The organism is Anaerotruncus colihominis (assembly GCF_010206195.1).
Taxonomy (GTDB): domain Bacteria; phylum Bacillota; class Clostridia; order Oscillospirales; family Ruminococcaceae; genus Anaerotruncus; species Anaerotruncus colihominis_A.
Genome location: NZ_VIQT01000007.1, coordinates 1 through 49,017 on the forward strand (window position 1 = coordinate 1; position 49,017 = coordinate 49,017).

General features: G+C 50.0%; 55 protein-coding genes and 3 pseudogenes. 45 read left to right on the forward strand and 13 right to left on the reverse strand.

The genetic code is table 11. The features are described from left to right. Positions 1 to 74: 74 nt before the first annotated feature. The gene (locus FMM72_RS03195) at positions 75 to 1,040 is read right to left on the reverse strand and encodes an RluA family pseudouridine synthase (protein WP_160209192.1); all 966 of its coding nucleotides are present in this window, start codon (positions 1,038 to 1,040) and stop codon (positions 75 to 77) included. Positions 1,041 to 1,402: 362 nt separating this feature from the next. Here FMM72_RS03195 and FMM72_RS03200 point away from each other — a divergent pair, with 362 nt between their 5' ends. Then, a complete protein-coding gene (locus tag FMM72_RS03200; protein ID WP_160209191.1) occupies positions 1,403 to 2,095 on the forward strand; it encodes a JAB domain-containing protein in 693 nt (230 codons plus the stop codon). Between the two features lie 508 nt (positions 2,096 to 2,603). On the opposite strand, the gene FMM72_RS03205 is transcribed toward FMM72_RS03200, so the two are convergent. From FMM72_RS03205 to FMM72_RS17480, 5 genes are all read right to left on the reverse strand, one after another. Further along, complete coding sequence (locus tag FMM72_RS03205) at positions 2,604 to 3,845, reverse strand: HipA domain-containing protein (RefSeq protein ID WP_207710300.1); 1,242 nt, start codon at positions 3,843 to 3,845, stop codon at positions 2,604 to 2,606. Further along, a complete protein-coding gene (locus tag FMM72_RS03210; protein ID WP_162220567.1) occupies positions 3,842 to 4,396 on the reverse strand; it encodes a low molecular weight protein-tyrosine-phosphatase in 555 nt (184 codons plus the stop codon). Before FMM72_RS03210 ends, FMM72_RS03205 begins: the two co-directional genes overlap by 4 nt. Positions 4,397 to 4,556: 160 nt before the next feature. Beyond that, complete coding sequence (locus FMM72_RS03215) at positions 4,557 to 4,739, reverse strand: hypothetical protein (RefSeq protein ID WP_162220568.1); 183 nt, start codon at positions 4,737 to 4,739, stop codon at positions 4,557 to 4,559. A gap of 147 nt (positions 4,740 to 4,886) precedes the next feature. Continuing rightward, positions 4,887 to 5,129: a helix-turn-helix domain-containing protein gene (locus FMM72_RS03220; RefSeq protein ID WP_162220569.1), complete on the reverse strand. Its 243-nt coding sequence runs from the start codon at positions 5,127 to 5,129 to the stop codon at positions 4,887 to 4,889. A 169-nt stretch (positions 5,130 to 5,298) separates the two neighbouring features. Continuing rightward, positions 5,299 to 5,745: a helix-turn-helix domain-containing protein gene (locus FMM72_RS17480; protein ID WP_306815398.1), complete on the reverse strand. Its 447-nt coding sequence runs from the start codon at positions 5,743 to 5,745 to the stop codon at positions 5,299 to 5,301. Between the two features lie 582 nt (positions 5,746 to 6,327). Here FMM72_RS17480 and FMM72_RS03230 point away from each other — a divergent pair. From FMM72_RS03230 to FMM72_RS03365, 28 genes and pseudogenes are all read left to right on the forward strand, one after another. Continuing rightward, positions 6,328 to 6,486 carry a Fic family protein gene (locus FMM72_RS03230; protein ID WP_243157712.1) on the forward strand — a complete coding sequence of 53 codons (159 nt, stop codon included), beginning with the start codon at positions 6,328 to 6,330 and terminating at the stop codon, positions 6,484 to 6,486. Positions 6,487 to 6,603: 117 nt separating this feature from the next. Then, a complete protein-coding gene (locus FMM72_RS03235; RefSeq protein ID WP_162220570.1) occupies positions 6,604 to 7,128 on the forward strand; it encodes a DUF5720 family protein in 525 nt (174 codons plus the stop codon). Between the two features lie 29 nt (positions 7,129 to 7,157). Further along, a complete protein-coding gene (locus FMM72_RS03240; RefSeq protein WP_162220571.1) occupies positions 7,158 to 8,030 on the forward strand; it encodes a DUF6017 domain-containing protein in 873 nt (290 codons plus the stop codon). 72 nt (positions 8,031 to 8,102) lie between these two features. Continuing rightward, on the forward strand, positions 8,103 to 9,086 hold the full coding sequence (locus FMM72_RS03245; protein WP_162220572.1) for a toprim domain-containing protein: 984 nt from the start codon (positions 8,103 to 8,105) through the stop codon (positions 9,084 to 9,086). Between the two features lie 18 nt (positions 9,087 to 9,104). Beyond that, positions 9,105 to 9,389, forward strand: coding sequence for a helix-turn-helix domain-containing protein (locus FMM72_RS03250; RefSeq protein WP_103242314.1), 285 nt, complete (start codon positions 9,105 to 9,107; stop codon positions 9,387 to 9,389). Beyond that, entirely contained in the window at positions 9,390 to 10,181 is a 792-nt protein-coding gene (locus FMM72_RS03255; RefSeq protein ID WP_162220573.1) for a DUF6674 family protein, read from the forward strand. A 23-nt stretch (positions 10,182 to 10,204) separates the two neighbouring features. After that, a complete protein-coding gene (locus tag FMM72_RS03260; protein ID WP_243157713.1) occupies positions 10,205 to 11,113 on the forward strand; it encodes a hypothetical protein in 909 nt (302 codons plus the stop codon). A gap of 29 nt (positions 11,114 to 11,142) precedes the next feature. After that, positions 11,143 to 13,167 (forward strand): LPD1 domain-containing protein, encoded by a 2,025-nt coding sequence (locus tag FMM72_RS03265; RefSeq protein WP_162220575.1) that lies wholly within the window; start codon positions 11,143 to 11,145, stop codon positions 13,165 to 13,167. 4 nt (positions 13,168 to 13,171) lie between these two features. After that, complete coding sequence (locus tag FMM72_RS03270) at positions 13,172 to 14,005, forward strand: hypothetical protein (RefSeq protein ID WP_347561220.1); 834 nt, start codon at positions 13,172 to 13,174, stop codon at positions 14,003 to 14,005. Then, the gene (locus FMM72_RS17580; protein ID WP_162220577.1) at positions 14,002 to 15,105 is read left to right on the forward strand and encodes a DUF3846 domain-containing protein; all 1,104 of its coding nucleotides are present in this window, start codon (positions 14,002 to 14,004) and stop codon (positions 15,103 to 15,105) included. Before FMM72_RS03270 ends, FMM72_RS17580 begins: the two co-directional genes overlap by 4 nt. Positions 15,106 to 15,111: 6 nt before the next feature. Beyond that, positions 15,112 to 15,912, forward strand: coding sequence for a hypothetical protein (locus FMM72_RS03280; protein ID WP_162220578.1), 801 nt, complete (start codon positions 15,112 to 15,114; stop codon positions 15,910 to 15,912). 30 nt (positions 15,913 to 15,942) lie between these two features. Continuing rightward, positions 15,943 to 16,419: a PcfB family protein gene (locus tag FMM72_RS03285; protein WP_207710302.1), complete on the forward strand. Its 477-nt coding sequence runs from the start codon at positions 15,943 to 15,945 to the stop codon at positions 16,417 to 16,419. Next, positions 16,416 to 18,260, forward strand: a complete 1,845-nt coding sequence (locus FMM72_RS03290; RefSeq protein WP_162220580.1) for a VirD4-like conjugal transfer protein, CD1115 family — start codon at positions 16,416 to 16,418, stop codon at positions 18,258 to 18,260. Before FMM72_RS03285 ends, FMM72_RS03290 begins: the two co-directional genes overlap by 4 nt. 241 nt (positions 18,261 to 18,501) lie before the next feature. Then, positions 18,502 to 18,636, forward strand: a pseudogene (locus FMM72_RS03295) (Maff2 family mobile element protein); the annotation flags it as partial. Between the two features lie 196 nt (positions 18,637 to 18,832). Further along, entirely contained in the window at positions 18,833 to 19,114 is a 282-nt protein-coding gene (locus tag FMM72_RS17340; RefSeq protein ID WP_257432175.1) for a Maff2 family protein, read from the forward strand. A gap of 6 nt (positions 19,115 to 19,120) precedes the next feature. Beyond that, positions 19,121 to 19,984: a VirB6/TrbL-like conjugal transfer protein, CD1112 family gene (locus FMM72_RS03305; RefSeq protein ID WP_162220583.1), complete on the forward strand. Its 864-nt coding sequence runs from the start codon at positions 19,121 to 19,123 to the stop codon at positions 19,982 to 19,984. A 39-nt stretch (positions 19,985 to 20,023) separates the two neighbouring features. Beyond that, positions 20,024 to 20,467 (forward strand): SpoVG family protein, encoded by a 444-nt coding sequence (locus FMM72_RS03310; RefSeq protein ID WP_162220584.1) that lies wholly within the window; start codon positions 20,024 to 20,026, stop codon positions 20,465 to 20,467. Then, positions 20,467 to 21,021 (forward strand): MT-A70 family methyltransferase, encoded by a 555-nt coding sequence (locus FMM72_RS03315; protein ID WP_162220585.1) that lies wholly within the window; start codon positions 20,467 to 20,469, stop codon positions 21,019 to 21,021. The genes FMM72_RS03310 and FMM72_RS03315 overlap by 1 nt, the downstream gene beginning before the upstream one ends. A gap of 33 nt (positions 21,022 to 21,054) precedes the next feature. Further along, on the forward strand, positions 21,055 to 21,489 hold the full coding sequence (locus FMM72_RS03320) for a PrgI family protein (RefSeq protein WP_162220586.1): 435 nt from the start codon (positions 21,055 to 21,057) through the stop codon (positions 21,487 to 21,489). Beyond that, the gene (locus FMM72_RS03325; RefSeq protein WP_180322868.1) at positions 21,389 to 23,866 is read left to right on the forward strand and encodes a VirB4-like conjugal transfer ATPase, CD1110 family; all 2,478 of its coding nucleotides are present in this window, start codon (positions 21,389 to 21,391) and stop codon (positions 23,864 to 23,866) included. Before FMM72_RS03320 ends, FMM72_RS03325 begins: the two co-directional genes overlap by 101 nt. 40 nt (positions 23,867 to 23,906) lie before the next feature. Then, on the forward strand, positions 23,907 to 26,570 hold the full coding sequence (locus FMM72_RS03330; protein ID WP_162220587.1) for a CD1108 family mobile element protein: 2,664 nt from the start codon (positions 23,907 to 23,909) through the stop codon (positions 26,568 to 26,570). Between the two features lie 18 nt (positions 26,571 to 26,588). Further along, the gene (locus FMM72_RS03335; protein WP_162220588.1) at positions 26,589 to 26,834 is read left to right on the forward strand and encodes a DUF4315 family protein; all 246 of its coding nucleotides are present in this window, start codon (positions 26,589 to 26,591) and stop codon (positions 26,832 to 26,834) included. After that, on the forward strand, positions 26,824 to 27,999 hold the full coding sequence (locus FMM72_RS03340) for a DUF4366 domain-containing protein (RefSeq protein ID WP_162220589.1): 1,176 nt from the start codon (positions 26,824 to 26,826) through the stop codon (positions 27,997 to 27,999). The genes FMM72_RS03335 and FMM72_RS03340 overlap by 11 nt, the downstream gene beginning before the upstream one ends. Before the next feature lie 38 nt (positions 28,000 to 28,037). Continuing rightward, positions 28,038 to 32,972 carry a class B sortase gene (srtB, locus tag FMM72_RS03345; protein WP_162220590.1) on the forward strand — a complete coding sequence of 1,645 codons (4,935 nt, stop codon included), beginning with the start codon at positions 28,038 to 28,040 and terminating at the stop codon, positions 32,970 to 32,972. Positions 32,973 to 33,037: 65 nt separating this feature from the next. After that, positions 33,038 to 33,520 (forward strand): hypothetical protein, encoded by a 483-nt coding sequence (locus FMM72_RS03350; RefSeq protein ID WP_162220591.1) that lies wholly within the window; start codon positions 33,038 to 33,040, stop codon positions 33,518 to 33,520. 241 nt (positions 33,521 to 33,761) lie between these two features. Continuing rightward, entirely contained in the window at positions 33,762 to 33,956 is a 195-nt protein-coding gene (locus FMM72_RS03355; protein ID WP_243157714.1) for a hypothetical protein, read from the forward strand. 10 nt (positions 33,957 to 33,966) lie between these two features. Further along, on the forward strand, positions 33,967 to 34,710 hold the full coding sequence (locus FMM72_RS03360; protein ID WP_431603334.1) for an FAD-dependent thymidylate synthase: 744 nt from the start codon (positions 33,967 to 33,969) through the stop codon (positions 34,708 to 34,710). Beyond that, a complete protein-coding gene (locus tag FMM72_RS03365) occupies positions 34,707 to 35,120 on the forward strand; it encodes a dUTP diphosphatase (protein WP_162220593.1) in 414 nt (137 codons plus the stop codon). The genes FMM72_RS03360 and FMM72_RS03365 overlap by 4 nt, the downstream gene beginning before the upstream one ends. A gap of 132 nt (positions 35,121 to 35,252) precedes the next feature. On the opposite strand, the gene FMM72_RS03370 is transcribed toward FMM72_RS03365, so the two are convergent. From FMM72_RS03370 to FMM72_RS03380, 3 genes are all read right to left on the reverse strand, one after another. Continuing rightward, the gene (locus tag FMM72_RS03370) at positions 35,253 to 35,519 is read right to left on the reverse strand and encodes a type II toxin-antitoxin system RelE/ParE family toxin (RefSeq protein WP_162220594.1); all 267 of its coding nucleotides are present in this window, start codon (positions 35,517 to 35,519) and stop codon (positions 35,253 to 35,255) included. Continuing rightward, entirely contained in the window at positions 35,519 to 35,779 is a 261-nt protein-coding gene (locus FMM72_RS03375) for an AbrB/MazE/SpoVT family DNA-binding domain-containing protein (RefSeq protein WP_162220595.1), read from the reverse strand. The genes FMM72_RS03370 and FMM72_RS03375 overlap by 1 nt, the downstream gene beginning before the upstream one ends. A 137-nt stretch (positions 35,780 to 35,916) precedes the next feature. After that, on the reverse strand, positions 35,917 to 36,231 hold the full coding sequence (locus tag FMM72_RS03380) for a helix-turn-helix domain-containing protein (protein ID WP_162220596.1): 315 nt from the start codon (positions 36,229 to 36,231) through the stop codon (positions 35,917 to 35,919). A 150-nt stretch (positions 36,232 to 36,381) separates the two neighbouring features. On the opposite strand from FMM72_RS03380, the gene FMM72_RS03385 reads away from it, so the two are divergent. The 15 genes and pseudogenes from FMM72_RS03385 (at position 36,382) to FMM72_RS16935 (ending at position 45,616) form a co-directional block, all read left to right on the forward strand. Further along, complete coding sequence (locus tag FMM72_RS03385) at positions 36,382 to 36,894, forward strand: SLOG family protein (protein WP_162220597.1); 513 nt, start codon at positions 36,382 to 36,384, stop codon at positions 36,892 to 36,894. Between the two features lie 48 nt (positions 36,895 to 36,942). Next, positions 36,943 to 37,422: a hypothetical protein gene (locus FMM72_RS03390; protein ID WP_162220598.1), complete on the forward strand. Its 480-nt coding sequence runs from the start codon at positions 36,943 to 36,945 to the stop codon at positions 37,420 to 37,422. Next, complete coding sequence (locus tag FMM72_RS03395; protein ID WP_162220599.1) at positions 37,419 to 38,048, forward strand: hypothetical protein; 630 nt, start codon at positions 37,419 to 37,421, stop codon at positions 38,046 to 38,048. Before FMM72_RS03390 ends, FMM72_RS03395 begins: the two co-directional genes overlap by 4 nt. 8 nt (positions 38,049 to 38,056) lie before the next feature. Further along, positions 38,057 to 38,386 (forward strand): hypothetical protein, encoded by a 330-nt coding sequence (locus FMM72_RS03400; RefSeq protein WP_162220600.1) that lies wholly within the window; start codon positions 38,057 to 38,059, stop codon positions 38,384 to 38,386. Between the two features lie 32 nt (positions 38,387 to 38,418). After that, positions 38,419 to 38,982, forward strand: coding sequence for a hypothetical protein (locus FMM72_RS03405; protein WP_162220601.1), 564 nt, complete (start codon positions 38,419 to 38,421; stop codon positions 38,980 to 38,982). 356 nt (positions 38,983 to 39,338) lie between these two features. Continuing rightward, on the forward strand, positions 39,339 to 39,473 hold the full coding sequence (locus FMM72_RS03410) for a DUF3789 domain-containing protein (RefSeq protein WP_162220602.1): 135 nt from the start codon (positions 39,339 to 39,341) through the stop codon (positions 39,471 to 39,473). Further along, positions 39,470 to 39,784: pseudogene (locus FMM72_RS03415) on the forward strand (toprim domain-containing protein); the annotation flags it as partial. The gene FMM72_RS03410 and the pseudogene FMM72_RS03415, both read left to right, overlap by 4 nt. A gap of 255 nt (positions 39,785 to 40,039) precedes the next feature. Beyond that, entirely contained in the window at positions 40,040 to 40,648 is a 609-nt protein-coding gene (locus FMM72_RS03420; protein WP_162220603.1) for a transposon-transfer assisting family protein, read from the forward strand. Then, a complete protein-coding gene (locus FMM72_RS03425; RefSeq protein ID WP_162220604.1) occupies positions 40,645 to 40,926 on the forward strand; it encodes a hypothetical protein in 282 nt (93 codons plus the stop codon). Before FMM72_RS03420 ends, FMM72_RS03425 begins: the two co-directional genes overlap by 4 nt. Before the next feature lie 84 nt (positions 40,927 to 41,010). Next, positions 41,011 to 41,415: an SRPBCC family protein gene (locus FMM72_RS03430; protein ID WP_162220605.1), complete on the forward strand. Its 405-nt coding sequence runs from the start codon at positions 41,011 to 41,013 to the stop codon at positions 41,413 to 41,415. Further along, positions 41,408 to 42,121, forward strand: a complete 714-nt coding sequence (locus tag FMM72_RS03435; protein ID WP_162220606.1) for a DNA alkylation repair protein — start codon at positions 41,408 to 41,410, stop codon at positions 42,119 to 42,121. Before FMM72_RS03430 ends, FMM72_RS03435 begins: the two co-directional genes overlap by 8 nt. A 137-nt stretch (positions 42,122 to 42,258) precedes the next feature. Next, positions 42,259 to 42,600: a hypothetical protein gene (locus tag FMM72_RS03440; RefSeq protein WP_162220607.1), complete on the forward strand. Its 342-nt coding sequence runs from the start codon at positions 42,259 to 42,261 to the stop codon at positions 42,598 to 42,600. Between the two features lie 306 nt (positions 42,601 to 42,906). Continuing rightward, positions 42,907 to 44,481 (forward strand): MobA/MobL family protein, encoded by a 1,575-nt coding sequence (locus tag FMM72_RS03450; RefSeq protein WP_160228744.1) that lies wholly within the window; start codon positions 42,907 to 42,909, stop codon positions 44,479 to 44,481. A 76-nt stretch (positions 44,482 to 44,557) separates the two neighbouring features. Further along, positions 44,558 to 45,343 carry a class I SAM-dependent methyltransferase gene (locus FMM72_RS03455; protein ID WP_016283243.1) on the forward strand — a complete coding sequence of 262 codons (786 nt, stop codon included), beginning with the start codon at positions 44,558 to 44,560 and terminating at the stop codon, positions 45,341 to 45,343. A 99-nt stretch (positions 45,344 to 45,442) separates the two neighbouring features. Next, positions 45,443 to 45,616: a hypothetical protein gene (locus FMM72_RS16935; protein ID WP_016283242.1), complete on the forward strand. Its 174-nt coding sequence runs from the start codon at positions 45,443 to 45,445 to the stop codon at positions 45,614 to 45,616. A gap of 234 nt (positions 45,617 to 45,850) precedes the next feature. Here the strand turns inward: FMM72_RS16935 and FMM72_RS03465 are convergent, their stop codons facing one another. Further along, entirely contained in the window at positions 45,851 to 46,027 is a 177-nt protein-coding gene (locus FMM72_RS03465) for a DUF4177 domain-containing protein (RefSeq protein WP_016317937.1), read from the reverse strand. Between the two features lie 494 nt (positions 46,028 to 46,521). Here FMM72_RS03465 and FMM72_RS03470 point away from each other — a divergent pair. After that, a pseudogene (locus tag FMM72_RS03470) lies at positions 46,522 to 46,749 on the forward strand (recombinase family protein); the annotation flags it as partial. 557 nt (positions 46,750 to 47,306) lie between these two features. Here FMM72_RS03470 and FMM72_RS03475 read toward each other — a convergent pair. From FMM72_RS03475 to FMM72_RS03485, 3 genes are all read right to left on the reverse strand, one after another. Then, complete coding sequence (locus FMM72_RS03475; protein WP_016316871.1) at positions 47,307 to 47,753, reverse strand: DUF4624 family lipoprotein; 447 nt, start codon at positions 47,751 to 47,753, stop codon at positions 47,307 to 47,309. A 33-nt stretch (positions 47,754 to 47,786) separates the two neighbouring features. Then, on the reverse strand, positions 47,787 to 48,587 hold the full coding sequence (locus FMM72_RS03480; protein WP_016316872.1) for a helix-turn-helix domain-containing protein: 801 nt from the start codon (positions 48,585 to 48,587) through the stop codon (positions 47,787 to 47,789). A 59-nt stretch (positions 48,588 to 48,646) separates the two neighbouring features. Continuing rightward, the coding region (locus FMM72_RS03485) for a YcxB family protein (protein ID WP_162220610.1) at positions 48,647 to 49,017 on the reverse strand (371 nt) is incomplete at its 5' end.

Consider the following 49,017-nt stretch of genomic DNA (forward strand, 5'->3'; position numbering starts at 1 on the left):
GCGCCGCTAAAGCGGCGCCGTCCCTTATTTATTGATTCACGCTGCCCGCCTGTCAAGTGCCCGGCAGGCAGCGTTCAATGCAGCGTGCCGGCAAAGAAGGCGTCCCGGAACCAAACGTCCAGCACCTCAAAGGAACGCCCGTTCAACCCGTTTAATATGCCCGCGTCCGACTGGAAACGAAAGGTCAGCTTATAAGCGCAAAGCGCCTGATGCTTCAAGCCTGTTGCGTGGTTATCACAATTCCGGCCATATTTTGCATCGCCGAGCAACGGGTGGCCGATATGTGCCAAATGCGCCCTGATTTGATGGGTACGCCCTGTCAGCAGATCAATTTCGAGAAGTGAAAACCGGCCTTTTTGTGCCAGGACGCGGTAACGCGTTAAAATCGTGCGTCCATCGGGGATCGGATGATTGTAGACTGTGACGGTATTGGTATGCGCGTCCTTGCGCAGAAAGGCTTTTAGCGTGTCGGATTCTTTTGGCATCGTTCCGTGCACAATGCACAGATAGAGCTTTTGCAGTTCGCGCGCCTTGATTTTTTCGTTGAGGATACGCAAGGCGGCGGCATTTTTCGCAGCGATGACGATACCGGCGGTATTGCGGTCAATACGGTTGCATAATGCCGGTGCGAAGCTATTCTCCCTCGTCGGATTGTAAACGCCGCAGTCGTAGAGATGATGCTGTATACGGTTGATGAGTGTATCGCTGCTTTGATGTTCGTCCTCATGAACGACTAGACCGGCGGGCTTATTGACAAGCAGGATATTTTCGTCCTCATAAAGAATATCGATCGCGGCTGGAGAGCGGAGAAAGGAGAAAGCATCGTCGTGGTCGTCAAAAAAAGAGTCGTTGAGATAGAGCGTGAGCAGATCGCCGGCACAAAGGCGCGTCGAAATCTCACAGCGTTTTCCATTAAGCTTGATACGCTTGGTACGGATCGCTTTATACAGCATGGACTGCGGCAGCAGCGGAACCGCTTTGGTGAGAAACTTATCGACACGCTGTCCGGCGTCGTTGCTGTTGATTTGAAATTCCCTCATGATATCCTCCAGGTCGGATTTCTTTTGGACCAGTTCTGCCATATTGCCGTGAAAATATGACAGAGCCGGCCGTTTGGGCGGAAGCGGGCTGCGCCCGCAATATCGCCCTGGGCCATAAGGCGTAGAATAACCGCTTTGCGGTTATTCTGACATGCCCGTGAAGCGGCATGTCAGAATTGGCCATCAAAAGGCGGTTGCCGCGCAAGCGGCGAGCCGTTGGCCATAAGGCGTAGAATAACCGCTTTGCGGTTATTCTACCATGAAGTAATCATTGCGGCAAGCGATGAAGTCGGCTGGATGGTTGAAAATTGGGCGCGCTGCGGATATAATGGAGTTGAGACATCAAGAAATGTGGTGACACAATGGAAAATCTGCATGAAGGGCACCGTCAGCGCCTGAAAGATCGCTTCCTGAGGGAAGGACTTGACCATTTCGAGCCGCATACCGTGCTCGAGCTTTTGTTGTTTTACGCTGTACCCCAGCGTGATACAAATGAACTGGCACATCGTTTGATTGCCCGGTTTGGGTCCCTTGACGCTGTATTTGACGCCGCCTTTGACGAGCTGTGCACAGTGGAGGGGGTCGGGCGCAATACGGCTACTTTGCTTAAGTTGGTGCCGGATCTGACACGCCGTTATCTGGACAGTGCGGATCATGAACAGATATTGCTTACATCTGTGCAAGCAATCGGTGATTTTTTACGCCCAAAGTTCGTTGGACGTACAAAGGAAATGGTGTTTCTGCTTTGCCTGAACAATAAGGGCGGTTTGACCTACGGCGATTTTATCGCGGAGGGAACGATCGACTCAGCGCCGATGTATTCGCGGACCATTTTGGAAGCCGCCATGCGCAGCCGCGCTGTGTCCGTTATTTTAGCGCATAACCATCCCCATGGGCTTGCTGTACCGTCCAATGCCGACCTGGCAGCGACGGAAAGCGTTTGTCGTGCGCTCGCCGCTGCGAAGATCCGCCTGCTTGATCATTTTATCTTTGCAGGACAGGATTATATCTCTCTGCGCGATTCAGGCTTCATTCATGTGGAAGGCGGCATTTAAAGGATATATTCCAAATTGTCAAGCAAACAATCTTTCCCGGCAGCTTTTGCTCCCATTGTATTGAAGCCTTGAAAAATCATGCGCAGTAAGTACGACTAGCCCCGTTTCATATGGCCGGCATATTCGCCGAGAAGATTCATTGGCTGTCTACAAGCGGCCAAGAGACATGGCTAATACCTAGCCGTCATGCCTTGTTCAGTGCGATTCCTCTGGTGCTGACATCCCTGGGAAATTATCTGGGGGCGGTTGTGGTGTGAAATTTGTGTCTGCCAACATGAACGGCAGGAGCGGCAAGCAAACACATTGGCGATGAGATCAGGGAGGCTGACATCACCATCGATCTCGGCCTTGCTGTTTTATAAACAAAGAACCATCGCAGATTTCTCTGCGATGGTTCTTTGTTTGGCAAGCTTGCCCACTTTGGAACCACCCCGGACGCAGGCACCTGTTTTTGACATAAGAAAAGTCATTGTCTGCAAAACGACGGATTCAATTGCTTGATTCAAATTTACATTTCCATTTTCGGGGTATAGTCCTCGGCGATATTTTCCTCCACATCGTCCTCTGTCGTGATCTCTGCGTGGTTCGGCGTGTGCGTCAGGGCAATCTCACGAAGAATCTGTACGCGCTCGCCTACCGCAGAAGCGATGGCGGAGATCCGGCTTTCATCAATAAATTCCCCGTTCTTCTCATCGGACAGCACTGCTGTGATCATGGATTCTACATCCTTCAGCTTTTCAAAGTCGATCCAGTCAAAGGACGAGACCAGCTTGAGCTGCTCAGTATGGTGCTTTTTAAAGGGCTTGCAGGTGATATCCCGTCCGGCACGAATCTGCGCTGTCACCTTGTCGTAGCCCAGCGAGGAACCGCTGTCAAAAATGGGGGCGAAACCAAGCCATTCCAGCGTTTCAGCATTGCGAAGCAAGCCGAAGTTGTTTAAGTGCCGGTCCTCGTTGGCGATGATATAGTCAAGGACGATCATCCGGTCAAGGCTTGGCACAACATTCGGCGCACCAAGCGCCTTGCAGCAATTCACAAAATGCTGATAGACCGAGGTGCTGTTGTCCTTTTTCTGCGTCTGCATAATCCGCCATGCGCCGACCAACTCGGTATCCGCCGTGACAAAGTCCTCGCACACGCTGTAAGGAGCGTCCTCGTTCCACATGACCGCGTAGGGGATGTGGTCGATACCCAGCCGTTCCATGATCTCTGCGGCGATAACCTCGTTAAAAGGCTGCTGTCGGAACGGGTTGCTGCCGCCTTTGATGAGACAGCGCTTGCCGTTTAAAATTTTCCACCTCTTTTTTAGACAGCCATCCGAGGTGTTGTCGGGTGAGCTGAAATCAAAACCGTCCGCCTTTTTCGGCGCGCCGAACAGCACATCGCCCATATCGCCCGAAAATGGGTTTTCAAAGAAATTGATATGCTCCCATGTGAGATTCGAGTCTACCGGGCAAATCCAGTATTGATCGGAGAGGCTTAAGCCGTAGCAACGCACCAGCAGCATTTTGGTGCTGGTCACATCCAGTGTTTCCAGCGCCTCTCGGATTCCGGAACGGCTGGCAGGAATGGAACGATCCGTCCACCATTCGTTTAAGGCCGCACGGTCAGCGAGCCCTTTTTTCACAGGGACACCGATGGGCAGATGTTCGGGCTGAAATACCCTGCCGATTTTTTGAATAAAACCGGTCGTATCATCGATCAGCAGTTCCGCCACAGCGATGCGCTTGTGTATCAGATTGCATTTCATCGGTATTCTTCCGTTCTTGTATCGTTTTTCATATCCTTGCGGTTAATTCTTTCAAGCAGCCCTTGGCAGCCCGCCAGCACATCCCGCCAGGTCGCCTCGAAATCGCCGGTGTACCATGGGTCCGCTACATCGCCGGGACGGTTGGTAAAATCCATCAGCAGGTGCATCTTGTCTGCGTAGTCTCCGCCGCATGAGCGCCCGCAGGCGCCATTTCGGAGCGCAACCGAGCGAAGCGAGGCTCTTGGCGCGGAGATGATGCGGTGCATATTGCGGAGGTTCGCCTGATCCATGCCAATAAGCAGGTCGAACTGGTCGTAGTCGCGGTTGGTCAGCTGGCGGGCGCTGTGCCCGCCGCACGATATCCCGTGCTCTGCCAGCTTGCGCCGCGCAGGGGGATAGACCGGATTGCCGATCTCCTCGGTGCTGGTGGCGGCGGACTCGATGAGAAATTCTTTTTCCAGTCCGGCCTTCTTCACTAAGTCTTTCATAATAAACTCCGCCATTGGGCTGCGGCAGATGTTGCCGTGGCAGATAAACAATATTTTGGTCATATGGTTCGTTCTCCGTTCTCTTGTTCTCCCCCTTAGTATAGCACGAAGGAAGCGGACAGTCGAGCGGCAGAAGGTGTTCTTCCGTAGAAATTGCGGCAATCAAAGGCTAGCCCCTCTAATAAAAATAACCCCACCTTTATTTACAATAAAAGTGGGGTTATTAATCTTTGCTGAGACGTTTTATCTGCTGGAGAACCAGACTCAAATCTGCTTCACTCAAACTATTCATTCCATCAATAGCCTGTTGAATCAAATCAGGATATTTTACATTTTCAGCAAAGAACTGCTCTATTGTAATACCAAAATAGTCACAAATTGATATAAGTTCTTTAATCGTTGGCATAGCCTTTCCACGGGTTAGGTATTATGGGAAGCATGGACTTTCAATATAGCCCTATACCCATTGTTTAAGAATATCGAGTGTAACGTCCAAAATCAAAATACACTGGGATCATTATCGTCTCAGTGTATTTTCAAAACAATAAAAAATTTAACGAATTTCTTGTTCTAATGAATCAAATTCTGGTGTTGAAAAGAAAGCCCCCAGGGTAATCTCAAAACCATCGCAAAGTTTTTTGACTGTAACTGTGCCCGGATTGTTGCTTTCCCCGTTGAGAATACTTTTAATCGTTGCTTGGGGAACAGCCGAAATATTGCTTAATCCATTTGGCGTTATGTCCCGTTCGTTACACAGTTCTATAATACGGGCCACGATAGCCTCACGAGTATCCATAGGACACCACCTCCCCCTATTAGCTCATTACTATCCTATATTATTTATAATTTCCGTGTTAGTGATATTTCACTACCTCCCGAAAATATGATATAATTGATAATAAAGTCTCGACAAACTAGGGCATAACCTCGCTTTTACGCAATTTTAATTTTGGGATTATCATATTTTAATAAATTTCTTGTTCTAACGCATCAAATTCCGGCGTTGAAAAAAAGGCTCCTAAGGTAATTTCAAAACCGTCACAAAGTTTTTTGATTGTAACTACCCCCGGATTACTGCTTTCTCCATTTAGAATGCTTTTAATGGTGGATTGTGGAACAGCAGAAGTATTGCTTAGTCCATTTGGAGTTATGTCTCGTTCATTGCATAACTCCATAATGCGAATTGCGATTGCCTCTCGTGTATTCATAGGCAAATCCCTTCTTTTAAGTGATTTATCACTATGATACAATATTTTTTTAGCCCAAATTAGTGATATATCACTAAAATAGATTAAATCCATTAAGTTATCCACATCTGTATATGGAAATTGGATTGAGAAAGGAACAGGCCAAATGGTGGAAAGAAATACCATGGAAAATTTGGGGGAAAGTTTTGTGGTTTTCAGAGGCATCGACAGCATCCGGGGTATTATAGCGCAGGAGATTGAGCGCCACACGTTAAAATAGAAAGGGGGCCGTACAATGTCTCAAAGATATCTAATCACAGAAGAATTTATAGAAGGTATATTGGGCGAGCTTTCCTCTCTAGTGATACCCTATCAGAAGCGGTATTCCCCTATCTATCGAGAGTATGAGGGGCATTATCATTCTTCCTGTCTCTGTCTCAAAAAATACGACCTGCGAGGCAGCTATTCTTCCGTCACAGATGCTTTTATTGATTATGAAGAACTCATCAACGATTATTATCTTGCACAAGGTTTTCTAAGCGCAGCTGGAGATCTGCTCGAACAGATTGTTAAAACAGCCGGTCTGAAGCAAATTCCTGGCCATGCGGATAAGGAACAGAAATTGATACAGGTTTGCCAATCATTTATAAAAGAGCTTCCGCCAGAGGCGCGCGAGGAAGTTAACAAGCAGTTTGAAAGAAGAAAACGTGCCATTGAGGATTCCCAGGAATATTATTATTATTTAGCTGGATATGAAATCATGGTTACATTACAGGCGGCCTTGCCGGGACGCGGGATCTTGGATTGTTGGAGTCCGCCCTGTATGGGGCGCTGCAGGGCTTTGGCAATGAGGAAACCTATCCCACGCCGGAACAGCGTGCCGCCCGCCTTGCCTTCTCCATCACGCAAAACCACCCGTTTTTGGATGGGAATGTAACACAGAGACACTTGCAGAAAGCGGCGTAACAGCGGCAAACTGCTTTGTATATAAAATTGAATAGCGTACATGCCAAAGGACATTTCATCTTTTATTCAGGTGGATGTCCTTTTTTTGTACCCATTTTCAGGAGAAAGGAGATTCACATGGAACTGAACGAAATGGAAAAGCGCCTGATCTTCCAGACGGAAGGCTATGGGAAATCAGATGTCACTTATGAGCTGCGCATGTGCCTCCCCTATATACCGGACCCGGTAAAGAGGAAAATAGCGGCGGAGCTTGTGCGAAAGCTGGACGCCATGCCGGAAAAGGAATGTCTGGCGCTCATTCAGGATATTCGGAAAAACTACCGGATTCCGGCAGGTCCTAAGACAATGGGGGAACTACTGGCGGAGGCCAGGCAGAAATCCGGTGCAGAGAAATTGAAGGGGCATGACATCATGGCACTGGAACGCTTCGACCCGGAAGTAAAGCACATGATCGTCTTTGACGTGCTTTCAGGCAATGCCCCTGTCGGGGATAAGGGCGACAAGATGCGGCTGTTCCTTACGGATGCCGGCTACCGGAAATTCATAGACAGCCAGGAACGGGGCGAAGTCAGGCTGAAAAACCATGCAAAGGTTGCGCCGGGCGGCCATCTGTACTATGACCGCAGGGACCGCGCCTTGTAGCCCGGAGGGAAAGGAAGGAGGTTTTTGTTATGGCTGTATTCCGGGTAGAAAAAACAAAGGACTTCACGATCATGTGCAACCACCACCTGCGCAATACGGAACTGTCCTTAAAGGCAAAGGGGCTTCTCTCACTCATGCTGTCGCTGCCGGAAGATTGGGACTATACCACTAAGGGGCTCGCCCATATCTGCAGGGACGGCGTGGATTCGATCACTACCGCCCTGAAAGAGCTGGAGCGGCACGGGTATCTCACCAGGCAACGCCTCCGCTATGGGAACGGGCAGCTCGGAGACATCGAGTATACGATCCATGAAAAGCCTGTAAATGCTGAAAAACAGGGAAATTCACCTAAACGGGAAAATCCAAGACAGGGAAATCCAGGACAGGCAAAACCTGAACAGGTGGAACCTGGACAGGAAAATCCAGCACAATTAAATACTAATCCATTAAAAACTAAAAAATCAAAAATGGATATATCAAGGACTTATCCATCAATCTATCCGGCAGGGCCGGAGGCGGCGGGCCGCCTGGATGGGATGGATCGGATAGAGCTGGTAGACGCTTACCGTGAAATCATCAAAGAAAATATCGAGTATGGCTGCATGGTTTCCCGGTATGGGAAAGAACGCGTAGACGAGACGATGGAGCTTATGCTTGAAGTAATTTTATCCAAGCGTCCATATATCCGTATCGCCGGGGATGATTTTCCCAGGGAGGTGGTAAAGGGCCGTTTCCTGAAGATCAATTCCGGCCACCTGGAGTATGTCTTTGACTGTATTGACAAGAACACTACAAAAGTCGGGAATATCAAGGCATACCTGCTGGCGGCGCTGTATAATGCCCCGGCAACAATGGACAGTTATTACCGTGCCGAGGTCAACCATGACCTGTACGGCTGTTAGGCGCCTTCGGGCATCTTTTTTCATCACAGAAAGGAGGCAAAGCACGATGAAAAGAAATTCTGTGCCGGTATCATGCCCGGCGTAACCAAAGAGCAGATTCAGGCGGCACGGGAGGCGGACCTGTTCGCATACCTGCAGTTCCATGAACCTGGGGTGCTGAAACGGGACGGACCCAATTACCGCCACAAGGAACATGACAGCCTGGTCTATGTGACCGGGAAAAGGTACTGGTACTGGAACAGCCGGGGCCGGAGTATCAACGCCCTGGATTATCTGATCCAGATTCGGGGCTATGGGCTGGTGGATGCGGTCCATACGCTGGTAGGCGGAGAAATCCAGCAGACACCGGCCTATCGGAGTACGACAGTAACAGCCAATGTGCAGAAAGAACCGGAGAAGAAACCTTTTTCTCTCCCCTGGGCCAGACGGTGCGCCACCTCTGCCATCTCCTATTTACAGCAGCGCGGGATCAACCTTGATGTAATCAGCCGGTGTTTCCGGGAAGGGCTGTTCTATGAGGCACGGTATCATGGCGAGCCGGTCTGTGTGTTTGTGGGAAAGGATGAAGTCGGCAAAGCAAAGTTTGCATGTATGCGGAGCATTACCGGCAATCTTAGAAAAGATGTCTACGGCAGCGACAAGGAATATAGCTTCTGCTATCCACCGAAGAATCCAGGCAGCCGACATGTGGCGGTGTTTGAGGCGCCCATTGACGCCCTCTCCCATGCCACGCTGCAGGAATTGGAAGGCTGGAAATGGGACGGCTACCGGCTATCGCTGGGCGGAACTTCCCATGTGGCGCTGATTGCATTTCTGAAACGCCACCCGGAAATACGGCGCGTTAATCTTTACATGGACAATGACCTTGGCGGCCTTAAAAATGCCAGGAGAATCAAGGCAATGCTCCATGAGGAACGGCGTTTCAGGCATATCCGGGTGGGGATCAACCCGCCCCGCACGGGAAAGGACTACAACGAAATGCTGCTCCATGTTACAGGGCAGATGAAAGACCAACAACAGCAATGCCGCCGGAAACAGGCGGCTGCTTCAATTTGACAAGGAGGATTTCAGGAAATGATGAACACAGAGAACACGGCTTTACAGATGATCGCCGAAGCCGCCCGGTGCCCGGACTACGGCCCCGACATGGTTAAGGCGCTGATGGAAAAACTGGATATGAACGAGAAAGGCTTTGCGCTCCTGATGAATGTCGCCCCTTCCACGGTCCGGCTCTGGACCAGCGGCGCGGCACAGCCCAGCGGCACGGCCAGACGGCTCATGCAGGTTTACGAGGCCGGGCCGGAGATCGTCGGCAAGATTGCCGGAGGGCAGCCGCCGGCAGAAGGGAGAGATTCGTAAATGGCGGAGGAAAGGACACATACGGATTCCGGCACGGGAACGCCGATTGCGGAAAATGAGCAGGTTAAGGCGCTGCTTGCGCTCTTAAAGGAAAATGATTCCCCCGCCTATGCGGACTTCGCAAAGCTGATCGAATCTGTCACAGGGATGGAGGACCGCCTTTCCACAGCGGTCGGCGAGCTGGCGGCCATGCGGGAGGACCTGCAGAAAATGCAGGACCGCTCCCTGATAGCCTCCTTACAAAAGACCTGTAAGACGCTGGAAGGCAATATTGCCTCCATGCAGCAGAAATTATCAGAGCTAAAGGGAAGGATTGTTGAGGGATGCAGGCATATCCTGGCGGATTTTAAGGAACGCGGTACTTCCGCTTTGAACGGAATCGCCCATCTTCTCCACCTGAAACCGGCGCTGGAGGCGATCCGGCAGAGCGCGGAATACAACTGGAAGGAAAACGACCAGTCTATGGCAAAGATTGACGCCTTCGTGTCCGAGTACCATGAGGCTGGGAAACACCTGAAAAACATGCGCCTGGCGCTGCTGGGGAAGGAACCGGTGCAGGAGGCCAGGAGCGCCGGCCGGATTGCGGCCTGTGTCAAGGCTCCCTACCGTGCCAGCCGTGCGTGCATGGGCGCCATGAAGAAACAGGCGGAAAAGGCAATCACCGCCCTGGAAGGGCTGGAACGGCAGGCACAGCGCCGGCCCTCTGTCCTGGAGGCCATGCGGGAACAGGCAGTGAAGGCAGCGCCGGCAAAGAACCAGCCGGAGGCGTCCCATGACAGGGGCAGCCGGTGATAAGGACAGAACGAAGGGAGGAAATGGACTTGAAACAGGAACCACTTCCGCAGATTCATCTGGTCTGCGATACGGATTTAGGCGTGTTTGCCTATGGGCTCCATATCCTGGCCGGGGATTTCCTGCGGGACAGCGAATATAACCTGCGTGCGCTTGCTGCGAATACCGGGGCGGATTCGATTGCCATTATGGGGAAAAACCACATGTGGCTGTCGGATGCGCTGCTTGCCTACTGCCCCTCAGCGGAGCTTTACCGGACGGCTGCCATGACGGAATACCCCGGCGCAAGGGCCTTCCTGTTCCACACGGAGCGCAAGGAGGGCGGACGGCTGTACGGGGATGTCCTGATGATGGGCCTTGACACGCTGCGGCAGGATATAGAAAGGAATACCCTCTACCCTTACGGCGTCAGCATGGAATACCGGGATGGCACGAAGGCGGAGGCAGACATTGAAAAATGGGAATCAATGGAGCTGTGCGAAAAAGACGCCCTGAAAACCTGGCGCTACCTCTATGCGCCGGAGCAGGTGACAGAATGGCAGCACTTCTATCAGGGCAGGTTCAGCCAGTGGAAGGGGCAGGCATTTTCCTATATGCCCCAGGATTTGGAGGAACGCCTGAATACGGGATATATGGAGGCGGCAGAGAACCCGGATATGGACATGTACCGCATACCGCTGGGAACTGCCAAGCAGATGCTTCTCTATGATGAAGCTCCTGTTTACCGCCTTCTTCCCAAAGGACCGGAAAAGCTGCCGCCGATTGCCGTGGTTACTTCCGGCCTTTGGTATGAAAATTACCGGGAGTTCGCTGTCAGACCGGAGGATTTGGGTGCGGTGGACCGGCTGGTCCGCAGGGAGACAGACAGGCTCATTGGAAAACAACCGACGCTCCATAAACCGGAGAAAGACCGTTCCAACCCGGAGCGGTAAATTTTTGCATAGATTGGAGGTGATAATGATTGGCAGATAACATACAGCATGAAGATTTTGGGGAAAAGATCGGCGGTGCCAAAAAAGACTTATGGAAGGACCGTGGACTCTATGTGAACGACCTGGACGCCATGAATGAGCGTGAAGCCGAGAAATTTGTAAAAAAGGATAATATCTGGAAGAAACCGGATTATGAGGCCATGCTGGAGGATGGGATTTCTCTTGGCGTGGTCTATTTCATTAAAAAGGCACGGGACGGATTAAATGCCTCCCCGCAGTATTACCACAGGGACGACACGCCGGAGAAACGGCTTGCAAGGCAGAAAGAATATATCCGGACGGTACGGGAGCTGCAGGGCGTGGTCTCGGAGGTCCGCACCGTGGAGGACGCCATGAAAGCCTATGACCGTTTCTTTGTGGAAAACGGGTATCTGGAACAGGTGCAGGGCTGGGGCAGCGGCCTCCATTACCGGGCGACGGAGAAGGGCCGGGAGAACCCGGCCATTACAAACAAGCTGTCCAATGCCCTGATGGTCCACTCTGCCGCGCATTTTGAGCGGAACTTCACACAGAAAGCGCAGAAGGAACAGTTTGGCGTCTCCAAAGACCAGAAGGTGCCGAAGGGCTATGCGATCCATTTTAACGACGGGAAGAACACTTATTCCAAAAATAATGACTGGAAACCTGATACCTGGTATGTGACGAAAGGCTATTCCATCTTACAGACAAACTTTGAATCGCGGGAGGCTGCCCTGAAATGGGTGCAGGAACTGGCAAAGGGCCGCAGCAAAAGCGGAAAGACGCGGTTTGTGCCTCCCCAGCTCTCCCATGTGCGGCGGAACGGGCCGGATTACCGCAGCGGCGTGGAGATCACCGGGCAGCACTACCTTGACGCCTTCGGGTTCCGCGGCGGCGAGTTCGGAAACTGGATGAACCAGAATGACCGGCAGGCTTCCCTTAACATGGGTTTTGAAGCGCTTAAAGATTTGGCGTCAGCCCTGCAGGTCAGCGACAGGGATATTGCCTACCAGGGAACGCTTGCCATCGCCTTCGGCGCCAGAGGCAGCGGGAACGCGGCGGCCCATTATGAACCGCTGCGGAAGGTCATCAATCTTACGAAAATGCACGGGGCCGGCTCCCTGGCCCATGAATGGTGGCATGGATTTGATGATTACCTGGGCACGAAGATGGGCGCGAAGGGGATGCTCTCGGAACAGCCCCGCCTCTACGCGCCGTTCCAGAAGCTGATTGATACCATGAAATATAAACTGGAGACGCCGGAGCAGGCGGCGGCCCGTACCGAAGCGCAGGCAGAGCGCACCCGGAAAAATGCGGCAGGCTGGCTGGATTCGGCGGTGCTCGGTTCCCTGAAACGGCATGGCAGTGAGGAACAGATGGAGACCTACGCGGTTCTTAAAGAGGCGTTTCTGTCCGGCGAAACTGGCTCCGTGGAACAGATCAGCGCTTTCAAGAAGTCTGTCACCGGGCGGGTGATCCCCAAAAGCGAACGGGAACGGCTGGAAATATTCGAGCACATGCTGTCCGGGATGCAGACGCAGGAGGCGCCGCAGGTCGGGCGGGTGGAAACCGATTTCTACCGGAATTCCGTGCGCATGGGTAAGGAGTGCGAAAAGGACGGCGGCTATTGGGACAGCAATACGGAAATGACCGCCAGGGCTTTTGCCTGTTACATCAAGGATAAGCTGCCTTACAGTTCCGATTATCTGGCGGGCCACGCGGATTGCGCCGTTACCTTCGTGACAGAAAAAAGCGGAGACCTGACAGTCCTGAAAGCCTTCCCGGAGGGTGAGGAACGCAGAGCCATCAATGCGGTATTTGACGAGATCGTGGCAGACCTGAAACGGGAGCAGATACTGACCCATTCGGATGAAACGCTGCCCCTTCCGGCGCGGCCACTGGTGGAGAATGAACAGATTTCCATATTTACGGCAGATCGGCCTTCGGTCATGGCGCAGCTTGCGGCGGCGAAACCGGCAGAAAAAACCACCCCGGCACAGGCAGTCCCGAAAAAGAGCCATACGCCGGAGATTTAAGGAGGTGGAAGGATTGGAGGAAAACAAAGATTACCGGGCGCACCGCTCCGGGGACCTGTCAGAAGGCTACAGGCTGCAGGTGGAACACACGGTATCATGCGAGAACACGGATATTTCAGCGTTGATTGCACAGGGGGCTGAAACGGTACAGGTCATGCGCCAGGACAGCATTGAGGGAGAAAAGAAAGCCTATGACATCGTGGTAGCGGCAGCAAAGCAATGGGAACAGCAGGCGGCGGCCACGCAGCGGCTTGACCGGGCGCTGGCATACTTACGCACCCCGGAGGTAAAGCATACCGGGAACTGTTGGCAGCCCTTTTCCAACAACAAGGACTGGATGGAGATCAGCAACCGGGTCTATAAGATGTTCTGCCAGATCAGGGAACAGACAACATATAACAGGGAGACAAAACAGGATGTTCCGGCTGCCTGGTATGTGACATGGGATGTCTATGTGAACTCCCCAAAACAGGGTTATGGCGAAAAGATTGCCGGGCAAAATCAGAAACGCTATACGGACAAAGCCGCTGCGGAAAAGTACCTAGAAGGACGGAAGAAAGCCTATTCCCATCTGTTCGCGGAGATTTCACCGCCCATTCCGAAAGAGCATGAAAACTGTTTTACGGTCAATGGCGTGCTTCTCCCCGGATATACCGTGGAGGGCCGGGAACCGGTAAAACCAGGCCATGCCGCCGAGGTTTCGGAGGGTGCCATTTCCGCGACTGGAAAAGAGGAAAAGCCCTCCGTGCTGGGAAAGCTGTCTGCTGCGAGGGTGCAGGAAAAGGCTGCGGCAGAGCCGAAGGCGCCGATTAAAAAGAAGGAGGATATGCAGATTTGAAAGTATTGATGATAGAGCCTGGGAAAGTGCCTTATGAGGCCGAGCTGGACGGGAGCCTCAAATCCATGCAGGAGGCTGTCGGGGGAGGCATAGAGGGCTACTACCCTTATGCGGAGCCTGTCGCGATTGTCTGCAATGATGAAGGGAAAATAAACGGGCTGCCCCTGAACCGGGCAATTTACAACCAGGACGGCGAGATGATCGAGATCATGGCCGGCACCTTTTTCATAGCCGGCCTGGGCGAGGAAAGTTATGCCGACCTTCCTGATTACTTTATGGAGCAGTATAAGGAACAGTTCAGATACCCGGAGAAATTTTACCGGCTGGCGGGTGAGGTCGTTGCGGTGAAGCAGCCCCTCCCGCCGGAGGAAAAACAGCAGCCGGCCCCTGTCATGGAGGAACCGGGCGGGGATGATATAAGGCTTGACGAATCCACAGACCTGGCTTTCGACCTGGACGAATTTTTCAGGAAAAACAGCGGGGCCTATGCGGACCTGTACCCGGATTCCCATGCGGAGAAGGAGCGCATGGCGGACGAGCTGCTTTCAGGAGATACCGGGAAAATCCGCATGAGGCTGGCGGCATTTGAGCGGGAGGAACACATGGAGGGAGAAACGGCGCCGCTTCTGGAGCATATTTCTTCCTATGAAAAAGAGTATGGGATCAGCACTTATTCCATTTACCAGCTTGACTTATCGGACAATACGGATAACCTCCGTTTTATGTCTCTTGACTGGCTGGAAAAGAAAGGGCTCCCGGTAGACAGGAACAATTACCAAATGGTCTATGCGGCACAGCTTTCGCCCGGCGAAACGCTGGAGGATATTTATACACGCTTTAATATCGACCACCCGGAGGACTTTAAGGGCCATTCTCTTTCTGTCTCTGATGTGGTTGTGCTCCATGAAAAAGGCAGCGACAGCGCCTACTATGTGGACAGCATTGGATTTAAGGAGCTGCCGGATTTCTTCGGCGGCACCCGGCAGCAGGAGGCAAAACGGGACGGTTCGCTGCGGGAGCAGCTTGACGACGCAAAGAAACAGGCGGCAAAAGCGGAACCTAAGACGCCGGAGAAAAAGAAAGAACCAGAAAGGAGCTGATGGCTTATGCTGATGGCAGAACAGGAACCCTATGCCTTAATGGTGCAGCCGGACGATATGCTGATTAGTCCCCGTGAGGTAAATGACAACTTCGGGACAATGGTATGCTTCCACCCGCGCTATGCCTTGGGCGACCATCACAATTATATGGACAAAGACGATTTTCTGCGGGAAATGTACTTAAACACCGTTGGCAACAACGAGCGCGGCATGGAACGCTATGAGCGCATGGTAAATATGGTCTGGAGCCGGAAAATGACCGGCGACCACCCTGATCCCCGCGCCGTGGATGATACCATGCTCCGGGTGATTTCTGAAAAATATATTGTGATGCCCCTGTACCTTCTGGATCACAGCGGTCTTGCCATGCAGACGACCAGCTTTCACGATCCCTGGGACAGCGGGCAGGTTGGATGGGTATATGTTTCCAAAGAGGATGTGCTGAAGGAATTTGGCGCGGAGAAAATGACCGGCGCCCTCCGAAAGAAAGCCGAGGATTTGCTACGGAGTGAGGTTGCCGAGTATGATGCCTATCTCCGGGGTGAGTGCTATGGCTTTGAGCTGTATAAAAACGGTGAGCTTTCGGATAGCTGCTGGGGCTTCATTGGGAATCTGGAAGATGCCTGTAAAGCAATGGCGGATTATCTGCCGGACGAGTGCAAAGGCATGACGGAGCACCTTTCGGAAGTGAAAGAGCCGGCTTCCATGATTAAGACGCTCCTTCGGCACGCCCGTATTCAGATTGAACAGGCGGCGAAGGCCCATGAACACGCCCCGCGCCAGCAGGTGCTAAGCGAGGCGCGGTAATGAACAAACTACATTTTTTCAGGAAGGAGGATGCAGGTGCAGGAAGATATTGAACAAAGAACTGTTTCCATCACCGTCCAGGCGTCAAAGCTGTCCGGGCGGGTGCTGCGCTCTGCCATTGCAGCCGTGCTTCAAAAGATGGAGAAGGAACGCACGACCCCGAAAGTCGGCAGGAACAGCATGAAACGGCTGACCGGTAAGGACCCCGGCGCCAACACCATTGAAGTCTCCGGCAGAATCCGCTCCTTTGAGCGGTGCGCCAGGAAACACCAGGTCCGCTACCATATTGAAAAAGAGCTGGGGACCGGTCCCCCGAAGTGGACGGTCTATTTCAAAGCGAACCAGGCGGACGCGCTGACGGCGGCCTTTAAGGAATATACAAGAAAAGACCTTGCCCGCAGCACCAGGCCGTCGCTGCTTACCCAGCTCCATAAATTCAAGGAGCTGGCGCAGGCTCTTGGCCGTGACCGGGTGAAGAACAAGGAACACGGAGGGCCGGAACGTTGAAGATAGATACCGATACCCTGAAAAAGCAGGTGATCCTCCACCTGCCCTATCTCCTGTTCCTTCTGGTATTTGCGAAGCTGGGCGAGGCGGTGCGCCTTGCCCCCGGAGCGGACGCCTCACAGAAATTGTTAGGATTGTCCGAGGGCTTTTCGCTGGCATTTCAAAGCATGTGGCCGGGTACGGCGCTGGACTGGCTGGCGGGATTATGCGGGGCGGCTATCGTGCGGCTGGCGGTATATGTGAAAGGAAAAAATGCAAAAAAGTACCGCAAGGATGTGGAGTACGGCTCTGCACGGTGGGGGAACAAAACAGACATTGCCCCTTTCATGGACCCGAAACCGGAAAACAACATTATCCTGACGCAGACCGAGGGGCTTATGATGTCCGGCAGGCCGAAGAACCCGGCCCACGCCCGCAATAAAAATGTGCTGGTAGTCGGCGGTTCCGGCTCCGGCAAGACGAGATTTTTTATAAAACCCAACCTCAAGCAGCTCCATAGTTCGTATGTCGTCACCGATCCGAAAGGTACGGTTCTGATCGAAGTGGGAAAGCTGTTAAGCCGCGGCACGCCGAAACTGGACAAGGACGGAAAACCGGTCAAAGGAAAAAATGGAAAAACCGTGTATGAGCCTTATAAGATCAAGGTATTCAACACGATCAATTTCTCAAAGAGTATGCACTATAATCCCTTTGCCTATATCCACAATGAGAAGGACATTCTGAAACTGGTAACGGTGCTGATTGCAAACACCAAAGGGGAAGGGAAATCCGGCGACGATTTTTGGGTCAAGGCCGAGACGCTGCTGTATACGGCGCTGATCGGCTATATCTATTATGAGGCCCCGACAAACGAGCAGAATTTTTCCACCCTGGTAGAAATGATAAACGCTATGGAGGTCCGGGAGGATGACGAGACTTTCAAAAATGCGGTGGATTTGCTCTTTGACGCACTGGAGCAGAAAGACCCGGACCACTTCGCCCTACGCCAGTATAAGAAATATAAATTAGCGGCGGGCAAGACAGCGAAAAGCATACTTATAAGCTGCGGCGCCAGATTGGCGCCATTCGATATTAAGGAGGTACGGGAGATCACCATGTATGACGAGCTGGAGCTTGACCTGGTCGGGGACAGGAAAACGGCGCTGTTCTTTATCATCAGCGATACGGATGCGACGTTCAATTTCCTTGTCAGCATGGCCTATACGCAGTTGTTCAATCTGCTGTGCGAGCGTGCCGATGACAAGTACGGCGGCAGGCTGCCGGTACATGTGCGGTGCCTGATCGACGAGGCCGCCAATATCGGGCAGATTCCGAACCTGGAAAAGCTGATGGCGACGATCCGTTCCAGGGAGATTTCGGCCTGCCTGGTCCTGCAGGCGCAGAGCCAGCTAAAGGCGCTCTATAAGGACAACATGGACACCATCATCGGGAATTGTGACGCTTCCCTTTTCCTGGGAGGCAAGGAGGAAACCACGCTGAAAAGCTGGAACTCCCTGCTGGGAAAAGAGACCATCGATATGTATAACACCAGCGTCACCAGAGGCAACCAGGAATCCCACGGGCAGAATTTTCAGAAACTGGGAAAGGATTTGATGTCGGTGGACCAACTGGCCGTGATGGACGGCGGGAAATGCCTCCTGCAGATCAGGGGTGTCCGGCCCTTCCTCTCCCGCAAGTACGATATTACGAAACACCCGAACTATAAATACCTGTCGGATTATGCCCCTAAAAATGCGTTTGACATTGAAAGATTCCTCTCAACCAGGCTGCCCGTCAGCCCCGGTGAGCTGTACCGCAATTATGAGGTCACGGCGGAGGATTTGGAGGCGCCGGCTGTATGATGATGTAGCTGCCTGTTGAAGTCTCTGGCTTTGGCGGGCTTTTTCTTTTCACTGGAAGGAGGTTCTATTGAGGATTCGCGCCCCTCCCTGACAACCGTATACCTTTCCAGGATGCTCCTGGACTATGCCGCCCCTGTGCTTTATGCAGATTTTCTTAAAGCACAGGGGCGTTTTTTCGTTTCCGGCCAGATACGGCCATACCACAAAACCAATATTTTTCAAATTAAAGGAGGACAACTATATGGCTTTTTTTGCAAGTGCGATTGATACCCTGAAAATTCTGGTGATTGCTCTGGGTGCCGGCCTCGGCGCATGGGGTGTCATCAACCTTCTGAAAGGTTACGGCAATGACAATCCCGGAGCCAAGTCGCAGGGGTAAGCTACGCCCTCCACGGACAAGTAATTGCCGTGCAGCGTATGGTGGAAGTCCATACGGCAACAGGCTGAATTGCTGGGAACCCCTAAAGCCGTGTGTACCAAAACATGGGGATGAAACAGGCCCGGATGTGACGGTGGCGAAAGCAGAAAAAAACACACGGATGGCGCAGGGTGCGAACCTAAACGCCGGGACAATGGGCAATCAGCAGCCAAACCCCGAACAGGGGAAGGTTCAACGACTATCCTTTGCAGGAGTAGGGCCGAGCGGCCCGAAGCAGCCTGCCCCGCTCCATGCGGGTGAAGATATAGTCTGCGCCCATGTGAAAGCATGGGGTGTCCGCTTCTTTATGGGGTGGGGCCGCGCCGGGGCAGCGACCCGGTGTGAACAAAAACGGATGAAACAGCTTATGGCTGGCGGAGGCATTGCCCTGGTGGGTGCCACGCTGATTCCACTCCTGTCCGGCCTGTTCGGTTAATAGCCGATGGGCAGTCTGTTTGACTGGATAACAGACTGGATCAAAGAGGGCCTGATCGAAGCGATCACCGGGCAGTACACCAGTATTTTTGAATCGGTAAACAACCAGGTCGCGGATGTGGCCGGGCAGGTCGGACAGACACCGCAGGGCTGGAATGGTGGCGTGTTCAGTATGATCCAGAATCTTTCTGAAACCGTCGTCATTCCCATTGCGGGCATTATCCTGACCTTTGTGCTGGTATATGAGCTGATTCAGATGATTTTGGAAAAGAACAACATGCACGATTTTGACACATTCAACATCTTTAAGTGGATTTTCAAAACTTTCGTAGCCACCTATCTGCTCACCAACTGCTTTACGATTGTCATGGCGGTGTTTGATGTCGCCCAAAATGTGGTATCGCAGAGCGCCGGCGTAATAAACGGGAATCTGGATGTCACGGCGGCGCTGGCTGATTTGGAAACGCAGCTTGAAGCAATGGGGATGTGGGAGCTGATCGGCCTGTGGCTGGAAACCAACATCATCAACCTGTGCATGTGGGTACTGTCTATTGTAATCTTTGTCATTGTCTATGGCCGCATGATTGAAATATATCTCACGGTCAGTCTGGCACCCATACCGTTTTCCACAATGGCAAACCGTGAATGGGGACAGATGGGGACGAATTACCTTCGTTCCCTGTTCGCTCTGGGATTCCAGGGGTTCCTGATCCTGGTATGCGTCGCAATCTACGCGGTGCTGGTCCAGTCGATCCCCTCGTCCGGCGATATTCACGGTGCGATCTGGGGCACGGCGGGATATACCGTCCTGCTGGCCTTCGCCCTCTTTAAGACAGGCTCGTTATCAAAAAGTATTTTCAACTCGCATTAGCGGGTAACAACTATATTCTAACAAGGAGGAACTTTCATTATGAGTAAAACCAACACTGAACCCATGCAGCCGGAGGCCCAGGTGTCCGAAGGCTTGAAGCTGGATGTAACCGTGCGCCCGATTGCCCCGATGGGGAACCTCTTGGCCTTTGCCAACGTGACGATTGGCGACTGCTTCAAGATCGACGGCTTCCGTATCTGCTCCGGCGAAAACGGCCTGTATGTCAACATGCCTTCCACCCAGGATAAGCAGGGGAAATGGAGGGATGTCTGCTGGCCGGTGACGGCGGATTTTCGCAGGCAGCTTAATGACGCCCTGATCGAAGGGTACGGCCAGGCGATTGAAAATTTGCAGGCCACCCTTGAAGCGACAAAGGGAGCGGCGGAGAAACCTTCCCTGACCGGCGCCCTGAAGGAAAATGCCGGGAAGGTCAAGACGCAGCCGGCAAAGCCCGCAACTGCCAAGAGTGAGCAGGCCCGCTGATGCCAGATACCGGAAAATATGGCATTGTGTACGCAGACCCGCCCTGGCGCTATGACATGAAGCGCGGAAAAGGCGTGGCGGAAAACCATTATCCTACCATGAGCATTGATGAAATATGCGCACTGCCGGTTGCAGACCTTGCAGCCAAAGACAGTGCGCTTTTTCTATGGGCCACCTTCCCGCAGCTCAATGAGGCGTTCCGGGTGATGGAGGCATGGGGTTTCCAGTATAAGACCCTGGCATTTCTGTGGCTGAAGCAGAACCGGAAAGCCGATAGCTGGTTTTATGGAATGGGCTTCTGGACCCGCTCTAACGCGGAGGTGTGCCTGCTTGCAACACGCGGGCACCCGAAACGCCAGTGCGCGGGAATCCACCAGTTTGTGATCTCCCATATCGAGCAGCACAGCAAGAAGCCCGATGAAGTGCGGGACAAGATCGTAAAGCTCATGGGCGATCAGCCCAGGGTGGAGCTCTTTGCCAGGCAGCAGACGCCCGGATGGGAGGTGTGGGGCAACGAAGTGGATTGCAGTATCACGATGCCGCAGAATGGATAGAAAAGATTCTCGCAGATCGGAGGTGACAACGAAATGCCCTATGTACCCGTACCCAAAGACTTAACTACAGTCAAGACCAAAGTAGCTGCTGGCCTGACAAAGCGCCAGCTTATTTGTTTCAGTCTGGCCGCACTGGTGGGGCTGCCGGTATATTTCCTTACCCGCGGCGCCATCGGCAATTCAGCGGCGGTGCTCCTTATGATCGGCCTGATGATGCCCTTTTTCTTCTTTGCCATGTATGAGAAGGACGGGCAGCCGGCGGAAAAGCTATTGAGGAACCGGCTCCGCTATAAGCTCTGGCCGAAGAACCGCCCTTACCGGACGGAAAATCTCTATAAATCCATTTCCAAAAAGGAGGTATCACAGATTGCCAAAAACCAAACAGCAGGAGGCGCAGGAAAAACGTCTGCAAAGAAACGTAAAGCAGGCCCAAAAGACCCGCGCCGAAGCAAGAAAGGCAGGAAGTAAAGCTGCCTCTCCTGCCGGGCCGAAGAAAAAGCCCGGCTTTTTTTCCAGGCTGAAAGCGGACGCGCCACAGACGGTCCAGCAGAGTATTCCCTATAAGGAAATGTACCGGGACGGTATCTGCCGTGTAAGCGGCAATTATTACACCAAGACGGTGCAGTTCTTCGACATTAACTACCAGCTTGCACAGGCAGATGATAAAGCGCAGATTTTTGAGGGTTACTGCGATTTCCTCAATTATTTTGACGCTTCTATCCATGTGCAGCTCACCTTTATCAACCAGCAGGCCAATATGCAGGACTTTGTTCGGAGCATAGATATTCCTACCCGTGGGGACGAGTATGACGGAATCCGCAGGGAGTACGCGGATATGCTGAAAAACCAGCTCCAAAAAGGCAACAACGGCCTTACCAAGCGGAAATATATCACGTTTGGGATTGAGGCGGAGGATCTTCGCACGGCGAAAATGCGTCTGGAGCGGATCGAAACGGATGTGCTGGGGAACTTCAAAGCCTTAGGCGCGCAGGCAAGATCCTTAAACGGGCTGGAACGCCTGGAGCTTTTGCACAGCCAGCTTCACCCGGACGGTCAGGAAAAGTTTCATTTCACCTGGGCGGACCTGCCGAAAACCGGGCTTTCCACGAAAGATTTTATTGCGCCCTCCGGCCTGTCGTTCTCGAATGACGGAAAGACCTTCCGGGTGGCCGACCATTCCGGGGCGGCGTCCTTTTTGCAGATTTTAGCGCCGGAGCTGACGGACCGGCTGCTGGCGGAATTGCTTGACCTGGACGACGCCGTGACGGTGAACCTGCATATCCAGTCTATCGACCAGGCGCAGGCTATTAAAAATATCAAGCGCAAGATGTCCGACCTGCAGAAAATGACCATAGAGGAACAGAAAAAAGCCGTCCGCTCCGGCTATGACATGGACATCATACCTACCGACCTTGCCACTTATGGCGAAGAAGCAAAGAACCTTCTGCAAGACCTGCAATCCAGAAATGAGCGTATGTTTCTGGTTACAGTTCTGGTGGAGAATATCGCCCCGAAGCGCCAAAAGCTGTTTAACGAAATTTTCGCCGCTTCCGGTGTGGCGCAGAAATACAACTGCGCCTTAAAACGTCTGGACTTCCAGCAGGAGCAGGGCCTTATGTCCTCCCTATGCCTGGGGCAGAACCAGATCGAGATCGAGCGGGGGCTTACCACCAGCAGCACGGCCATTTTCGTGCCGTTTACCACCTGCGAGCTGTTCCAGGAGGGCGAGGCGCTTTATTATGGCCTGAATGCTTTAAGCAATAACCTGATCATGGCGAACCGCAAGAACTTAAAGAATCCAAACGGTCTGTTTCTGGGAACGCCCGGCAGCGGCAAGTCCTTCTCTGCCAAGCGTGAGATCGTCAACGTGTTCCTTTTAACGGAGGATGACATCATTATTGCAGACCCGGAAAATGAGTACGGGCCTCTGGTACAGCAGTTTGGAGCCCAGGGGCAGGTCATTGACATTTCCCCGAACTCTACCAACTACATCAATCCGATGGACATTAACCTGGACTATTCGGATGATGAAAACCCCATCACACTGAAAAGCGATTTTATCCTATCGCTGTGTGACCTTATCATTGGCGGCAAGGAGGGGCTTTCCCCGATTGAGAGGACCATTATTGACCGCTGCACAAGGCTTGTGTACCGGGATTACCTGCAGGACCCCCGCCCGGAGAATATGCCGGTCCTGGGTGATCTGTATGAGCTGCTTTTGAAACAGTCTGAACCGGAGGCGCAGAATATCGCCACGGCGCTGGAAATCTATGTCAATGGTTCCCTGAATGTATTTAACCATAGGTCCAACATTGACATGAACAACCACCGGGTACTCTGCTTTCAGCTCAAATCTCTGGGCAAGGCCCTGAAAGAGATCGGGCTTCTCATTATGCAGGATGCCGTATGGAACCGTGTTACCGCCAACCGCTCGAAGCATAAGACAACCTGGTTCTATATCGACGAATTCCATCTCCTTTTGAAAGGCCAGACCGGAAGTTTCAGCGTGGAAATCTGGAAAAGATTCCGTAAATGGGGCGGCATACCATCGGGCCTGACGCAGAATGTAAAGGACCTGCTGGCCTCCCGTGAGATTGAGAATATCTTTGAGAACTCGGATTTTATCTACATGCTGAACCAGGCCCAGGGAGACCGGCAGATTTTGGCGAAGCAGTTGGGAATTTCCCCGCACCAGCTTTCCTATGTGACCCATTCCGGCCCCGGCGAGGGGCTTCTGTTCTTCGGGAATGTGATTATCCCCTTTGTCGATCATTTTCCGAAGGATACCCTGCTGTACAGCGTACTTACAACCCGGCCTGATGAAGTGGCGGGGGCGAAGGCATGAGGAAACGAAAATACCCTGAAAGCGATTGGAGGTGAGAACAATGGCGCGTGACAGGAATTTTCAGAGGAAACAGAAAGAGGCCCGGATGCCGGTCCGTGATTCCCATGCGGAGGAACGGATAGACACCCGGCAGAGCGAACAGGATTTTAACCTGCTGCGGGTCAGGGACGCCCCTTCTTCTCCGGGAACGGCCCAGAGCCAGAGGTATGAAACCGCAGCACAGCAGGCAGCGGATGATACACAGCCTTCCACAGCGGATATACCGCAGCAGACGGACACTTCCACGCTGGAACATTTGGCTGGAAAAGATTTGGATCATGAGCCTTCTGAAATGCGAAGTTCTTTAGAGCCGGAGCCCTCTGCACCGGAACCGCGCCGGAGGGATTTCAGATATGAAGATTTCCGGTGTGCGGATTCTGACAGTGGCAATTCTGGTACAGAACGCCACACACAGGGAGAACCCGGTCAGGCAGAACGCCGTTCCCGGATGCACCGGCACGGCAACAAATACCAGCAGCGTTTCCAGGAGGCGGCCAAAGCCGAGGAACCAAAGGAGAAACCGCCGGAGGCAGCCGAAGGAGAACCCAAACGGCCTTCCAAGCTGGAATTTGCCGCTGACGAACTCCCACCGGAAACAGCGGATAAAAAGCTCACCCAGGCTAGACGGAAAGCAGAACGGACAGCGGAAAAGCTGGAACAGGCGGAAAGCCGCCTTCCTGCCCGCCGCAGGCTGCGGATGGAAACAGCTTCTGACCCTGATACGGGCAAGGCCAAAAAGCGCCTGAAATTTGAAAAGGAGGTGAAATCCCAGCGGGCACATGTCAAGGGTCCCGTCCCGATGCGCCCGGTAAAGGCCGGTGCAAATACGGCAATCGGTTACGCCCATAAAAAGATATACCAGGCAGAAAATGAGAATGTCGGCATTAAGGCGGCCCACCGCACCGAACTTGCAGGCGAATCGGGGCTGCGCATGGCATATCACAGGCATAAGACGGCGCCGTACCGCAGGGTGGCAAAATTACAGCAGAAATCAGCCAGGGCCAATGCCCGGCTTTCCTACCGGCAGACTTTACATGACAGCCCGGAGCTGAAGAAAAACCTCCTTGCCCGGATGTGGCAGAAACAGAAGATAAAACGCCAGTATGCCAAAGCAGCCAGAGAAGCGAAAAAAGCGGGAAAGCGTGCAAAGGACACCACCGTTACCACGGAAAAGATCGCTGCCGGCGTGGTTCATGCCATCAAGCGCCACCCAGTTATATGCGGAATCGTGATCCTGCTCCTTTTGGTATTTTTCCTGATTACCTCCCTCTTTTCTTCCTTTTCTAATCTGGGAACCGGAGGGCTGGGGAGCCTTGCCGCCTCTACTTATCTGGCGGACGATGCGGACATCAACAATGCGGAGCTTGCTTATACCGAGTGGGAAACGGACCTGCAGATTCAGGTCAACCGTGTGGAAACAGACCGGCCCGGCTATGATGAATACCGCTATAATATCGGGCCCATTGAGCATGATCCCTATGTCTTGATGGGGTACCTCACTTCTGCCTATCAGAATTTTACCTATGCGCAGATTGAGGGCGTCCTCCGGGAGCTGTTTAACGGGCAGTATTCCCTGTCTTTTTCAGAAGAAACGGAAACCCGCTACCGGACAGAAACCAGCGTTGACCCGGAGACCGGCGTGGAAACAGAGGAAGAAGTGCCTTATGAGTGGCACATCCTGAATGTAACGCTTACTTCTACGCCGCTTGAAAACCTGGTTGTCTCACGCATGAACGCAGACCAGAAAGAAATCTGCGAGATTCTGTTGCAGACCAAAGGCAACAGGCAGTATGTAAAAAATGTATTTGGCACGAACTGGCTGCCCTATGTCACCAGCTATTACGGCTACCGGGTACACCCGATCAGCGGGGGAAAGAACTACCATACCGGCGTTGACATCGGGATGCCCCAGGGCACGGAGATTTTAGCCGGGCATGACGGCACGGTCACGCTGGCCGGTGAAGCCGGCGGATACGGCCTGTGCGTTGCCATTGAGGGCGAGGCTTATGAGGGGCACTCCCTCACCACCAAATACGGCCACTGTTCACAGATTCTTGTATCTGCCGGACAGGAGGTAAAGGCCGGGGATGTGATCGCGAAGGTCGGCAGCACCGGAAATTCCACCGGGCCGCACCTGCACCTGGAGGTGCTGGTTGACGGCCAGTATATGAACCCTTTGTATTTTGCCGATACCGGCGATACCAGCGAGCGGCATTTACCGGAGGCAGGCGCAGGCGGCGGAGGGAACTATTTTGACTATGACGTCCCGCCGGAGGCCCTTGCAGATGAAAAATTTGCCGCTATGCTCGCGGAGGCCGAAAAGTATTTAGGCTATCCGTATGTATGGGGAGGCGCAAGCCCTTCCACTTCCTTTGACTGTTCTGGCTATGTTTCCTGGGTAGTCAACCATTGCGGCGTGGGCTGGAACTTCGGACGGCTTACCGCGGACGGGCTTTTAGGCGTGTGCACGCCTGTATCAAGCGCGGATGCAAGGCCCGGCGACCTGATATTCTTCCAGGGCACCTATAATACCAGCGGCGCAAGCCATGTGGGAATCTATGTGGGTAACGGGATGATGATCCATTGCGGGGACCCGATCTCCTACGCGAACATCAACACAAGTTACTGGCAGCAGCACTTTTATACATTTGGGCGTCTGCCCTGACAGATTGGAGGTAATAAATTGAACCCTAAGATTGAGAAACTGGAGAAAGAGATCGACAAGACAAAAACAAAGATTGCGGAGATGCAGGCCAAGCTCCGCGACCTGGAAAAGCAGAAAACGGAGCTGGAGAATACCGATTATGTGGCGATTGCCCGCAGCTTCCATCTGACACCCCAGCAGCTGGCCGAATTTCTGAAATCGCAGCAGTCCGTCCCGTCCGGGGATGGCCCGCTGCAGAAACAGGAGGACATGAATGAGGACTAATAAAATCTCTCTGCTACTGGCGCTTGTGCTTGTCATAAGCGCCATCGCTTTGCCCCTGACGGCTTATGCTGCCGGGGCCAAAGATACCACACCGCCGGAGCTTGCGGCTTCTCTGGACGGCGACACGCTGAAAATAGAAAGCAGCGACGATCATTCTGGCGTAGAGGCGGTCTTTGTGGACGGGAACCGTATCAACTCCCTAACCAATGGGGCGGCTTCCGTCACATTAAAGGATTATGCCGGCACAGGAAAACAGGTAAGCGTGTACGCCCAGGATTATGCCGGGAACCGCTCAAAGACCGTGAAGTTTGAAAATCCCTATTATGAGGAACCGGCGCCCACGGTACCGCAGAACCAGAGCAGCACGGCGGTAAAACCGGCACAGGCCCAGGCTGTTTCTTCCGGCAGTACTAATAATAACACCCCAAGCAACAATTCCGGCAGTAATGCTTCCGGGAATGGCTCTAATGCAGGTACGAATACGGGCACCAATGCCAGCAGTAATACAGCCTCCGGCACAAATGGCGGCAGTTCCAATTCCCAGGAGGAAACAGGAACCACTTCCTCTATCCCGGATGGCGCGTTTACCCCGAAAGGCACCGGCACGGTGTTAGATACGGCCACCGGCGCAGATGGGGATAAACAGTTTTACACCATCACCACCGAGGACGGGAATGTGTTCTATCTGATTATTGACGGAAAGCGGGACGGTAACAACGTCTACTTCCTGAACGGCGTTACCGAGGCTGACCTGATGGCCCTGGCGGAAAAGAACGAGGGCACCATGAGCGTGATTCCGGCTGCGGAGGTCTGCACCTGTACGGAGAAATGCGAGGCCGGAAAAGTCAATACCGCCTGCCTGGTCTGCAAGAACGACCTGAAGGGCTGCACCGGAAAGGAAAAACCTGCGGAAACAGAGGAACCCGCACAGACCGAACAGCCGAAAAAGGACAATGGCAGCGCTGGCACGATTATTTTTGTGATCGTCGCCTTGCTTGCAGTCGGAGGTATCGGCTACTATGTGAAGATCGTGCGCCCGAAGCAGCAGGCGGAGGACGAATTTGACGAGGACGACGGCTACGGGGAGGGCTTTGACCCGGACGAGGCTTACGGTGAGCCGGAATATCTCTCCGAGGATGATTTTGACGACAGGGACAGCGAATAAAGCTGTCCTTTACTATTTTAAGAAAGCGAGGATATTTCATGGAGAAAACAACAATCCATTACCGCAGCGGTGTAAAGCGGCTGCTGGCATTTCTGCTTTGTGCAGTATGTGTCTTGGGGCTAATCCCTACGCAGGCGTTCGCGTTTTCACTGGGACAGAAAGCAAGTTCTTGGCTGGGCGATCAATATGTAGGGTCTGACGGGCAGCATTATTATGCGTCGGCGCCTTACACCTACCTTGTTTACAATTCTGATGGAACGATGGATGTGCGCAGCAGTTCCGGGGGCAATGCTTACCGGCACTATATGCTGACAGCTTCGGACGGGAGCAGCCAGCAGGTGTATTGCGTGGAAAGCGGCATTGCCTATAACACTTCTGACAATACCTATACATCGGAAAGCGGCACCAACAGCAATTACTTAAATCTGCTCCCTTCCGAGGCAAGACGGGGGATCACCCTCACGGCGATCTACGGCTGGAAGCCCGGCGCTTCCCTCCCTGTGTCCGGCATTAACGAGGACGATTATAAAATGGCGACACAGATTATCCTCTGGGAGTACCAGCAGCAGCTTCGGAGCGACCCATACAGCTGTCACGGGAATGGCCATGCAGATGCTAACCAGTATTTCAGCGTGATTGCCGGACGTCCTGCGGAAAAAGCCTACAACTGGATTTTGTCACAGGTTGCCTCCCATTCCACGGTTCCCTCTTTTACTTCCACGAAGAAAAGCGGAGCCCCGGAGCTGGAACTGAAATGGGACACGGAGAAAAAAGTTTATACCCTGACGGTCACGGACACCAATAACCTGAAAATCAATCTGGAGACTTTGAAAGGCAGCGGCGTTTCCGTCACAAGAAACGGGAACAAGTACACGTTCACCAGCAAGAACATGATTATGAACCCTGTCACCTTTGAATTCCGAAAGGATATTCCGGTTGCCAATGACATGCTGATCTGGGGCAGGCCGGGCTACCAGACCATGATGACCGGCGCCAGCGACCCGGTTTCCTTTTTTGTGAAGATCAAGACCGAGACCTACGGCACCGCAAAGATTGTCAAGACCAGTGAGGACGGCATTGTGTCCGGGATTCCTTTCCATATCTCTGGCACGGACATTCTGGGAAATAAAGTGGATGAAACTGTAACTACCGGAGACAACGGGCAGATCAAAGAAAAGCTGCTGCCCGGCACCTATCTGATGAAGGAGCTGCCGGTGGACCGCTATGTGACCCCTTCCGCGCAGTATGTGACGGTTGAGAGCGGTCAGACGGCCTCCGTCCATTTCAGCAATATCCTGAAGAAATTCCGCGTCCATGTGATTAAGAGCGATGCGGACACCGGAACCGCCCAGGGTGATGCTACCCTTGCGGGTGCGACTTACGGCCTGTTCAATAACGGTGATCTGGTAGATACCTATACCACCGGGCCGGACGGCAGCTTTATGACCCGCTACTATGTCTGTGGCGATAGCTGGACGGTACGGGAAATTGATCCCAGCACCGGCTACCTCTTAAATGATACGGTCTATGAGGTGGGCGCTTCCCCGACGCTGTACGAAGTGGAACTGAACACCACGGAGAACCAGATCACGGAAACCGTGATCTATGGCAATATCCAGCTTGTAAAGCATACGGACGACCTGGACCCGGATGTGTCCGAGGATGAAAATACGGACGAACCAAATGAGGGCGTGATCGAGCGCCCGGAGGCCGGGGCTGTCTTTGAAATCTACCTGAAAGCGGCGGGCAGCTATGACGCGGCGAAGGAAAGCGAGCGTGATTTGCTCACAACCGATGGGGACGGCTTCGCTTCCTCCAAAATGCTGCCTTATGGCCGTTATACGGTTCACCAGGCAGCCGGCGAAGAAGGAAAGGCGTTTATCCCGGACTTTACCGTATTTATTTCCGCAAACGGCCAGACTTACAGCTATATTCTGAATAACCGTACCATCACGGCACGACTGAAAGTGGAGAAATGCGACGCGGAGACCGGCAATATTATCCCGATGACGGGCACTGGTTTCCAGATCAAGGATTTGTCTACCGGGGAATTTGTCACCCAGGAAATCTATTATCCGAATCCGGAAACCCTTGATACTTTCTATGTTTCGGACGAAGGCTGGCTCATGCTGCCGGAACCTCTGCATACCGGGGATTATGAGCTTTACGAGGTGGCGGCGCCTTACGGCTATGTCCTTTCCAGTGAGCCCGTACCGTTCACCATTGACGGCAGCGAGGCGGTTGTGACCGTAACACAGTATAACATGCCCCAGAAGGGTAAGCTCACCATTACAAAGACCGGCGAGGTATTCGCTTCCGTCCAGGAAAACGACGGCCTGTATCAGCCGGTATATGAAGTCATGGGGCTGCCCGGCGCGGTCTATGATGTGATCGCCGACGGGGATATTTATACCGGCGACGGTACGCTTCACGCGGCAAAGGACACGGTTGTGGAAACCCTTACCACCGGGGATGACGGGACGGCACAGAGCGGGCTTTTGTACCTGGGCTGCTACCGACTGGAGGAACGCCAGGCGCCGGCGGGGATGGTCTTAAACACCCAGCCGGAATATGTAGAGCTTACCTACGCGGGAGAGACCGTGGAGGTCACACAAACGGCCGTGGGGCTTTATGACGAGCGCCAGAAGGTGGATGTGAGCCTGTTCAAAGCACTGGAAACGGACGAGCTGTTCGGGCTTGGCATGAATGAGGAATACAAGGATATTTCTTTTGGACTATATGCTTCCGCCGACCTGACGGCTGTGGATGGCAGCGTGATCCCGGCTGGCGGCCTTCTGGAAGTGGTTTCCGTTTCTGCAAATGAGGCTGGCGGTTATGACGCTTCTTTCGCCTCTGACCTTCCTTTTGGCAGCTACTATGTGAAGGAACGCACCACAAACAGTGCCTATATCCTTTCCGATACCGAGTACCCGGTAGTATTTGAATATGCGGGCCAGGATGCGGCGCTGGTGCAGATTCTTGTGGGTGAGGGCGAGGCCGTTCCCAATGACCTGCTTCGTGGGCGTGTAGACGGTGTGAAATACGGTGAGAACGCAGATGGCGGCGAGGCTGTGAAGCTGGCCGGCGCGGTGATGGGCCTGTTTCAGCCGGACACCGAGGAATTTACCGAAGAAAACGCGCTGTTTACCGTAACCACCGGCGAGGATGGCAGCTTTACCTTTGAGAATATCCCTTACGGCCACTGGATCGTAAAGGAAATTTCCGCTCCCGCGCTCTATACAGTGAGCCCGGAGGAACACCATATTTATATCGGTGTGGACGGCCAGGCAATCGAAATCCGTGTGGATGATACCCTGATCCGCGGACGGGTGCAGCTCCATAAGACCGAGGCGGTGGATGAACCTTCCTCTGTGGAGAGCGACAAAGAGAATACCTTCCTGCGCTTCCTCTCCGGCGCGGTATTTGAACTGTATGAGGACATCAACGGCAACAAGGAGCTGGACGCCGAAGATACCCTGGTAGGCACTCTGAAAGAAACAGACGGCGGATTCCACATGGCGGAGGGCCTTCTGGCAAAAGGCTATTTTGTAAAAGAAAGTAAGGCGCCGGAGGGCTACCAGCTTGACGAGAACGCCTACTACTTTGCCATCACCGAGGACGGCCAGGTGGCGGTTGTGGAAAACGGCGAGGCCGGACGTGGCTTTACCAATGAGGCATACCGCGGCAATCTGAAAATCACGAAGGATTCCAGCGACGGGCGCAAGGATGGATTCGCTTTTGAAGTTAAGAATGCGGACGGCTCCTACTGTGAGACCTTTACCAGCCCGAAATCCGGCGTGATCGAGGTCAAAGGGCTGCGCGTTGGCATTTATACCGTAACGGAAATCTCCAACCGGGCAAGCAGGGATTATATCATTCCCGACGCTGCTACCGTGGAGATCAAGGCGGATGAAACCGCGACGGTCCAGTTCTTCAATGAAAAACCGGAGAAACCCAAAACGCCGGACAACCCGGAGAATCCGAAAACACCGTCCACCCCGGATAGTCCTTCTAATCCGACTGTCCCGTCCAATCCGGGCAATCCGGGCAAAGCGGTACCGCAGACCGGGGATGATAATTTTATTTTCCTGTATGGCGGGCTTCTGGCGCTGGCTGTAATCGGCGGCGGTGTGTTTACGGTATGCCGGTACAGAAAAGGGAAGTACAGAAAGATTTCACCGAAAGCAAAAGCTGCTAACATTGCGATACTTTCCCTCTGCGCAGCAGTGGCTCTTGGCAGCGGGTTCCTGATCGTCCGTGACCTTAACCAGTATGCCGAGAGCGCCGGGACCTATGACGGGCTGGCGGAACACGTGGGAATACCGGAGCAGGCCGCGGAGCCGGAAGAACCGGGGACAGAGGAAGAAACAGGCAGGGAGGTTTCCAGTGTGGTCCTCCCTGTTGTTGATTTTGAAGCCCTCAGGGAAAACGGGCCGGACATCATCGGATGGCTTAACCTTCCCGATACGGCTATCAACTACCCGGTAACGCAGACAGACGATAATGAGTATTACCTGCACCATCTGTACGACGGCACCTATAACAAGGTGGGCTGCCTGTTTGCAGACTATGAGAACCAGGCGGATTTTTCGGACCGCAATACCATTATCTACGGCCACAACATGTGGGATGGCTCCATGTTTGCCGCGCTGAATGAATATGGCGGGCAGGGATATTATGACGGGCACCCGCAGATGTACCTTGTCACTCCTGGCGGCGGCTATACCGTGGAAATCTTCACGGCGTTTGTGGCAGAGCCCGGAGAGTCCGGCAGCGATGCCTCCCCCTGGAGGCTTAGCTGGAAGGATGACGGGGCCTACACCACATGGCTTTCTGAAATGGCGGGCCGGTCTGTCATTGAGACCGGTGTTACGGTGACTTCCAGTGACAGGGTGCTGACCCTTTCCACCTGTACGCCCGGAGGTAAGAGCCGCTTTATCGTCATGGGAAAGCTGGCGGCTGTAAACGATTAACAAGCATATGGAAACCGGTGCGGGGGCTGTCTGCTCCCGCACCTGCTATATAGGAGGATTTTTCTATGGTAAATACCATTGTTTCGATACCCGGCTACGTCCATCTGTACCGCTCCCTTCTGCGGTTCTATGACATGCCGGAGAATGAGGTCCGGGAAATGCTCTACCTTCTGAATACGGCGAACCTGGACTGCTACGAGTATTACCACCCGGAGCGTGATGTGATCCAGAGCGGCCCGGTTGCCTTTAGTGACTGGCTGGAGCATAAGGACTGCCGCCCTTACCGGACGGAGGTACAGCTTTATAAATCCCTGCTGTTCTTAAAGCGCAGCATTGACCGGGATTTGATCGTGACCTCACAGCGGGAGGCGCTGCAGACGCTCCGCTGTATCATTTCCAACCTGGAATACCGCTTCTATAAGGCGTATGGAATGGAGATTGAGGACAAACGGACCGTGTACGGGGAATGTACCTATCGCCTGGTTCCCAGGGAGGACGAACCCAGCGTGTGCCTGATGCACGACTGGATTTATCTGCCGAGCGCCTGAAATGTAGCGGATAAGAAATATAATACATATTTTGTCCTGCTTCAAGTAAAACTGTCCCGGATTTTATACAGTATTCGGGACAATCCATTTTTCAAAGGAGGGATGCCATATCACACAGCAGGAAGTCAATGCCGTATTTGACGAACAGGTGCGGCTCTGCGCCGACACACTGCAGAAGAAAACCAAAGAATACACCGGGGACGATACGGACCGGCTGGGGGCTTTTAAGGCGGCGGCAGCCTTGCAGCACACCACGCCGGAGCGCGCCCTTGCCGGGATGCTGGCGAAGCATATCGTTTCCCTGTACGACATGTGCTTTGACAATGATACGGATTACGGGATAAGCACATGGGAGGAAAAGATCACAGACAGCCTCAACTATCTGTTCTTGCTGAAAGCCATTGTAAAGGAGGGACATACCGATCAGACGGATTGAAGTAAAAATATTGAACTGCCAGGCGGTTTCGGAGGCCGAGAAAAATATGGTCTTTGCCGCCCGGCTCACCCAGAGGGGCCATAAGATTGCCACAATGGATGACCTGATGGCTCTTTATGAAAAATCGTTCAGTGAGGATTCTGTGGCGGCCATCAGCGCCCTTCCCCACCCGACGGTCCAGAAATTTGCGGTGATCACCGTCGCCGTTGTAGGGGCAAGCCGGAGGTTCCTATCGCAAATTATCAGGCACCAGAACGAAGTAAAGTTTATGAGTGCATCTTTACAGTACAGCAATTATGTGGGGCAGGCAGATTTTGCCATACCCTATGAAATACTGACTGCACCTGCCTCTGTCCGGGTGCTCTACCTGGAAAGCTGTCACAAGGGCATGGATTGCTACGAGCAGCTATGTAATGCCGGCGTCGGCCATGACGCGGCGGGATATGCCACACCCCAGGGACTTCGGAATGTGCTGGTTATCAGCGCCACGCCCTACCAGTGGAAACACATCATCGGCCAGCGGGTATGCCGGCGCAATACGGACGAGACCCGGATTGTGCTCTTAAAAATCTGGCAGGAATTATATTCACTTAGCCCGGCGTTGTTCGCACCGTCTCAGGCCGGGCCATTCTGCCAGATGGACAAATGCCTGGAGGGGAAAATGACCTGCGGCAAAAAGCTGGCGGCAGACATGACGCCGGAGAATATTTTAAGGGTGGACTATCCGGCGCTTTCGGAAGGAGGCGGCGCATGAAGATCAGACTGATCGACTTTGGCGTGCCGGAGGACCGCCGCCCTTTCCGTCCGCATGGGAATGATGCCGGCGCGGATGTCTACATGCCTTATGACTGCACGTTACAGCCGGGCGAGATCGCAAAGGTCCCTCTTGGGTTCGGGCTTGAAGTGCCGGACGGATATGCGGGCTATGTATTCCCGCGCACCAGCATGGCGGTAAAAGGGCTGGTCTGTGAGCTGCCGCCGGTGGATTCCGGCTACCGCGGGGAGATTCATGCGATCATCAGCAATGTAAGCAGCCAGACCCAGGAGCTTTCCAAAGGCTCCCGCGTGGGGCAGCTTGTGATCACCCCGGTCGTCATTGCGGACTTTGTTTCGGAGCTTGGCGAGCAGCGCGGCACAGGCGGGTTTGGAAGTACAGGAAAATAAAAAAGTGACATTCCGGGAGTGATTCTTGGTTTATCGCCGGTAGTGGGATTGGGCATATCAGGAGGATTGCAGGGTAAAATAAAAGAATGGCAGCAAAAAGCGGCACGCCGTCATAGCGTACCGCCCCGCTGCTTAAAACTGCCTTAATATGTCGTGATGCCCTACGTCCACCAGGATAATCATTTTATCGCCTTCGTAATACCAGATAATGCGGATGTCCATGTTGACGCTGCACTCGAAAAGGTCCGTGGTGCCCTGGATGCGTTTGGTCCGCAGCGACGGATGGGAAGGATTTTCAGCCAGAAGTTCCAGTTTGTTTTTAAGCTGCTTCTTCTCCTGGGCGGTCAGGCCCTTAAAATGCTTTTGGAAACGGGGCGTAAAGGTAAATTCATACGCCATTATTCTGCCTCCAATTTGTCAAACAGGGCGTCCACGCTGTCAAAAACCGGCTGTTCCCCGGATGCGAGCTTTGCTTTTACACCGCTGATTTCTTCTTTGAGCTCGCTTAAATATTTCTTTGGGTAGACGACTACCGGCATGATGCAGATGGAACCGTCTTTCTCGAAAATGTCCAGTTTGTCGCCCTCTGACAGACCGAGCTTGACAATGATTTCTCTTGGTATCGTGACCTGGGCTTTTTGGCGTAATTCGGCCAGCATAGAATCATCTCCTTTTTTGGTTTAAAAGTTGGAAATTCTCACTTTCTTACTTATAGTATATCCACTTTGGGGGATTTATGCAAGGGGGCACGAAAAAAATTTACAGAATAGTAAAAGCGGCCAACACCCTGGCCGCCTTAGCGCCTGCTGTTCAGTTCTTTCATAATGCCGAGGATATAACCCATTAACCGGGAATCCAGTTTTTTTGCCTCCGCAATAAATTCCTTTAAGGCTTGCGGGGCCGGGTTCCCTTCGTCAAAAAATTCCTGGGGCGTCACGCCCAGATATTCACAGATATAAAGGAAGGACTGCATGGAGGGAAGGGACTTTTTATTTTCAATGTTGTTAATGTAGTTATTTGCCTGTCCCAATGACAACGACATATCGCGTGCAGATACGCCTTTCTGTGTCCGCAGCTTTGCCAGCCGTTCCGGGACGAAATCTTCATACATCGCCTTCACCTCCCATTCTGTAATAGATTGTACTTTACACCCTTCCATTATTCGCAAAATAAAAAAGGGTGTTTGCGTTGAAACGCTAAAATAAATCTATTATAATTTAAAAAATAAAGAATATTAACTATCGGATGGAGGAAAAGACGGATGGAAGGAAAGACATGCTGTGTCACCGGGCACAGGGACTTACCCCAGAAAGAAATCAACTATGTAAAGGCGGCCTTGCGGCGTGAAATTGACTGCGCTGTTGCGGACGGGTTTACCCGCTTTATGAGCGGCTTTGCGGACGGCGTGGACCAGTATTTTGCAGAGATCGTACTGGAAAAGAAAAAGACAAATCCGGCGCTGGAGCTGGTTGCGGTTATTCCCTACCAAAAGCGCTTGGACAGCCTGATGGAGAAAGGGCGGACTTATGAAATGCTGGAGGCGTGTGCGGATGTTGTCGTCATGCAGGAGAAATACCACCCCAGCGTCTATTCCCACCGGAACCGCTACATGGCCGAACACTCGGACCGGGTGATCGCCGTGTATGACGGGAGGGAAAAAGGCGGCACGGTCAGGACGATCCGGTTTGCGCACCAGATGAAAAAGGAACTGCGGGAAATCCCGGTGGGGGAGATATGTTTCCCAAATGTTAGCAGATATATTGAAGAAAAATGAAAAATATGGTAAAATTTATTCAATAAAAATATTGAAGAAGGTGAGAAAATGCGTAGCGAATATGGAAAAATATTCCAAAATATTCAAACAAGAGAAATCGAATGTTTTTCGTATGATCCTCAACAAAATTACTATGATATAGTGCAGGATGCGTCTAAAAGAGGATATCAGCAAAGTATTTTTACTTCTTCTGTAATGATTTCACTCATTGAGTATTTTTTACTGAAGCATAATGCTTTAGTGACTGGCATTGAATTTTTAGTAGAAGACATTGCTCTGAATCAGGAAATCAATAGACTTCTTGACAAGATGAAAGGTAATGGTGCTTATTGGGAAATACTTAAAGAAAAACTTTCATTTTTAAGTCGGTATGATTCAATCGATATTAAGAAAGTCACTATTGCTGGTAGAGATGGCATGGGATTTCTACTTAGTTTACAAGTTAATGGAATAATTATTGTCTCAGAGAATGCTTATGAGTCTGTATCAGATGAAATTAGTAAGATTGTGAGGAGGGTGATTGCTTGAAACCTTCCTCAATTATAAAAATTCTAATTAAAGCAGTTGTGCTTCCGATGATAGCGATGTTCATGTTAAATAAATGGAATTTATGTGGATATATAACATTTATTCCAGAAGATTATCGCTTTGAAGCGGGATTGGCGTTGTATATGGCAATACTGGAGGCAGTTGCCGAATTCATAGAATATTTTATCGCTAAAGCCAACGCTACTATAGCATGTACATTTTATACAGATGAACGAAGGGAAGACAGACATGCTAAACCAACTATACAAATGAGCGATAGCTCAATGGGAATAGCGAGTGTGTGGTGTCATATCATTCTTGATGGTAATTACAAAATACTCTCAGGAACAGAAATATGTTTAGATATACCTCAATGGTTTTCGGCCCAATTGGATGCTAACAGTAGCCTTGACCAGAATAATCATCAAATTAAATGGGATGTTTCTACATTATTGCCAGAACATGATAACAAAAAGGACGTTCATACAGAAACGCGTATGAAAATCTCATTCATAAGGAACAACGAAAATGATGCATCCATTGTTCTTGAGCCAACAATCAAAAAAAGATTTGGATTTGGACTTGAATTTGAGACTAATGGAATTACAATTCAAAATATGGGGTGAGCAAACAAATGACGGCTGTTACAAGATGGGTAGATGAAAAAACTACAAACTTTGCTGATATAGAGATGTTGCTTGACAAGGAGCATCCTGACGAAATACCAGAAACTGGAACAAAATATATGAATTGGGAAATAAACAAGATATTCGATGAAGATAAGGTCGCATTATTTTATAGCAGGCAGGTAATATATAATTTTTACACATTTTCTGTGGATCAGATTCCTGGAAGTGAAGAAATTTTGGATGACGGTACCTATACGAAAAGAGGATTTGTTATTCCATTGCACAAACATTACTTCGTAAAATGTTATTCTATACTGGAAAAGGTGAGATTGTAAGTAATGCTTTAGATTTATCAGGGGATTTATTTGTGTGGCTGATAAGCAAAGTATATGGTAAGGAAAATACTATATCAAGCGAAAATGAAGAACTTAGTGATTTGATTATAGATTCGATTAAAGGATTTAAAGGTGATACGGAGGACTTGTTGGCAAAAGTATCTATGTCTGGTGAGTCTGTGATGAATATTATAAGTGCATTATCATTTTTGATAGAAAGTCGGAATTTAAACCAAATAACAGTGGCGCTTTCTTATCGCAATCATTTGAATATTGAAATATCTTTGAACAATAGAAATACTATAGGTTTTGATGAAGATAAATATCTAGGAGAACTAATTCAAGGTTCCCGTGAAGAAAGGATTGCAACTTGCATTTTATCCCTTTATACAGAGATTCTTCCCATCTTGTTACAGAAATATCAAAGCGATATTGATTTGAATTTGTGGGGACAAGGTAAGTGTGTTTCTTTTTTGAAAATGGTGGCAGATGATTTAAACCAGAAAGTTAATGCACGTATCGATGATTTGATTGCTAAACCAGAACAGCTTAAGTTTAAGATTCACTCACAAGAAGGAATTCTTGAAGAACCTTAAACCATTACTTTATGTAAATAGGAGGGGATAATAAATGAGAATGCCAAAAAGAGTTACTTGCCCGAAGTGTTCTTCCGTTCTCGAATATGATGATCGGTCAATCCATGAAGGTAATAGAGATTTTGAGGACTTTGATTGTCCAATATGTGGTTATACTGTAGCCACTGTATTTACAGATTTGCTACCTATTGTTCATGTGATTTCAAAAAACGAGAACTGGAATAAATAACTTTCAAGTTATTTAGCAAATCAATCTAAATTGATTTTGTTTTGGACACATAATTGAATATCTAAAATTAAGAGCGAAGGCTGAAAATGTCCTCGCTTTTTTTATATCTAAAAAGGAGGCGTTTTTTATGTGGAACATGATTACACACTTTCTTACCTTCACCGGAGGGATGTCTGCCGGCGTTGTGCTGATGTGTCTTTTACAGACAGGAAAGCAGGCGGACGAAGAATTTGAAGATATGCAAAGGAGGTCTGGATATTGAAGTTAGTCATTGCAGAAAAGCCTTCCGTCGCCATGTCTCTGGCGGCGGTCCTGGGCGCGAATGAGAAAAAGGACGGCTATCTGGAGGGCGGCGGCTATCTGGTGAGTTGGTGCGTGGGGCACCTGTTGGAACTGGCGCAGCCGGAGGCTTACGGGGAACAGTACGCCAGATGGCGCTATGGCGACCTGCCGATCCTGCCGGAAGAATGGAAATACGAAGTGCCGAAGGATAAGAAAAAGCAGTTTGGCCTCTTATGCCGGCTGATGAAGGACAAACGGGTGGCTTCTGTGGTATGCGCCACCGATGTTGGATAGTGCGGAGGGGCGACAAACAAATACAAATAAAAAAGGGACTTCCTCAATCCTTAAAAGGCTATGACAGTATCGGTTATAGTCTTTTTTCATGCGGTAATTACCGTATGAAATGAACTCCTATTCCCCCAAGCGGAGAAATACCCAACAACAGTATTCCGCAATCAAATCTCCCAACAAGTAACGAGAAAAAATCATATATCAACACCGAAACCAATCAATCATATCAATCCATATCACAGGAGGGCAAAGACCATGAATAGAAAGCAGGAACAACAGATTTTGGACTATTACAGTACCGCCGACAAATATATCCGTAGCAAGACACACTCCAATGCGCATCAGACTGTATTTACGAAAGAAAACGATAAATACCAGTGGCTTGTGTTGGAACAGAAAAGCCAGTGTGAAGTCGAGGTAAGGCAGACCGACAGGCATGGAACAATCACAGCGAGGGATAATTACGAACTGACAAAAAATCTCCCTAAGTGCGTGGGCGTGGAGCGTTTATGTGAGGGCGCAAATATACAGATACCTTTTAACGCTGATGAAATCAATCTGATTTACCAGTTTGGAGAACAGGGAAAAGCGGAAACGTGCGCCAGTCTGTCTGCTATTCTTCCGCAGATAAAAGACGATAACACAAAGCAGATAGTAAGTAGCACCTTAAAGAAATTAAATTCCCTGTCAGAAGAAACGTGTGCGGAACTGACCGCCACCACCAAAAGACGGAAACTGACCGAGCGTGACCACTCCATAAGGACAAGGTTAGCCAGAGCAAAGGAACAGGCAAAACAGCCGACAGTTTCCGAGGGAAAAAAGCACAGAACCCACAGCAAAGGAAAGGGGGATATGGCACTATGAAACTTTCCCGATACGAACAGGAAACGATTGTCAATTATAATGCAGGAGAAAAGACCGCCACCCTCTATACAAGGGATAAAGCGGTTATGCGGAAACTTGACACGCTTGTTGCCGACTTCCCCGACACATACAAGCTGACAGGGCAGGACGAGGTATCTAAGACCTATTCTTTTCCAAAGTCATACGTCAGCTACCGAAAGCCGAGGGCGGTCAGTAACGAGCAGAGGGAACGGGCAAGGCAGATGATGATTGCAAATAACAAGGCAAAGGGAAATTAAAGAAAATTTAATGGAATTGTGAGTGCATTTGTGGTAATATAACAAGGAGCAGATTAACAGATTAGAATAGTGGAGGAAATAGGTATGGCTCTTTCAAACATAAAAGCTGTATTTCGTTACAACATACAGGACGTGTGGAATATAGTTACCTCTTTAGAAAAATATCAATGGCGCAGTGATTTAAGTAAAATAGACATAATAAGTGAAACACAGTTTGTTGAATATACAAAAGACGAATATGCAACTACATTCACTGTCACTGCATTTGAGCCACTCAAGCGTTGGGAGTTTGATATGGAAAACAGTAATATGAAAGGACATTGGACAGGGATTTTCACTTCTAAGGGCGAAGAAACAGAAGTTGATTTTACGGAAGATGTTACCGCAAAAAAAATTATGATGAAACCGTTTATAAAAGCTTTTTTGAAAAAACAGCAGGGCTTATACATAAACGATTTAAGAAAGGAATTGGAGAGGATTTATGGATAGCAGAGAAATAATAAAAGAATTACAATCACAGGCTTCGGAAAAATACAAGGCAAACGTGGTGAAAATGGGTATACCGGAGAAATATAGTATTGGTGTATCGACAGGAGAAATAAGAAATATTGCAAAAAGAATAGCCAAATCTAATGAACTTGCATTTGAACTATGGAATACCGGTTACCATGAAGCGAAGCTTTTGGCAGTTCTTATATTCGACAGAAAAGACATAACACATTCGGATATTGAGAAACTTATGAGCGAAGTTGTTTCGTGGGATTTGTGTGACCATTTATGCAAAAACCTGATAGCCAAGATGAAAGGCTATGAGGAATTTATTTATAAATGGATTACCTCTACTCATATTTACAAAAAACGTGCTGCTTACACTCTGATAGCTACATCTGCAATACATGATAAAAAACTCCTCAACGATACTTTGGATAAGTATTTGAAATTGATAAGGGAAACACAGGACATTGAGCATGAGCATATAAAGAAAGCTGTAGCGTGGGCATTAAAAGAAATTGGAAAAAGGGATTTCGATTATAATGAAAAAGCTCTTTTGGTTGCGCATGAACTGTTAAACAACGGCAATAAGACACAGACATGGATTGCAAAGGACGCAATAAAGGAACTGGAAAGTATGGTCAAGGTTGAAGGAAGAACACGTTTGATTTCAACGAAGACACAAATGGGGAGTGAAGTTTAACCTCTATTTGCAGGAAATGATACGCATTAAAACTGAATATTGTTTACCTTTAGGTAGCGATTATCTTAACAGACAATCAGCTACCTTTTTTATTTCCAAAACTAATCAACACAGTACAGAAAGAATGAGGTATCAAGATGATTGAGAGCAAAAATGACGCAAGCAGAAATTTAGAAAAAGCATTGCAGGCATTCGAACAGGCGAAACAGCGTGTAGCCAATGAGAAGAAAAAGCAGAACGAGAAGAAACGCAAAGCCGAGAACCACCACAAGTATATCATGGGCGGTATTGTCGTGAAGTATTTCCCTGACTGCTACCATTATGACGAGGGCGAGTTAAACCGTATCTTGTCGGTTGCCTTGCAGACAAGGGAGTGTCAGCAGATTATATCTAAAATTAAAGCGGAAAGCCGAGAAACCACTCCCCCACAATCCGCTCTTACTAATGCCGAAAACGAAAGCGAGGGCGGTACAGAATGACAAAGGCGAGGACACTGGAAAGCCGAGGTAACGTATCCACCCTGTTTACAGGGTGCGCACAGATATACCACCAGAGGTGGTATGTGCGCTCTCCGAGGGGCAAGTTTCACTTGCATGGACTCCTGCGGAGGGCGTTGTCTGCCTTGCGGCAGCCAAAAGGGGAAACGACAATTCCCCTTCGCAAGCTGCGCTTGCTACCCTTTAGTGAACTTTGCGTTCAGACAAAAGCCAAAGTGCGGCTTTTATCTGCCCACAAAGTCTATGAGTGCGCCCCACTACCCTGTCGGCAGAATGTAGGTGTTGCGCATGGCTAATGTTACGAAACAGGCAAGCACACGTTTTTCCATAGTCAGGCGGAGCAAGGGGCAGTCGGCAGTCGAGAAAGCATCATACATCAGCAGGAGTATTCTTGTCAGCGAGTTTGACGGGCAGACCTACCGCCCCAAATACCATGAGGATTTAGTCCACAGCGAAATCACTCTCCCACCCAATGCGCCCAAAGAGTATGCAGACCGAGCCACTTTATGGAACGCTGTTGAACTGGCAGAGAAAAGGCAGGACGCACAGCTTGCGAGAATGTTAAAAGCGTCACTCCCCAACGAATGGAGTTATGAACTTGCGGAGGAAGTCGTGAGGGATTATGTGCAGAGGAACTTTGTTGACAAAGGAATGTGTGCTGACTGGGCAATCCATGACAGCGAGAACGACAAAGGACAGCGCAATCTCCATATCCATGTAATGCTTACCTTGCGCCCTCTTACGGAAAAGGGGGAATGGGGAGCGAAACAGAAGAAAATCTATGACCTTGACGAAAACGGGGAGCGTATTCCCGTCATTGACAAAAAGACAGGACAGCAGAAAGTTGACAAGCGCAACCGCAAACAATGGAAATGCCACACCGCCGACAGCACAGACTGGAACAGCAAAGAAAACGCCAAAATGTGGCGAAAAGATTTAGCCGACACAATCAATGCCACCAATGAGCAGTTGGGGATTGCGGTACATTGGGAACACCGCTCTTTTAAGGAGCAGGGAATTGACCAAGAGCCGACTATCCATATCGGGGCGGTTGCTAACGCTTTAGAGCGCAAGGGCATACAGACCGAGAGGGGCAACATCAATCGGGAAATCATTAGGAATAATATGCTGTTGGAGCAGGCAAAAGAAATGCTCATGCTTGCCAAGCAGGAACTTCACAGCGCACAGTACGCCAAGATTAAGAGTACAGCGGTCAGCGTAAAGAATGAAGTCATGGAGATGATTGCAAAGGTGAGGGAGCGCAAAGGCAGACTTGACCTGCCGATTGTCAGCGGAAAGCACCTAAGAAGAATATCCGACAGAACCGCCTTGCAGTCAGCCGACAATGCGGAGAAGTTCATCACGACAAGAAAGATAGACAGCTATGAGAGACTTGCAAAATTTACAGCGGATAAGGAACAGAAATACCAACAGTTGGAAACGGTACATCTTTCAAAGGGGCAGAAACTAAACCGATTAAAGGAACTGTCAAAAATGTATGCCCTCTTTGCGCCAATCCAAGCCACCTATAAGGAAAGCCAGTCACTCAAAGGACTTGCAAAAATGCGGTATGATAAGGAGCATAAAGACAGCTTATCGAAATACCCAGAATTAAAGGAGCGTATGCAGAGCCTTTTACAGAACGACGAAAAGGTAACACCGAAACAGTGGAAAGCGGAGATACAGTCTTTGCAATCCGAGTATGACAGTATCAGTAAAGAGCAGACCAAGACCGCCACAGAATTAGCGTATGCCGAGGTAATCAGCTACAATAAAAAGAACCTTGAGAGGGAGCTTCAGAACGAGAGCCGACAGCATAACAGGCAACAGAACAAAACGAAACGGAGGGAGGAAGAAATTTAATGAAAATCTGATAGAAATATGAGTGTGATTGTGGTATTCTATTGGAGATACAAATTGAGTTTGACGGAGGCATAGTATGGAGATAACAAATAAAAATATAGATAGCGGAAAACCTTTTGATTGGGGGAAAACCTCTTTAGATTATGCAAAATTTCGTGACATATATCCAAAAGAATTTTATCAAAAAATTATTGACCGTAGATTATGTTTGGACGGACAATCTGTTCTTGATATTGGAACAGGTACGGGCGTTCTTCCGAGAAATATGTATCAGTATGGAGCAAAATGGACGGCTACGGATATTTCAGAAAATCAAATTGAGCAAGCCAAAATTCTTTCAAAAGATATGGATATAGATTATTATGCTATATCAACGGAAGATATAGATTTTTCTGATAATTCCTTTGATGTAATTACAGCTTGTCAGTGTTTTTGGTATTTCGACCATGAAATTATTATGCCTAAGTTTTATCGTATGCTTAAACAAGGGGGAAGTATTCTTATCTTATATATGGCATGGCTTCCATTTGAGGACAAAATTGCGGGAGCCAGTGAAAAACTTGTATTAAAATATAGTCCTAATTGGAGCGGTGCAGGAGAAACAATACATCAAATAGACATACCCGACTGCTACAAAGAAAAATTTGAACTTGTATACCATGAAGAATTTACCTTAAAAATACCATTTACCCATGAAAGTTGGAACGGAAGAATAAAGGCTTGTCGTGGAATTGGTGCTTCACTTACCGAAAAAGAGATTTCAATGTGGGAACAGGAACACAGGAAACTTCTTGAACGGATTGCGCCTAATGAATTTGATATTTTACATTATGGTGCGATTGCTGAACTTAAAAAACGATAAATTTTTATTTTTCAGAATTACACAATTAAACAAGTCACAGCGTCAGAGCGTATAGAAAACAAATCTATGCGCTCTATTTTATTGTAAAGGAGCAGATTTATGAGTAAAGACAGCAAGGCACAGCATAGAGCCACCCGACAGCACCCACCCACTAAAATTATCGTGGAAAGGCATTATGTAGGCACTGAAAAAATGGAAACGGTATTCAAGCGGATAGCCGAGGAACAAATAACAAAAAAGGTTAAGGAAATAGCGGAAAACAGCGTAAATTAGCACTGGAAACGGAAAAGGGAATATAGTATAATAGGAGTTAAGAGGAAGTCCCTTTTCATCAAGGAGGACGAAATGAAAAGGGCAAAATTAAATAACGACAAAATCACTGCTTTATATTGCAGGCTTTCCAAAGACGACGGCACGAACAACGAGAGCATGAGCATCAGCACACAAGAGAACATTTGTCAAGGGGGATTTCACCCAAAAGATGAAGTCCCCGCGATAAACATGAATTTATTCAATTTCCTTTTTTAGAAAAAAGAAACCATCCATGCGCTGAACAAGTTCCCAACCATCAGCTCCCAATTCATTTAATTGTGTTTCAAACTCCTGCGCAACCTTTTCATATTGCTTTGTACTTACAGCTAAAGCAGTTGCGATTGTTAGTACTTTATACTCATATTTTTTCACTTGAAGATACCTCCATGCAAATACCGATTTGTCACAAGCCAAGTATACCACCAATGGGAATGACATTCAATCCTCATTTACAGGTGCTGATAGTAGTAGCAAGCAATGCCCCGGTATATACCCGGCGCAGCTTGTTGGGGGCTGATGGCCCCCAAGCCCCCGGTGCATCGGTGCAGCTCCGCCCGATGCACAAGCCGCCGATGGCGTCTGCTGGCCTGTCCATACTGGGCAGGGAAGGAACGTTCGGCGGGAGCCGCCCCTGGAGGGCGCACGGTTGCCGTCAGGCAGTACCACCATCGCGCCCAAGCCGGTGGTGGGTAAGTGCGCTCTTAGCAGAGGGCCTATAAAGAGAACGGAGCGCCCAGGTCATCCCCGGACGCTCCCGCTCGGTTTTCTCCTGCTGGTCGATCACCGCCTTCCCAGCCTGTGCCATTCTGCCACAAATGAACCGCAGTCAATGTAATGTAGTGGCCTGGTGAAACCACCCTTTATACATTACATCTCAGAAGCGAATCCTTGAAGCCTACGCAAAACAGAACGGCTTTTCAAACCTCAAATGGTACACAGACGACGGATTCTCCGGGGCAAATTTCCAAAGACCCGGCTTCCAGTCCATGCTTGCCGACATTGAAGCGGGGCTTGTGGGAACGGTCATAGTAAAGGATATGTCAAGGTTAGGGCGAAATTATTTACAAGTGGGAATGTACACAGAAACATTATGGACAAGGACACAAAAGGCAGACCATGAAATGGGGCTGCTGACAACAAATAAAGGTTGAATATCCGGCACAGGGAAAGTGCGGGATATTCAGCCTTTTTGTTGTTTGTTGGGGTTTCCAAAGGGGCTTGCCCCTTGGCACACGACTTTGCTTGCAAAGTGTAGTGTGTTATACGCTCTGTCAGCGTTGCTGCGAAAATGGGATTGCCACCGGGAAAGGCAATAGCATTTGGAGCGGCAGGAAAACAGGGCTGTGATTGCGTGACGTGGAGCCGCAAGCGCAAGACTGGTCTTATCAGCAGACAGGGCGTATATGGAACTTCCGTTCCACGCCGGACTATGAGACAAAGTGTCCCAAACGGATAGCCACACTCACAAAAAAGAAGACGGATTTTTCTCTCAAAATTGAAATGGGCAGGAAAGCCATTTTAGGGCTTTCCCGCCTTGACTACCCATCAGCAAAGACAGGCGGGACTGTCAGCGGCGGCGCATTTATGCGCCGTTCATCTTGACCGTTGACTGGCTCGCCTGGCTTTGCTATTTCCCCGATAGATTAGGAAATTATTTGAGTGGCTTTTCACGTTCTTGAACATAATCATTTTCAAAGCTAATAGAAATTATTGTATTTTTTATTCCTGTCCCTGTAAAACATACAGCATATTCGTCATCCTTTTTTAGATTGTCCAGTGAAATGGAAAAAGTAGTTAATTCAACTGCTCCGTCCCATGTATTACTCCATAAAATCTCATTTGTTTTATTGTTCTTGATTTCTAAAATTCCTTTTTCTCCATCCATTTCCAATTCACATTTTGCTGTCACATTCTCTAAATCATTTGATACACAAAATAGCTTTTCATTGATAAATGGTTCTGTATCATCATAATTTTCATTTAATTGCATTTCGATTTTTACACCATCTGCGGTATTGGCATTGGCTATGGAACTTTTGCATGATGTTAAGGCCGCCATACTAATAAGTGCAATACATAAAACAAGAATTTTCTTCATAAATACCTCCGCATACTTTGGTTTTCTGCTCTTTTATTTTCTCCCCCGCTGTGGGGTTGGATTTTTCAGCAAGTCCGATTTCTCCGCAATCTTTTTCAGCCACTTCTTTTCTTCTTCTGACAGCTTCTTCAAATTCAATTTGAGCTGTTTGCAGATAAAAGCCATAGATGCTTGCTCCATGTCATCGTCCTCGCTGGCGGCTTCGTCTGCGGCCTGCAACAATCCTTTCAGCGGGTTATCCTCCGGGACGCTGAAAAAATCGTCCTTGTGGGTTTCCCGCAGGTCAAATGCTATATTGTTTATGTCCTGCTGTATCACATAGCGGCAAAAGCTGTCATCGTCAATATGGGCGGCGATAAGCTGTCTTAACTGCGGGTCGGTCAAGCCGGAATTATGTTGCTTCATAATGGTTGCGCTCATAGCGTCCACAATGGCGTTTGCGCCCTGCACCTGCTTCCCGGCAATTCCATTCACATAAATTTCAAGGTCAGCCATCAGCCGGGGAAAATCCGGGTGCACCGCCAGTTCACACAAGAGGGAATTGTCTACCAACCCACTTTTCAATAGTTCAATCATATCATCACTCAAACACAGGTCTGCAAGATCGGCGTTTGGGTAATTTTTTGTTTCGGACAGCCCCAGCAGATAGTCGGCAGTCACGCGGTAAAATTTCGCCAGTTTGATAAGAGCATAGTGGCTGATATCCTTGAAGTCATCCGCTTCATAACTGCCCAGCGCAGACTTGGAGAGGTGCGTTTGCTCCGCAAGCTGTTCCAGTGTCAAGCCACGCTCCACACGCAGGTCTTTTAAGCGTTCTTGTGTGGATAGTTCCATGCTCTCCCTCCTTGTCCACTCTATAAAATAGGAAGTTGTTACATTGTGGGGTATGTTTATTATACATGTTTTGTTGTTTTTACTCTTGATTGTGTAATTTCTTCAAATAGTTGTTTTTCGTTTAGGTCTTTAAAAACTCTTTTTGGAATTAACGTATATATTCGTGGTGCTTGAATTAAATAATAAAAATCATGGCTTTCCCATAGTGCAGAGTAAATATCCCACTTCATTTCTGATTCAATGCTTTGTGTTTTAAATTTAATTGTTTCTTTTGAGAATACCAGCGTATATTCCTCATGATATTTTGCAGTTTGCTTGAATTTCAGTATAGGCATTAGAATATATAAATAGCTTCCCAATGCAGTTACAACAATTACCAATCCAAATATTAAAATACTAAATATGCTAAAAGAGGTGAACAGCATATAAA

Bases quoted from the DNA above. Each gene is read 5' to 3' on its own strand.
- FMM72_RS03210 (WP_162220567.1), bottom strand. From the start codon at position 4,396: ATGACCAAAATATTGTTTATCTGCCACGGCAACATCTGCCGCAGCCCA.
- FMM72_RS03320 (WP_162220586.1), top strand. From the start codon at position 21,055: ATGCCCTATGTACCCGTACCCAAAGACTTAACTACAGTCAAGACCAAA.
- FMM72_RS03450 (WP_160228744.1), top strand. From the start codon at position 42,907: ATGGCTAATGTTACGAAACAGGCAAGCACACGTTTTTCCATAGTCAGG.
- FMM72_RS17340 (WP_257432175.1), top strand. From the start codon at position 18,833: ATGGGCAATCAGCAGCCAAACCCCGAACAGGGGAAGGTTCAACGACTA.
- FMM72_RS03350 (WP_162220591.1), top strand. From the start codon at position 33,038: ATGGTAAATACCATTGTTTCGATACCCGGCTACGTCCATCTGTACCGC.
- FMM72_RS16935 (WP_016283242.1), top strand. From the start codon at position 45,443: ATGAGTAAAGACAGCAAGGCACAGCATAGAGCCACCCGACAGCACCCA.
- FMM72_RS03315 (WP_162220585.1), top strand. From the start codon at position 20,467: ATGCCAGATACCGGAAAATATGGCATTGTGTACGCAGACCCGCCCTGG.
- FMM72_RS03390 (WP_162220598.1), top strand. From the start codon at position 36,943: ATGCGTAGCGAATATGGAAAAATATTCCAAAATATTCAAACAAGAGAA.
- FMM72_RS03245 (WP_162220572.1), top strand. From the start codon at position 8,103: ATGCCCGGCGTAACCAAAGAGCAGATTCAGGCGGCACGGGAGGCGGAC.
- FMM72_RS03475 (WP_016316871.1), bottom strand. From the start codon at position 47,753: ATGAAGAAAATTCTTGTTTTATGTATTGCACTTATTAGTATGGCGGCC.
- FMM72_RS03455 (WP_016283243.1), top strand. From the start codon at position 44,558: ATGGAGATAACAAATAAAAATATAGATAGCGGAAAACCTTTTGATTGG.
- FMM72_RS03440 (WP_162220607.1), top strand. From the start codon at position 42,259: ATGATTGAGAGCAAAAATGACGCAAGCAGAAATTTAGAAAAAGCATTG.
- FMM72_RS03380 (WP_162220596.1), bottom strand. From the start codon at position 36,231: ATGTATGAAGATTTCGTCCCGGAACGGCTGGCAAAGCTGCGGACACAG.
- FMM72_RS03385 (WP_162220597.1), top strand. From the start codon at position 36,382: ATGGAAGGAAAGACATGCTGTGTCACCGGGCACAGGGACTTACCCCAG.
- FMM72_RS03240 (WP_162220571.1), top strand. From the start codon at position 7,158: ATGGCTGTATTCCGGGTAGAAAAAACAAAGGACTTCACGATCATGTGC.
- FMM72_RS03420 (WP_162220603.1), top strand. From the start codon at position 40,040: ATGAATAGAAAGCAGGAACAACAGATTTTGGACTATTACAGTACCGCC.
- FMM72_RS03430 (WP_162220605.1), top strand. From the start codon at position 41,011: ATGGCTCTTTCAAACATAAAAGCTGTATTTCGTTACAACATACAGGAC.
- FMM72_RS03220 (WP_162220569.1), bottom strand. From the start codon at position 5,129: ATGGATACTCGTGAGGCTATCGTGGCCCGTATTATAGAACTGTGTAAC.
- FMM72_RS03205 (WP_207710300.1), bottom strand. From the start codon at position 3,845: ATGAAATGCAATCTGATACACAAGCGCATCGCTGTGGCGGAACTGCTG.
- FMM72_RS03330 (WP_162220587.1), top strand. From the start codon at position 23,907: ATGGCGCGTGACAGGAATTTTCAGAGGAAACAGAAAGAGGCCCGGATG.
- FMM72_RS03260 (WP_243157713.1), top strand. From the start codon at position 10,205: ATGGACTTGAAACAGGAACCACTTCCGCAGATTCATCTGGTCTGCGAT.
- FMM72_RS03425 (WP_162220604.1), top strand. From the start codon at position 40,645: ATGAAACTTTCCCGATACGAACAGGAAACGATTGTCAATTATAATGCA.
- FMM72_RS03305 (WP_162220583.1), top strand. From the start codon at position 19,121: ATGGGCAGTCTGTTTGACTGGATAACAGACTGGATCAAAGAGGGCCTG.
- FMM72_RS03375 (WP_162220595.1), bottom strand. From the start codon at position 35,779: ATGCTGGCCGAATTACGCCAAAAAGCCCAGGTCACGATACCAAGAGAA.
- FMM72_RS03480 (WP_016316872.1), bottom strand. From the start codon at position 48,587: ATGGAACTATCCACACAAGAACGCTTAAAAGACCTGCGTGTGGAGCGT.
- FMM72_RS03250 (WP_103242314.1), top strand. From the start codon at position 9,105: ATGATGAACACAGAGAACACGGCTTTACAGATGATCGCCGAAGCCGCC.
- FMM72_RS03285 (WP_207710302.1), top strand. From the start codon at position 15,943: ATGCAGGTGCAGGAAGATATTGAACAAAGAACTGTTTCCATCACCGTC.
- FMM72_RS03310 (WP_162220584.1), top strand. From the start codon at position 20,024: ATGAGTAAAACCAACACTGAACCCATGCAGCCGGAGGCCCAGGTGTCC.
- FMM72_RS03400 (WP_162220600.1), top strand. From the start codon at position 38,057: ATGACGGCTGTTACAAGATGGGTAGATGAAAAAACTACAAACTTTGCT.
- FMM72_RS03340 (WP_162220589.1), top strand. From the start codon at position 26,824: ATGAGGACTAATAAAATCTCTCTGCTACTGGCGCTTGTGCTTGTCATA.
- FMM72_RS17480 (WP_306815398.1), bottom strand. From the start codon at position 5,745: ATGCCTCTGAAAACCACAAAACTTTCCCCCAAATTTTCCATGGTATTT.
- FMM72_RS03280 (WP_162220578.1), top strand. From the start codon at position 15,112: ATGCTGATGGCAGAACAGGAACCCTATGCCTTAATGGTGCAGCCGGAC.
- FMM72_RS03255 (WP_162220573.1), top strand. From the start codon at position 9,390: ATGGCGGAGGAAAGGACACATACGGATTCCGGCACGGGAACGCCGATT.
- FMM72_RS03365 (WP_162220593.1), top strand. From the start codon at position 34,707: ATGAAGATCAGACTGATCGACTTTGGCGTGCCGGAGGACCGCCGCCCT.
- FMM72_RS03215 (WP_162220568.1), bottom strand. From the start codon at position 4,739: ATGCCAACGATTAAAGAACTTATATCAATTTGTGACTATTTTGGTATT.
- FMM72_RS03410 (WP_162220602.1), top strand. From the start codon at position 39,339: ATGTGGAACATGATTACACACTTTCTTACCTTCACCGGAGGGATGTCT.
- FMM72_RS03195 (WP_160209192.1), bottom strand. From the start codon at position 1,040: ATGAGGGAATTTCAAATCAACAGCAACGACGCCGGACAGCGTGTCGAT.
- FMM72_RS03370 (WP_162220594.1), bottom strand. From the start codon at position 35,519: ATGGCGTATGAATTTACCTTTACGCCCCGTTTCCAAAAGCATTTTAAG.
- FMM72_RS03235 (WP_162220570.1), top strand. From the start codon at position 6,604: ATGGAACTGAACGAAATGGAAAAGCGCCTGATCTTCCAGACGGAAGGC.
- FMM72_RS03435 (WP_162220606.1), top strand. From the start codon at position 41,408: ATGGATAGCAGAGAAATAATAAAAGAATTACAATCACAGGCTTCGGAA.
- FMM72_RS03200 (WP_160209191.1), top strand. From the start codon at position 1,403: ATGGAAAATCTGCATGAAGGGCACCGTCAGCGCCTGAAAGATCGCTTC.
- srtB (WP_162220590.1), top strand. From the start codon at position 28,038: ATGGAGAAAACAACAATCCATTACCGCAGCGGTGTAAAGCGGCTGCTG.